This window comes from Limnothrix sp. FACHB-406 (assembly GCF_014698235.1).
Taxonomy (GTDB): Bacteria; Cyanobacteriota; Cyanobacteriia; order CACIAM-69d; family CACIAM-69d; genus CACIAM-69d.
This window is the reverse complement of sequence record NZ_JACJSP010000010.1, coordinates 1-57,671: the sequence shown is the minus strand read 5'-3', so window position 1 is coordinate 57,671 and position 57,671 is coordinate 1. Positions and strand designations below refer to the sequence as shown.

Sequence of the window (57,671 nt, the reverse complement as noted above, 5' to 3'; positions counted from 1 at the left end):
TAATCGCTAGTACTCTCAATGTGATTTCTGGTGGAGAAGATTTGTTTTCAACTGCTCAAAAATTACTAGAGGATCGCAATTTTTCCAATTTCTTTGTTGAAAGGAAGGCTTCTCAGTATGTTGGATATCGCAAGAAAGTCTCAGGTGGAGTTTCTAAAAGATCCCAACTCATTATTTCTCGTCGAAAAGATGGTATCTGTATCTCTTTAGAAGAAAAGTTTCTTGAGCAATACATTGTTCGATTTCGTTATAGGACATATTGTTCTGAAGCCGGGACGGATGTATCTCAATACGTTGCCAAAATCTGGATTATCCCAAGCAAGGAAGATGATTTCATGGCAAACCGGAATCCTTACTATTGGTCAAAATTTGAAGATGTGGATGGCTGGCAAGGAGCCGCTAATCGTGAGTCCAGGACTATTGATATGAGAGATTTAGAGCATGATGGTTACGAAGGCCGTTCCATTCAAGGTAGTGAAATTATTCCACAAGAGGAGTTCGACCCATTGAAAATCAGCAGCCCAGACACCTATTTAATTTTGGGCGCGGATAAACTTTTTCCTTATGCACTACAGACAACCATCACTGATACCAATCTTTTGAAAGAATTTTTAGAATTTTTTATAGATAAGCTTTTGACCACATCATTTGACTAATTCCAAAGGAGGTAATGACAATGAGTGTTCATATTTCTGATCGAGTTCTTCAACTAGGCTATGAGAAGCCTAATCGTGCCCAACTTCGGGAAATTGGGAAAATTGCAACTGCCCTCAGTCACAGTATCGGTCTTACCCCCAGTTATCGAAATCAGTTGATTGACGGACAATTGCGACTAGTGAGGGATTGGCAAGAACATGATTTGCCATTAGTAGATGCTGCAATTCATGTATTTTTCCGTAGGATTGCTAAGTCTGCAAGTTGACCAGGAAAGCAGCGAGTAGGGTGGGCATTGCCCACCGCCATCCAGCCAAAAAGCGCTCATCTACAAAACAATGATCGCTTCTTCCCACAGTGCGATCAGATTGCATTAGCGATGGGCTGTAGGTATAGGTGGGCAATGCCCACCCTACTGCTGCTCTCACTGAATTTCAAGATAATCGAAGGCGATAATTTACAAGGCTTGCTTCACGATGCGTATAAGCGTTCTACTGATCGTCAACTCACCGCGAAGCCATCATATTGGCGCATGAGGGGCGAGTGATAAGCCAGCACAATTTCTTCTTTGGGAATCCCACGCTCGACTAGCTCGTTGGCAACCCCAACTTCTGTGCCGTCATATTGAATCCAGGCTTTTTCTTGCTCTAGATCAATGTGAATCAATGTGCCATAGACTCGGCGTTCCTCAAGCCAGCCTGTACGCAGCAATTGATAGCGATCGCGCTCCAAATCAAACATCAACTTCATCTGAATTTCGCCATAGGCAGGCTGAATCTGACTATGCTCAGTCAGAACTTCCTGAACGATTCGCCGGTAGCGTTCTAGTTTATCCATTGGATACCTCCAGTTTTGATGTTGTAAACCACAATCAAAATCTGCTGCTCTTTCACAATTTCTTCAACAAATTTAAGTCTAAAAAATTGATCATATATTTGACTAGGCACAGCTAGATATAACTTTCTATTCGCTTCCTGAGCACGCAACGCATGGCGATAATTGAAATATTGACCGACAGCCGTGTGGAACTCGGAAATAGCTGAGGGGTGAGTGAAGCTTTTGACCTCGACGGCAATTTTCTCGGAATCGCGTTGAGCCGCAAGTAAGCGTTCTGCCCCCAGATCAATTTGCATTTGCACATCACCATAGTCCACAGGAAAAGGATCATGGGTAATCTCCCAGCCCTCAGCCATCAGGGCTGACTTGACAATATGGTGAAACAGATCTTTTGCCATCAGTGATCACCTCCGACACCATACCCCTCGACGGATTGCAGCATGTTAAGCAGAAATTACAGACCCCGTTGCATAAATCACCTGAGCAGAAGAAAGAATTTCGTGGCGGCGTAGATAGTTGCGACTGCTGGCAATTCCTTGGCGGGTGATTAAATCAATCTCCCGATCGAACATAATTTTCAGCTCTGCTTCCATACGGTCTAAGGTGCTGAATGTGGGGCAGGCTGTTGGGTGAAACTCAACCATAATATCGATGTCGCTGTCGGGGCGGAAATCATCCCTGAGAACTGAGCCAAAGAGAGCGAGTTCAACCACTTTCCATCGTTGGCAAAACTCAGCAAGCTGTTCTAGAGTAATGCCTAATCGAGATTGCAGTTTAGGATTGAGTTGCCGTGTAGTCATTAATCGTCGTCTCTGTTGTCTCTAATTCAATGGTTTACAGGGTTAGATTAATGTCATGCGTGAAAATCTTATTGCTAGTCAACTCACTGCAAAGCCATCATATTGGCGCATGAGGGGTGAGTGATAAGCCAGCACAATTTCCTCTTTGGGAATTCCACGCTCAACTAGCTCATTGGCAATCCCAACTTCTGTGCCATCATATTGAATCCAGACTTTACCTTGTTGTAGATCAATGTGAATTGTGGACGATCGAGCCGATCGAGCAATAGGTCTCAATGGTCGATCGCCCTACGGCCTAATTTAATCCTCCGTTGTTACCAAATCCAACAGCGATCGCCCCAATAGCCGCGCGTCCTCATCAGACATCACCAAACACAGCGATTCCGTTTGCCCCAAGCAATCATCCAAGGCTTGAGGCTGCTTCAACGAAAAGCTCAAATGAACCTCATTCGTTAAATGACAGATCCGTTTTCCCACGATCGTCACACTGGTGCGATCGCTCATCAAAGTCATGTCATGAGTCACCAGCGTTTGAATTTGCATTATCCTTCTCTCTTAATGATTTTGGGGTGTTTTGGAACACTTGGGGATACTTTGAAAAGGCTTGAGGACTAAACTTCAATCTAGAATCCAATTAGCCCTTCAACACTTGACACATCAGCCAGAGCAAACAGAGCATTACGACCCGGATTCATTCAAGGCAGCCGTTAGATCGGGAATAAAAGTGGCGTACATTCCCCGTAAATCACCGGGCTTGAAGTCGTAAGCCAAATCTTCGGGATAGTTGTTGGCTACGAATTGGGGCCGACGCGATTTTTGCCCATGACAAGCTAGGCAACCGGGAGATACATTAATGCGGCGAAAATAATGGGTTCCGGGCTGACCATTCACTTGGCCACGCTGCCACAAGCCTTGTAGTTCGGAATTAGCTGAAAACTGTTCTAAGGCCGCCAATTCTGTGGCGTTTTGGGGCCGGTGTTCTGGATTTCGATACTTCTGGGAAACTTGGCGCAGTTGCCAACCTTCCGTCTGGGCGATCCGTTTGGCTTCCATCCCCACCGGCTTGCACACGGCTTTCATGGTTTCGGCGGTGGGGGGGTCAGTTTTGCCTTCCAAGGTGGAAGCGAGTCCCGATCGCAGGGCATCGAGATTTTCAATGGCTTCCACGGCTTTGGCCAACTGATCGGGGCTGGTATTGGCTTGGGCCGTCGGGGCGATCGCGCCATTCAGACCGATCGCCCAAATGAAAGCGATGCCCAACATTAGGATTCGTCGCATGTGGATATCTCCGGTGGGGAAAACGTTGCAAGATCAATCAACGATTGGGCACAAAGTCCTAAATACTTCGGATCCGAAAGGAAATAAATTCGGGAATTTCCTTCCTTCCGACAAGCAACCACTCGAGCCATTCGCAGCATTTGCAAATGCTTAGAAACATTGGCTTGGCTCAGGTTGGTTGACTCGCTAATTTCAGTTACGTTGCACTCACCTTGGCAAATGCGCCAAAGAATTCCTAATCGACTGCGATCGCCCAGCAATTTGAATAGGTCAGCTAGCCGATCTAAATCAGGATTGGCAGCAGCAGCAGCCATTTCAGCCGACAAGTTCAACACAGAATTAGGTGTGGTGCGGGGCATGAAGATTGGGGCCAAGGTTTGGCCGAACAGATTGGGTTACGGGCCGCAGGAGCGAAAGACCAAATAAAAGCTTCAGCCCCCACAGTTCAAACCAGGGTAGCCCAATTCCCCATTGCATTTTGAGTAGGAAGTAGCGTTCAAAGGCGGCTTTTGCCCAATTCACCCAAGCGCCTCGGGTGGCGTAGGAATAGCGTCGTTGACCATTGGCAGGATCGGGCAAGATGGGAGCAGCAATATAAGCAATGCCGGTTTGGCCAAACTCCGCAAAGCAAAGGGCTTCAAGGGTGGGAATTTGGTGCGGACTGGGCAAGGCTCCCAAGTCCACGGCGATGTTGTAAGCCACCGCAGCGCCCATGGCTTCGGTCATTTGACCACTTTTGGGCAGCCCGATCGGGACAGGTGTGTGATAGGGCTGCTCTAGATGCACACTCACCCCCAGGGCATAAATCCGCTCGTGGTCTTGGTGGCGCTGGGTGGGCAGGATCGAGATAAAGCCCCGATCGTTCCCTAGCCCAGAAGCCTGCACGTATTCCGCACCTCGGAAGGCGGGCAAAATCATCGCGTAACCAAAGGGAAATTGGCGACCATCACTGAGTTCCACCCGATCGGGCAGCACTCGGGCGATCGCCGCATCGGTCACCACCTGCACCCCCTGTTCTTCCAAAACGCCTTCCGTTAGCTCGCGAGCCATGTACAGATCCGGCAGGCCCAAATAGCCCGCATAGGGTTCCGGCGTGATGTAGGTGATCGTTACCCGATCTCGCAGGCCGCGTTTGCGCAACTCCTCATCGGCCAGCAATGCAAACTCATAACCCGGCCCCAGGCAACCGGTTTTGGGCGCGGCTCCCACCACCAAATCCGTCGGATTTTCCAGAAAAGCTTCCCAGGCCTCCCGGGCAATCAGCGCATGAGCGGGATTGCAAACAGACTGGGTATAGCCCCCATGGGGCCCCAAACCGGGGATTTCATCAAAAGCCAATGAAGGGCCACTGGCAATCACTAAGTAGTCGTAGGAGAGCACCTGATCATTGGCGAGTTGCACCGTTTGTCGATCGGGATCCACCCGCACCACCGCACTATCCACCCACCCCAACCCATGGTGCTTGCAGAGGGAAGCCACATCAAGCTGCACATGCTCCAGGGGAATTTTGCCCAGGGCTACCTGAATCAGGCCCGGAATGAAGGTGAACTGGGGACGGTCAGACACCAAGGTAATTTGATGCCCGCCCTTGAGCCAATGTCGCAGTTCATAGGCCGTGGGCAAACCGCCTAATCCTGCGCCGATCACGATTACCTGTGCCATTGCCGGGTGCTCCCTTGTTTCATACTTGCTTATTTAGTTATATAGTTTATTATACAGAAAGCGGCAAGGCCCAATCGCACCCTCAAGGTTCAACCGACCAGTTCGATCGCTCCTTACATTGACCTCCTGTTGATTGGTTCCTGGTTGCCGGTCGGTTCCCGTGGCTAACCGAGCTGCCCCTCGCCGCCTCATCCCCCATTGCGGAGTTTTTTTTCGGATGTATCACCTCAGCAAAGTCTTGAATTTGTCCTTTGATGAAGCCATTGCCCACACCAAAGAAGCCCTGAAACAGCAAGGCTTTGGAGTGCTGACGGAAATTGATGCCAAAGCGGCCTTTAAACAAAAACTCGATGTGGAATTCCGGCGCTACACCATCTTGGGAGCCTGCCATCCACGCATTGCTTACAGCATCTTGCAAACGGAAGACAAAGCTGGCGTTTTTTATCCCTGCAACGTGGTGGTGCAAGAACAAGAGGGCGGAACCGTGGAAGTGTCCGCGATCGACCCCACAGTCATGTTTGCGGCCCTCGAAAACCCCGGCGCAAAGGGGATTGCTCTGGAAGCGAAAACCCTGATGGACAAGGTGATGGAGCAGCTTTAATCGCCTCCCTCAGAAACCCTTGGGGCAAGCCTGAACCTGAATGAGACTGCATCGCAATTGGGCGATCGGGCAGGGCGTGGCCCGCCAAACCAGGCTTCAGGCTGTCTCAAAAATTTGCCCCAAGCATTCAGTCCTAAAGTTTGACCATTTTCAGGATTGATGATTCTCAGGATTAATGACTCTCAGGGTTGATAATTCATTACTCAACCGCTGGGAGATTGATCACGCCAAGATTCAGAGTTTGGAGAAAAAAGAATCGGAGAAAAATGCATATGTGGACATTACTATCGCTGTTGCAAAATCAACTGATTTGGTCAGTTCCAATCAGCATGATTGTCGGAATTCTATTTGGCTTAGCAACAGACCCCAGCGGTCTCAAGGATCTGATTGTTCCCTTAACTTTCTTAATGGTTTACCCGATGATGATTAACTTGCAATTTGGCAAGTTAGTGGCCGGGGGAAACTGGAAGCTGCAAGGGGTCGCCCAATTCATTAACTTTGGAGTTGTGCCCTTTTTAGCCTATGGCATCGGCTGGCTCTTCTTCCGCGATCAACCACTGATTTGGCTAGGGTTGCTGTTAACGGGATTACTTCCCACCAGCGGCATGACCATTTCTTGGACAGGCTTTGCAAAGGGAAACCTAACAGCCGCAATTCAAATGACCGTGATCGGCTTGATTTTAGGTTCTCTAGCCACTCCGCTCTATGCTCAAGCCTTGCTGGGACGAGCTATTGAAATTCCTTTGATGGAAACCTTTAAGCAAATTGCGATCGTGGTGTTTTTGCCCATGATTTTAGGTTTGGTCACGAAAAAAGTGCTGATTTCAACGGTGGGAAAACAAAAGTATGAGGGGAACCTGAAGAAAAAGTTTCCGGTCTTTTCAACCTTAGGCGTGCTGGGAATTGTGTTTGTGGCAATGGCCCTGAAGGCCAAGGCAATTGTGGCTTCACCACTGGTATTTTTGGGCTATTTCGGGCCGTTGGTGCTGATTTATCTGATCAACTTTGTGTTGAGCACGGTGGTGGGTAAAGTTTGGTTTTCGCGCGAAGATGCGATCGCCCTAGTCTATGGCACGGTGATGCGCAATTTGTCGATCGCTCTGGCCATCGCCATGACAGTATTTGGGGCTAAGGCCGGCGCTGAAATTGCTCTGATTATTTCTATGAGCTACATCATTCAGGTGCAAGCGGCGGCTTGGTATGTGAAACTAAGCGATCGCTGGTTTGGCAAACCCGTAGCGGAAGGTCTGTAGCGACTGGGCTGTTTTGAGGCGATCGAGGGCAGTATAAATCGATCGCCAAGTGTTTCGCGAGGTTAGTTACCAGTTAATTGGAGATTGTGCCTATTTTCATGGGTGCAATCTTCGGCGGTTGAAGGGCGATCGCTTGCTGTATTGGAGTGCGATCGATCGCCACAGCGCTATTGCATTATCGAGAGGTTGGGGACTGTTGCCGCACAGGAATTTCAATCATAAACTCCGTGCCCACACCCTTTGTTGAGTGACAGTAAAATTTGCCTTTGTGTTTCTCAGTAATAATTTGATAGCTAATGGAAAGTCCTAAACCTGTACCTTTACCTACGGGTTTCGTTGTAAAGAAAGGGTCAAAAATACGTGATTGCACCTCTTCAGGAATTCCTTGGCCATTATCAGCGATCGTAATTTTAATTTGATCTTGACCATTAACTTCTGTGCGTAACCAAATTGCATGAGACTTATGCTGTAGCTCTTGATCAGTGCAGGCTTGATTAGATTCTTCAATCGCATCAATAGCATTATTCAGCAAATTCATAAACACTTGATTGAGCGATCCGGCATAGCACTCCACTGGAGGTAAGTTGCCATATTGCTTTCTAACTTGAATTTCCGGACGAGTTGCAGTTGCTTGAAGTCGATGCTGCAAAATCATCAAAGTATTATCCATTCCTGCATGGATATCAACTGCTTTGAATTTGGATTCATCTAACCGCGAAAAGTTGCGTAACGAGAGCACAATTTTTTGAATTCGCTCACTCCCAGTTTGCATTGATCTGAGAATGTTAATCATGTCATCTTGCAAGAAGTCAAGATCAATTTCTTCACTCAAGTCTTGTAATTCTTGAATGGGGCTAGAAACATATTTTTGATAGGTCGTAACAAGCTTTAATAGATTTTGAGTATAAGTTTTGATGTAAGTTAAATTACCATGAATGAAATTAATGGGGTTGTTGATTTCATGGGCAACGCCAGCCACTAGCACACCCAAGGCTGACATTTTCTCAGACTCAATTAGTTTGACTTGTAACTGCTTGAGATCCCTCAGCGCCACTTCTAGTTCGCGAGTACGGTGTTCTAGATTAGCTTGGGATAGTTCAAAATCTCGAATAACAACTTTAAGGATACGTTCTCTCTCTTCACTCGCATCTTCTAGTTGTCGTCGATCGGCCTCTGAACGCTCTAATTTTTTCGTGAGAACTCGTACTTTCTTCTCTAGCTCTCGTAGCTTTTGCTGATCAGCATTGGCTTCCATAGGACTTTTATGCTGTGCCTAAAAGCAGAGTGACGAAAGTTTCTTGATGATAGTAATTAGAACCCTGTTGTTGAAGTGGTGCAAACTCGCCGTAGGTATAAAAGCCCGCGATCGGCATGACTTTGGGCAGCGCAGTTTTAACTAAATCATATTCTTCCTTGGCTCTTGTTCCCAACAGCCAACGACGACAGCAACAAGAAAAGATCAGCACTGCTTCTGGTTCGGTTCCAGGATAATTGTCTAGGGCCATCTTGAAAGAAGTTTCAGAGGCAGCAATCACTTGGTCTCGGCTAATTTCAGCCAACTGCACGATCGCGCCTTGGGGGATGTTTCCCAAAAAATTAATGCTGCCTGTTTCTAAGTCACAGGTGTTGGGAACTCGGAGATAGCAGCGATCGCTATCTCCTTCATAAACATAGAGAGGATGCTCTGCGGTAGGAGAGCGATCGCCCAAATATTTTTGGTAAAAGTTCAGCGCCGATTGACCGTCGATTTCATACAAAACTGTTTTGTGAGACTTAGTGACCGTGCTCTTGGAGCCAATGGGCTGCCAACCGCAACCAGTGCCATGGGAAAAGCGCAAATCGCCAGCAAAAATTAGAACCGGCAGAGCATCGGTGAAGACCTCTGTTCCAAAAAATTGATAGGTTTTCTGGAATCGAAATTGATCGCCTGCGGTTCCACCCACAACGGGGACATTTTTCCCTAAAGCTAGCTCCAATCCTTTCAAAATTTGCTCGCCGCTGGTTGTTGAACCATCAGCCGTATAACTGGCTGGAACTGTGATGCAGAGTTTGGCGGGGGTTAGGCTTTTTTCGGTGGCTTGCTGCACGGCCTGGCGAGCAGCGGCGATCGCGTCCTGTTCAGTTTGGCGACCCACACCCGCGTAAATTTCTACGGTGTCTGAGCAAAATAGCGTTAGGGTCAGCGAGTCTTGTTGAAACCCTAAAATTGAAGATATTTCTCCATCGGTGGTGCAACCAATGAGTTGCAAACCCGGGAAAACCTGATTGATTTTTTGTAAAATTAAGGCATGATCAAAATCAATAGCCGCAAATAACAATCCTGCCTTGGGCAGCATTCCTGCCAATTCACGGGTACATTGCTCTAGCACTTCTTCAATAGCATCTTGGGAGTCAGGATCGTCACTATGACCAAGAACTGTTTTGAGCATGTGTCTTTCCTCTGCAAGGGGACTGATCAATGTGATTGGCTTGATTGTCCTGAAAGCTTTACGATGTCAGTCATCTTTCAACAGGAATTATTACCTGACCGACACTGACGATCAAGTTAAGTTTCATGAGCAAAAAATAATAAATGCGCTGCTTAATCTGTAATGGAGAGCACATTTGGCTTAGCGCTCTGCGTCGTTATTACGGTCTGATCAATAATTGCATGGCGAATGTATAAATAATTACCAGCTATTCAGGCATTACAACTATGCATTAAACCGCAAATTCGGGATGATTTCCATCTAGGGGTTGCGGTTCTGAAATATGAAATAACTGACCCGATGCGATCGCCTGGCTGATGGGTGGCGCTTGTGATGGGGGCTTTGGCTGAGGCGGGTTAATTTACCCTCTGGCTCGGCGCGATCGCGGGTTGTGGCTGTTTCGCTGCATAAGCTGGGTGAAGCTGTTATGGAAGGTCTGTAGCGGCTGGGCTGCTTTGATTAACATACATTTAATATCTAGTTAGTCTACACTTAATAATAATAGGTGAATGAGAACAATCAGCTTTATCCGGGGCAGTCCACCACGGCGATCATTGCTTACCACCCGATCGTCAAATACTCCATGGCATCACTTGTTAATAGCTAAATGCGATCGCGTCGGGGGTGAAAGGTATTGCATCTCTCCCGGATCAGTGGGTTATGGTTGAAGCAATGCCGTTCTCACATCTGCTGCTATGACCGATTTGCGTGCATTCTATCGGGCTACAGACCCCAGCCAAACCCTGAATGTGGCTGATCCCAACGATGCGCGACTCTATGTGGACTTTGCGCCCGTGCGTGGCGGCGAAATTATTAAGAAAATTCGTAATCGGATCTCGTTTCTGAGTCCCGACCAACCCACTTGTACCCTGTTTACGGGCCATGTGGGCTGTGGCAAATCCACAGAGTTGCAGCGATTGGTGAAGGATTTGCGCGGCGATCGCTTCCATGTGGTGTATTTTCAGGTCGATCGCGACTTGGAAATGACCGATGTGGACGCGGGCGATGTGTTGCTGTCGATCGCCCGGCAAATCAGCCAAAGTTTGGACAATATCGATCTCGGTGAACCCAAAGGATTTCGCAAAATTCTCGATGATGCGGCACGGATTCTCACCACGGAATTTGAGTTGAGCAATCTGGAATTGGGTTCCGACAAAATCCCCGGTTTGCCCCAAGGTCTGAAAGTTTCTGGTAACAACAAAGGCGAAGTTTCCCTAGATTTTTTGATTGGCAAAGTCACCGCTAAAACCAAAGACAATCCCAAGCTGCGCGAGAAACTCCATCAGTTTTTGGGGTCGCAAACTGGGCAACTGCGAGATGCGATTAATGCAGAACTGATTGAACCGGCGATCGCCCAACTCAAAGCTAAAGGATTCCAGGGCTTGGTGGTGATTGTTGATAACCTGGAAAAAATTGATAACCGCCTATTACCCAATGGTTATCCCCAACAAAATTATCTGTTTGTGGAGCGGGGCAATCTGCTGTCGGCGCTGAATTGCCACCTGATTTACACCATGCCGTTGCGGTTGCGGTTTGATGATAGCTATGGCTTATTAACCCAAAAGTTTCCCGAAGAACCCAAGGTGTTGCCGATGGTTCCGGTGCGTCATCGCGATGGGCGATCGCACGAGACCGGGCTACAACTGTTGCGGCAGATGGTGTTGCTGCGGGCAGATGCGGCCTTTGACCCGGCGGGCGATGCGACCCAATGGCAGATGGCGATCGCAGCGGTGGTGGATGAGCCAGCCACGCTCGATCGGCTCTGCCAAGCCAGCGGTGGCCATGCCCGAGATTTGCTGCGATTACTGAACAGTTGGATTCAGGAGGAAATGAGCTTGCCCCTGACCCGATCGACTCTGGAGCAAGTGATTCGATCGCACCGCAATGAAATGAAGCTAGCCCTCAGTAATGCCGAGTGGGAATTGTTGCGGGCTGTGCGTAGTCGGGGCAACAAGGTTAGTGATGCGGATGGCTATGATCAACTGATTCATAAGCGGTTTGTTTTTGAATATTTAGAAGCCGGTGAATCGTGGTTTGAAGTAAACCCGATTTTGCTGGAAGCCGAAGAATTGCAGGGCTAAATCAGGACTGGATCTATGACTGCCGATCGCCCAGGATTTGACTCAGCAGCGCTCTCGCCAGACCAAGAGCGAGCGTTGCAGCGGCTGGCCTTTGCGATCGAGGCGGCCCAGGGGCAATTTAAGCTACTGATTGCCCGTTGCAACTATGGGGATTTGACCGAGCGGCTGTTGGCGCGACTGCAAACCCTCTGCCCCTTGGAGGTGCGGCGGCTGACCCTCCAACGGGGCGATCGGCAACTGTTTGCGGCGATCGAACGGGCGATCGACTCCAACCCGCCGGGAGCCTTAGCTGTGGTTGGGTTTGGTGAGCTGACCGATGCCGACCTGCGCGAGCTGTTTGCCCAGGCCAACCGCAGCCGGGAAGCCTTTCGCGATCGCTTTCCCTTGCCCTTGGTCTGGTGGCTCGACGATCGGGCGCTTCGGCAATTGCAAACCACCGCCAGCGACTTGGCTAGTTGGACGACAACCCAAACCTTTGAGGCCACGGCTACCCAGCTTGCTGATTGGATACAAACAATGGCCGATCGCATACGCACTTGGGTTTTAGAAACCAATTTCACATCAGCAATTCAAAACCCTAAAATTTGCGTTCATGAGCTGACTGAGATCGCGGTTGATTGGTCAACTCTGTTGCAATGCCCTGACCTTACTAGCCAAGATATAGCCGTTCAAGAAGCCAACGTAGCTTGGTTGCAAGCGCTAATAACTGCCCAGCCTAACTCAATAACAGAAGCTCACGAGGGCTATCAAAAAGCAAGCCATTTTTGGTGGCAAAACGGTGACTTGATCCAATTTGGAGCAGTTCAAATTACACTGGCACAATTTTGGCAACGGCGCGCTCGTTTCAGCCGTCGTCATTACGAAGACTATTTAACCCAATCAAGCGAAGCTTTTGAAATTGCCATTACAACTTTTAACCAAGCCAACCGCCTAGATCTTTGTGCCAAGTTTATTAATAGTTGGGGAGATATACTCCTTCAACTGAATCAATGGCATTCTTTGCAGTTAGTAACACAACAAGCACTAGAGCTGCATCGTCAATATCTCAACCCTTTTAAGCAGGCTAAGGTGTATGGCTTATGCGGTGAGCTTGCACTCCAAAACCAAGACTGGCAAATTGCAATTAGGTGGTTTGAACAGGCAATAGCAACTATCCAAGGTCTATCAGTTGGATCTCATTGGCTACCGGGAGATCCAGAGTCAAAGGACTGGGTGCGATATCGGGATGAAGCTAGCTATTGGTTTGGGAAGGGGCAAGCACAATTTGGACTTGAACAGTATGAGGAGAGTCGTGAGTCTTTGGCAACAGCTCACAACAAGGGTGAACCAGATTTTGATCCACGCTTATCAATTGCTATTCTCAAAAAATTAGCTGAAACGGAGTGGCAATTGCGAGACTATCGTTATGCTTTTTCATATAAATTCTTATATCAATCTCTAGAAGAAGAATTTAATTTTCGTGCTTTCGTAGGAGTCAGCCACTTAGCAACTCCAAAAGTCAAAGAATTACAAGGATCAAAACTTGATCTAGAGTTTTCATCAAGAGCTATTTCCGCTGCTGGGCGCAAGCATGATGTAGAGCGTATCCTAGGGCGCTTAAAAAATGACCGAGGCAACTCGATCACTGTACTATTTGGCTTCTCTGGTTCTGGCAAAAGTTCTCTGCTCAATGCGGGCATCATTCCAGCAGTAAGACAGGAGACATTGGGATCTCGTAGTGGTCTACCAGTGGTGCTGCGTGACTATAGCAACTGGGAAGAGAAGCTGTGGCAGTCACTGAAACAGGCTTTGTTGGCAGAACATCAAGGGCTAATCGAACCGCCGACGGATGGCAACTGGCAAGGGGCGATCGCCCGGGAATTGGTGCGGAATGCCGAGCAACGTAACCTGGCCACGGTGTTGATTTTTGATCAGTTTGAGGAGTTCTTTTTTGAGAATGGTCAGCGCCAAGGGCGATCGCCGCTGTTTGCGTTTTTAAGCCAATGTTTGGACATTACGGGTCTCAAAATTCTCTTTTCAATCCGTCGGGAATATATCTATTACCTGCTGAATCGCGCGGAGTTAGATCGGCGGATTGATGGGGGCTTACTCAGTACCAACGTGCTCTATCGAATTGGCAATTTCCGGCTGGAGGAAGCCAAGCAGGTGATTCGCGATTTGATCGATCGCGCTGAGCTGGATTGGGAGCCGGAGTTGATTGAAGCGATCGTTTCGGATCTGTCGGGAAACTATTACAAAGTCCGCCCGATCGAGCTGCAAATTGTTGGGGCGCAGGTGCAAGCGGAGGGAATCACCACGGCTGCTGGCTATGCCAATTCGGGCGGCAAGGTGGCGTTGGTGCAGCGCTATCTCGATGCGGCGACGGGGGATTGTGGCCCGGAGAATGTGGAACTGGCAAAATTGATTTTGTTTTTGCTGACAGGCGATCAACCGATCCGACCCCTGAAAAGCCAGTTGTTTCTTCACCAAGAGGTGACAGATTTAGAGCAAGATCCAAGTGCTCTAAATCTGGTTTTAGAAATCCTGACTGATTCTGGTTTACTTCTTAAAAATCACTCTCAAAACAAGGTCACCTATCAAATTGTTCATGACTATATTGCAGAGTTTATCCAGAAACAGACTAAGGTCACCTTTTTAGCAGAAATTGCTCAAGAAAAAGCTCAACGCCAAGCTACCGAGCTGAAACTACTGAAGCAGCACCAAATCGCAAAGCGGCGATTTGCAAGCTTAAAAAGCAATATTCAACGAATGAAGAAACTTCAAAAAAGAGTAAATGTAGTATTTTTGGCTAGCCTTATAATGACAATTATTGCTTCGTTTTTGTCGTGGGACTCTTCTCAAGACCTTAAGCAAATAATTGAGCGCGAACAAACAATTTTACGAACGATATCTACTCAGGATGATCAATTAGCCCAATTGTCTAATCTCTTACGCATCGGGTTTACTGCCAAGCAACTAGGATTGGACTCTCAATCACTGATATCTCTTCGAGAAACTCTTGGAAAGTATCTTCTGACTGTCCAAGAAATCAATTTGCTCAAGGTAGATAACCAAGCCCATATTCGGGATATCAAACTCAGCCCAGATGATCAACTGTTAGCTATTGCCCTAGAAGATGGAACAGCAAGAATTTGGAATATTAAGGAAATGCAGGAAATTCGTAGATTAAAACACTCTAGTGTTAAAAACGCACAGACAGTTTATAGCGTCAGCTTTAGCCCTGACAGTCAATGGCTATTAACTTCTGCTCAAGATGGAACAGCTAAAATTTGGGACTTGACTGATCCCGAGTCTCAAAGACCATTCTCAACTCTTAACCATAGTGTTTCAGGAGAAATTAGAGCAGCCAGCTTTGATAGTACTGGTAAGTGGATCATAACTCTTGGAGATGATGGAGAGGCTAAAATTTGGCAATGGAATAAGCAACGCAAAAGTGTTCATGCTCCTCTTATTACTCTTGTTCATTCAGCCAATCAATGGCTAAGTTCTGCCAACTTCAGCCCCGATGGGAGACTGGTTTTTACCGCTGGAGGTGATGGAGTAATCAAAGTTTGGGATTGGCAAAAAAATGAGAATTTAAAAATCTCTAATTCTATAAAGTCCAAAAAATTTGACAGTAGTATTCTGAGTGCAGATTTTAGTGCAGATAATCAATGGCTTGGAGTTGCCTTGAAAAATGGCGTTGTTAAGCTATGGAACTGGTCAGCGAATGGAAGAACAATTTCACTGACGAATCACTCGGATTCGGTGAGAAGCATCTCTTTTGGAAAAAAAAATCAATTCCTGTTAGTCACTGCTTCCAGTGATAAAAGTGCCATGGTATGGGAGTGGAATCATTTTATTGGCGAAAATAATTCTCATCTACACAAAAAAACAATCACTCTCCCACATCCAAATTGGGTTGAGCGCGCAAGGTTTAGCTCTGACGAGAAGCAAGTTATTTCTGGTTCCAATGGTGGAGTGATTCGATTCTGGAATGTTTATCAAGGAGCAGTGAACCTTGAATCACTGAGAGATCGAGCGATGAAAAAAATGAGTGCAGAAAACTTGTTGCAGCTAGATGTTGCAAAAAATTTAAAATTAAATAATGCTAGTATTTCGAACAGTCTCTTGCATACTAATCTAAACAATTTTACTGAATCTGATTGGTTAAGAGTCCTCTCCCAAACAGAAGATCTGGATGGCTTGCTACAAATAGGATGTGATTGGTTGCGGGATTATTTGACGACGAATCGGGATGCGCCGGCGGATTTACAGCAATTTTGTCGCGTCAAACCATCCCAAAAACCGTAAGGTTCCGGGTGGCTCATATGTGATCACCCCCGATCGACCGGTTTTCCCATTCACTACAAACCGATCGCCCCGCAAAATTTCTGGAAAAGGTTTTAAGGAGTCGATCGGGGAAGTGGCGGCAAAGAGCGCGGCGGGCCGCCGCTGTTGAACATGTTGAACGGCGAAGCGGCGCGGCTTTGGATGAGGGCCTTGAGGCGATCGATCTCCGTCACCAGGCTGAAGGGCCGGAAATCGTTCAAAGAAGCCACCTGATCGAGATGAATCAGCGACACATGAATTGGCGTGCTGCCATTGACGGCGGCCGGTTCCGTAATGCTGCCGGGCATGACACGGTAGGCAACCAAAAAGCGCTCGCCGCCCACCTCCGCAATTTCGCCCTTCGTGTAATAGTCGCTGGGAGATGCGCCAAAAACCGCCGCCGTCAGAGACAGCATATTGCTGGTTTCAATTTGCCCCGTGACACTAAACACACGCCACCGATCGTCCAATTCCTGAAGCGTGAGGCTGAGGGGAGTCGATCCTTGGAAAAAGCTGGGCGCAACGGTCTCTGCTTGGGCCGGCAACCCGATCGCCCCGATCATCACCACGGGACTCACGAAGCCCAGCAACCATCGCCGCAGATTCGGGTGAATCTTCTGCATAGAATTTTGTTAGAACCGGAGAAAGCGGGACGATTCAGAATAGATTCCGGTCGCGCTTCAGTCATAGCCTAGAAAAAAGCCATCGCTCATGACTGCTCAATGGTTCTCAATCAATGTTTGCGGTGGTAGTTTGCTGTGGGTGGTTTGCTGTGGGTGGCGATTCCTGGAGCTGCCGGTGCGTTGGTTGCCGGGGCGATGAGTGGTCTTCGGTGCGGTTGCAGGTTTCAGCGTTGGGTTCCTTGCTATCGTTTTGATGGCGATGGTTGAGGCCCGCCAGCGTTCCATGCGTTTTTCTCCGGCAGGAGGTGCAAATCATGCCAGCCCTTGTGCAATGTGCCCTCAGTGATGCCAATTTGGATGCCAAGTTGGCCCGCAACCAGCGGCAACTGGCGATTTCGGTGGCGGCCCAGGCCGGCCATGGGCGGGTGCGATCGAACCTGTGTTTGATTCTCGATCGCAGCGGTTCCATGCGCGGCCGACCGATGGAGATGGTGAAAGCGGCGGCGCGTCAGTTGGTGGGTCAGTTGGCCCTGGGCGATCGCCTGTCGTTGGTCGCCTTTGACCACGAGGCCCAAGTGATCTTGCCTTGTCAGGAAGTGGCCCCGGAGCCGCTGTCAATTTTGCAGGCGATCGAGGGCTTAACGGCCGGCGGCGGCACTTGCATTGATGAGGGTCTGAAGCTGGGCATTGAAGAACTGGCGCGATCGCGTAAGGAATCGGGCCTTTTGGGCAACGTCAACGCCGATCACAGCGGAATTTTGCCCACTGCACCCTCGGTGTCGCAAATTTTCCTGCTCACCGATGGGGAAAACGAGCATGGCAACGATCCCCGCTGCTTAAAGATGGCGGAATTGGCCGCGAGCTACGGCATTTCAGTCCATTGTCTCGGGTTTGGCAGCCATTGGAACCAAGACACCCTGGAACAGATTGCCGACGCGGGAGCCGGGGCCCTTTGCTACATCGAACAGCCGGAAGATGCGCCCGCCGCCTTTGAAAGGCTCTTGGCCCGAGTGCAGTCGGTGCAGTTAACCAATGCGCGGTTGTTGTTGGCGTTGGAGTCACCTGTGCGCTTGGCGGAGCTGAAGCCGATCGCCCAGGTGGCCCCGGAAACGGTGGAACTGACGGCGCAGGAGTTGCCCGATGGTCGGCTGGAGGTGCGGTTGGGCGATTTGATGGTGGATGGGCCACGGGTGGTGTTGGTGAATGCCTATGTGGCCCAGTTGCCGCCGGGGGATCATCGGTTGGTTCAAGTGCAGGTTTGTTATGACGATCCGGCGACGGGTCAGGTGGATCTGCTGTCGGAGCCGATCGCGGTGATTGGGCGATCGCTGGAACTCTTTCACCCGGCTCCCAATGCCCCGGTACAGGCTCACATCGGCGCATTGGCCAAATATCGCCAAACCCAAATTGCCGAAACCAAGCTGCAAACGGGCGATCGCCAAGGTGCGGTGACCATGCTGCAAGCGGCGGCCCAAACGGCTTTGCAAATGGGCGATCGCAACGCGGCGACGGTGCTGCAAACCCAGGCCACCAAACTCCAGGCGGGCGATGACCTGTCGGAGGCCGATCGCAAAAAGACCCGTATTGCCTCAAAAACCACCCTTCGCTAGGGGGGCGATCCCGCCCGATCGCGCCGGGCAACCCCACCCCCGATCGGCTTGGGTTGGCCACCCCTGCGGCCCATACTGGAAATGGGGTATTTTCCGCATTCCAGACAGCTCAGCGCTGAACATGGCATTGCTGCACTTGGGATTATTTTTGGGGTTATTTAATGAGGTGTGGCAACAGTTAAATAACCAATTCTGAGGAACCCCGATCGCCCCCATTGTTTCGCTGAGAGGCTGACCCGATCGTGAACCGTTTTAATTGGAAATCAACCCAAGCTGGGCCCATTCTGATCGCGGCCCTGGGGCCCTGGTTGCTGATTTTAGGGGCGATCGGGCTGCTGAATGCGATCGGTTTAGGGGTGGTGGTGCAGGCGATCGGTTGGTTGCTGTTGCTGGTGATTTTGACCCCGATCGTGCTCAGTGTGGTTGGTTTATGGTGGCTGCGGCGCAACTTGGTGGCCGGCCCCTGCCCCGCCTGTGGCTATCCCGTCACCACCCTGCGCGGCTTCAGCAGCAACTGCCCAAACTGCGGCACACCCCTCAGCGGTTTGGGGCAAACGGTGCAGCGCCAATCGGCCCCCGGCACGATCGATGTGCAAGCGGTGGAGGTGGGCAAACGAGAGCTAAGAGATGCCACCCCACCCGACCAACGCTATTGAACGCTCTTACAGTTCTCGAATACTCATCTTGAGCACTCATCTTGAGCACTAATTAACGGAGATTAATTAGTGGGAATTAATTAGTGGAAATCGAGAGTTGATAGGGTTGGCGGCCGCTGGGGTTGCGATCGCCCACAAAGATGTCATAGTTGCCCGCACCCCAATAGCCCGGCATTTCCGCCACCCCGTTGGCCGCCGGAATGCAAAATTGACCGCTCGGCCCCACCACCAACAGCGTTAAACCATCACCCCCCTGCACCTTCACCCGCAGGGAGCCAAAATCCTGACCCACCGCCAAGCGATGGTTGGGCGCACCGGCCACAAAGCCACAACTGGTACTGGTGCTGCCGCCGGCCGTGCCCGATCGAAGAATCGGTTCACTCATGCCCGGCCCCAGGGCAATTAAATCGGCCCGGGCCGGCGCTGCCCAAGGTACGATCGTGGCGATCGCCAGGCTGGCGGTCAAAATCGAGAAAAATCGGTTGGTTTTCATGGCAGCATCTCCTGATGGTGAGCAGCCGGGCCTCCAAAACTTGGCAGAACGCCGGATCGCGAATAAATCCAGTATGCGGCCCACGCTCCACCCGATCGTGGAGGTACTTCCTGTTTATGAACTGGCCGCCCTCAGGGAACCCACTCCCCACAAATTCCGCGCGATCCCATGTCGCTAGACTTCACTAGCGAGTAGATAGTGGGTAATGCGTAACCTGAGTTTGATCAAGTTAGGGGCGAAAGACCCGAATAAAAGGCTCTTTGCGGTAGCGACGATAAACATCGAAATCCTGATCTAAAGTTGCAATTTCTGCAATTCGTAATCGTTCTGAAATAGCCACCAATGCTAAATCTGCAAAGTCTCCAGGCAAATCTGAGTATTGTTCATTGAGTTCTACAATTCTTTGAAAATCATGACGATTTAATGACTCACAGCGATAAATATTCTGTGCTAAGTGGTTCAGAAAAATATTTTGAACTTGCCAGCTTTTATTCAATAACCAAAGTACTTCCGTGACACAAGCCAAAGTTGTAATCAGTTCACTTCGACAAGTTCTAAAGAAATCAACAACTCGACTGTGGTATCGATCCTCAGCATTATAAAAAGCAATTAAAACGCCTGAGTCCACTAGCACTTTTGCTGGCTTCATGATTGATCTGTAGTGGATTGATGGAGTCGATCGGCCAAGGCGACTCGTCTTAAATCTCGATCAGCCAAGTCACCATCATGAAGCCAATGCTCTGGTAATCCACCCATGCGCTCAAGGATCGTCGGTGGCATTTCCTGTGGTTTGAACATGAAGAGCGATCGAATGACAGTCCAAAGTAGTAACCACCGATCTCGCCATGGCAAGGCTAAGGTTGCTTCACGAAGTTCCAGTAAAGTCATGCTTGTGTTTTTCTAATTAATGTTATTTGGGGTTCTGAGCAAGTAATATCTTACACTTCAAACATCCCTCGCCAGGCCCAAGTACGCCCTAAAAAAAAGGCTGTTTAATCCTGCAACTGGACGAGCTTTGGTCATTTGTTGGTTCCAAAAAGCAGAAAGTTTGGCTTGGGTAATCAGTCATTTCTGAAGCTCAGTGTCGCCAACTTTTTCCCCTTGCTGATAGAGGTCTTGACGCAACCGAATTGCATCGTTGCACACCATACGAGCGCAACCAAATGTTTTCGCCAGCATTATTCTTTGTAGGCGATTGGGATAGATTCGGTAGCGAAATCGTGCTTTCATAGCTAGCATTATAGAAACTGATCATAGAAAAAGCCGCCTTAAAAGGGCGGGGCTTCAGACCCTTTTCTTTTGGTGATCTCAATGCTTCATCAGCTTTTAGGCGGTGCGATCGCCCTGGTTATTGGCTCCACGGCGATCGCACCGGCCCAGGCCCAACAGCGACCCAACACCCAATCAGCCCCCAGCAGCCGTTCCACCACCCCACCCGATCCCAACTGCCCGATCAAAGGCAACATCTCCCAAACCACGGACGGCCAAAACACCGGGCGACGGCTATATCACCTGCCAGGAATGCGGGACTATGAGCGCACCGTGATCGACCTATCGCGAGGGGAACGCTGGTTTTGCTCGGAGGCGGAGGCGATCGCGGCCGGCTGGACAAAGGCCCCGCGCTAACCACCAAAGAAAGGGGCCAGGTCGATCGACCCAGCCCCCCATCGAGTTCAGAAGTGAAATTTTTGGCAGTCTTCGCAGGACAGAATTTCTCCGTCCTGCCTCAACTCGTGCGGCTCTACTAGATCGTGAACGTGCTCGCCGCAACGTTGGTCACATTGGCTGCCGCTGTGAAAGTTCCGGTATAGTCCACCAACACGGCCAGATACTTCTTCGTGTTATTCGCATCCACGTAAGACAGCGCCAAATCAGCCGTGCCAGCCACGCCAGCCACATTAACCACTTCTGGCGTAATCACCAAGCTGGTCAAGCCAGGGCCAAGACCAATCTTGTCAGCAGCCTTGAAGTTAGTAATCTGGTCGGCCGTCAAGAGGCTGCCTGTTGTGTCGCTAGCTTGATAGGCATAGGTGTTAGCACCAGCACCAGCACCAGTACCACCAACAATTCGATCCAAGCCAGGGCCGCCCACGACAGTTGCACCCCCAGCAGTACCAACATTGATGATGTCATCACCAGCGCCACCCAACAGCTTGTCACCAACCACGGTACTACCCGTAATCGCATCATTACCATCACCGCCATCAACGGTCATGACGGCAGTGGCTGCTGTGCCACTGATAACATCATTTCCTGCCTCGCCGCGAACCGTTGCAGCCGTTGCAGGGGTAGTAACAGGAACCGTCAGTTGATCGTCCCCAGCTCCGCCGTTAACACCACCAGGAAAGAGATTGAGTAATCCAGCATCAATCGTGACCGCATTCGGATCACTATTGAATTGCAATGTGTTGCCAACTGCTGAGCTACCAGGGGGCAGAGTTGTGGGAGGGGCCGAAGCAACATCCTTGATCGTCAGCACCGAAGTGGCCTGAGTGCCCAACGTACCGCCAGTGGGAGCCGTCAGAGTCAGGTTAACTGTCTCATCGGCCTCTGGCGTAATCGCATCGGACAGAACCGGCACGTTCACTGTTTTGGTCGTTTCACCTGCCGCGAAGCTCACCACTTGGTTCGCAACCGCCGTGTAGTCCGAGCCAGCCGTCGCCGTGCCGCCTGTACCGGTCGAGAAGGTGACGGAGCCAGCTTGGGAAGTGTCGCCCGTGCGGGTGATGTTGATGGCCGCTTGTACCGTGGCCGTGCCTTCCGTCGCCGTGTAGGTTGCGCCGCTGAATTGGAAAGTGGAAGAGCCAGTGGTTCCGCCGCCGCCCGTTGCGCCCTTGTCCACGATCGTCAAGATTGCCGAATCCTGCTTGCCCAAGATTGCGCCGCCCGTGGGACGAGACAGCAACATCCGAATCGTTTCACCGCTGTCGGCCAAAGGCGCATCGTCAATCAGATCCACCTTGAAGGTTTGGCTAATTTGACCCGGCGCAAAGTTCAAGGTTTGGTTGAAGGTTTTGTAGTCTGCGTTGGCCGTTGCCGTGCCGCCCAACACACCCACATCCACGGAAACCGCACCCGCCGATTGGTTCACATCCCGCGTCACGGTCACTTCCACTTGGGAACCTTCCGTGCCGGTCAGGTTGGCCACCGAAAATTGCAGTGCGCCTTGGGGCGGCACAGATCCAGGTTGCACACCATCGGAACTGAACGTGCCGGGGGTGTTCATCAGTTGGTTGGCGCTGACCCCTTTCACCACCGCCAAAATTTGGTTGTTGCCTTTGTCGCGAATGATGGCGCTGCCAGCGGTTTGACCGGAACCATCAAAGATTTCCAGGTCAGACATGGTGACTCCGCCAATCAGCCGAATTTGGTCTTGGCCAAATTGGTTGAAGTCTTCAATCACGTCGGCTTCCAGGATGGTGGAACCGCCGGTGGAAATTTGACCGGTCTGGGCCGAGAAGCTGTCGCTGCGGCGACCGATCACAAAGGTATCGTTGCCTTGACCGCCGCGCATGGTGTCTGCGCCCAGGTCGCCGGACAACACATCGTCGCCGTCTTCGCCAAACAGCAGGTCGTTGCCTTTGCCGCCATACAGCTCGTCGCCGCCGCTGCCGCCATACAGTTGGTCGCTGTCCATGTTGCCGAACATCAGGTCATTGCCGAGTCCGCCCAACAACAGGTCATTGCCAGCACCGCCGAGCAATTCATCGTCGCCGGATTCCCCTTCCAGGGTATCTACGCCTTGGTTGCCAAACAGGCGATCGTTGTCGTTGCCGCCCAGGATGCGATCGTCTCCGTTATAGCCCCGGATGATGTCGTTGCTATCCAAACCGCTGATCACATCATTCCCGGCCAGGCTGTCGAGGGCGGCTTGGGTTTCAGTAATGGGGATGACATCGGGAAAGTTGGTTCCGTTAATAACAGCCATTGACTCCTCCAGTGGACTTGAGTTGCAAAAGGTGAGCTGTTGAGTTGAAGAGGCGCGGACGAACAGCCGCAACCATTGCGGTCACGAGTTCGAGTCCCAAACGCTGGTGCAAGTCCTGCATTCTTGGGTGCTTAGGGGCCGGTGGAACCGGAACCGCTATCGAGGTGCAAGTGAATTGCTGTTGCGTTCCCTGTGCGGGTTGGTGAACTGTGGTTCGCTGCCTATTCCTTCGGGAAGCGATCGAAGAATCCGGAAGTGGGGAAATTTTTTTTGGGGAATTTTGCGGGAACAAAATGTTCTGAAAAGTTTTCAAAAAGTTCCCGCAATTCTTGATTTTTCTGAAAAATAATCGGGAACGATCGCCCTGTCTGGTTCGTCTGGGGAGCGACTGTTGGGAACCGGATTTTCAGGATCGGCTGGATGGCGATCGCATCTTGGCCAACGCTCCGGTGGAGTGATCGCTCAATCCGCCCAATCCCATCGGGGCGATCGGCTCGGGTTGTTTGGGGATAGCAATGGCGTGGGGTTGGGGCCTAAGGGGCGATCGAGCCAAAAGGAAGGCATCCCAGGCGGATTGATCCTGAAGGGCTGAGGAGATTGATGGGCGATCGATGGCCGATCGATCCCGTCCTTCGGTTAGGGATCATCAACCGCAATCCCCCCAAGCCTCCTGCCCATGCCTGGGGAATGCAGCTTAAGGCTAGGGTTTTCTATTAATAGTTTTCTGGTGGTTGCAGCTTAGAAATTTTATCTAATTAATTCAGTCAGTTTCTTGGTTTTAAGAGTTACTGAAAACAAAATCCAGTGGTTGGGTTGATTTTAAAAGCAGGCTTTGATAGTGACTGGAATTAGAACCCAGGAGCTTGATTCTTTTCAGTAAATCGTGGCCATGGGCTATTTTTCGATGGCTCCTCAATTAAGGACGTAACCAGTATCACCAGGTTCCCAAGGGCTGGCCCGGTTCCTCAGGACAATTAGGGTGATGCAGGATGATTAGGGCAATTTGGGAAGGTTCAGGCAACGGTTACGCCATCGGCCAGCCATTGATCGCAAGGGCGATGGCGCTCAGGATCCGTCCGACTCCAGCTCATCGGGGCCGCTGTGGATGTAGTCCCGCTCAAAGGCTAGTTTTTCGGCATATTCGCCCAAGGCAACGATTCGATCGAGATCGAACACATCAAAGACAAAATCCATCACCTCGGAATGATCGAGGCTGGGCCGCCGATAGTAGTGATTGCCGGATGGATCCCGCGTCACCACCCGTTCTCGAACTAACTTGTCGCGGATGGGGCGAATGTAGTGATAAAACAACAGGGCTTGGGTGGAATATTTTCCTTGCAGTTCAAAGAAGCGCTGCTGCTCCATGAAGCTCATGCAGAAAATCATGATGATGAGTTCAATGCCCACAATGAACTTCATCAAAAAGTTTAGATAATCGGGCGTTAGGCGCTCCGGAATCGTACCCGTGAGGATGTAATAACGATAGTAATATTCACGAATATCGTTTTCGCCCAAATTTTTCTGCAAGTAGAACCGCTTCAGCAAGCCTTGCACCCGTCGTCGCAAAAATTCCCGCGAGCGATCGGACAAAATGATGATTTCAAACTGAATCAGATCGTTGATGGCTTGGTGTTGTTGCTCGGGGGAAATGGCGGCAAATAGGGTGAGGGCATTGAGCAAAAACCGTCTTGTGCCCGCGTCCTTCTGCCCGAATTCTTCAAGGAATGATTCGGGCATGATTCGCGCCAGATCAAGACGGCGATTGGCAAAGTTTCTGCTCATGCGGGGCGATCGCCTGATTTCATACACCCGAGTCGATCGGGTGGGGGTTATGCTCCAAAATCTGATCCTTTGTGTCCTCAGGCCGGTTTTGTGGCCTGGCTGATGATGACGACTATCAGGCGCTCGATCGTGGCAAGGTTGCCCCTAGCCCCAGCGGCCATACAAATCCACCAACTCCCGGAGTCGATCGGCCATCCAAGGGGCAAAGGATCCCTCTAAACAGCGCCACTCCCAATTACTATCGGCCTGGCCGGGCACATTCATGCGGCAATCGCTGCCAAAGCCCAAGCAGTCTTGCAACGGAACGATCGCCCAGTCGGCCACCGAGGCCATGGCCATCCGGGTGAGATCCCACTGAATGCCATCGGGGCCCGCATAGCCAGCGTAGCGGATTACGCGCTGTTGCTCCTCGGGCGATCGGCCATTAAACCAACCCACCGTGGTGTCATTATCGTGGGTTCCCGTATAAACCACATAGTTGGGACTGCGGTAATTGTGGGGCAAATAGGGGTTACCGCTACCGGAGTCAAAGGCAAATTGCAGAATCTTCATGCCGGGAAATTGGAAGCGATCGCGCAGGGCTTCCACCTCGGGCGTAATAATCCCCAAATCTTCCGCAATCACTGGCAGCTTGCCCAAGGCCCCCTGCACCGCTTCGAAAAATGCAGCGCCCGGCCCCGGAACCCAGTCGCCATTGATGGCGGTTTCTTCCCCTTGGGGCACGGCCCAAAAGGACTCGAACCCTCGAAAGTGGTCAATTCGCACCCAATCCACCATGGTGAACAAATGGCGGAATCGGTTAATCCACCAGTGATAGCCCGTTTGGGCGTTGGTTTCCCAGTCATAAACCGGGTTCCCCCACAGTTGCCCCGTGGCGCTGAAATAGTCCGGGGGTACGCCGGCCATTTGAGCCGGATCGAGGGTGTCTGGATCCAGAGCAAACAACTCGCGATTGGCCCAAACGTCGGCACTGTCGAAGGAGACATAGATGGGCACATCGCCCACCAATTGCACGCCCCGTTCGTTGGCAGCGGTCTTCAGTTGTTGCCACTGTTCAAAGAAGACGAATTGTAAAAACCGTTGCAGGGCGATCGGCTCGGCCAGGGTTTGGCGGGCGGCGGCCAACACGGCCGGATCTCGCTGGGCAAATCCCACATCCCAACGGTTCCAAACAATTTGGCCAAATTCTGCCTTCAGGGTCATGAACAGGGCAAAATCCTCGAGCCAGGTGGCCTGCTCGGTGCAAAATTCCTCAAAGGCGGTGCGTTGTTCTGCGGTGGCATGAACTTGGAACCCAGCCCAGGCTTGGACAAACAGGCGATCTTTATAGGCCCGCACCGCCGCAAAGTCCACCCGATGGGGATTGAAATCGGGCACTTGTTCGAGGGCGGCGGCGGGCAGCCAGCCAGCTTCCACCAGGCGATCGGGGCTGATCAGCAACGGTTCCCCGGCGATCGCAGAAAAACTCATATAAGGCGAATTGCCAGCACCCACCGGCCCCAAGGGCAACATTTGCCACACCCGCTGGGCCCCCGCTTGCAACCAGTCACAAAAGGCAATGGCCTGGTCACCCAGATCACCCACTCCGTAGCGACTGGGGAGCGAAGTGGGGTGCAGCAAGATTCCGCTGAGTCTGGCCATGGGAATTGTTTAAACCATCCGGATCGGGTCGGAATGACTCTAACACAGGGTCAGTCTTGCTTTTTGTTGATCAGCGTTTGTAGGCTTGGTGCTCGGTTTTGTAGGCGTGGGGAAAGGGTTGATCGGGAATTGGCATACCCAAAAAAGGGCAGAGTTTTTCCCAACCATCCCCGGCGGGAATATTCATCACCAGCAGTCGATCGGGCGGAATTTCTGCCATCACCCGATCGTTATGCTCCAGATACTTCTTCTTATAAAGAAATTCGGTGGCGATCGCCGAGCCATAAACACAATTGCGCAGGTCGCGACGAAACTGTTGCGATGCACTTTCTTGCCAAAAGTTTTGCCAACCCACTTGCCAATCCGTCGGCCAAGGCCCATGGCTCAACCAGCGATCGAGCTGCCAACGCTGGGCAAGCTGGGCCCGAATCCCCAAGCTAGGTGACACGGGAAAGCGGTGATTGATGTGAAATTCCACACTGCGCCACCAGGCATCCACATCGCGCACGGTCAGGATGATTTTGCTGTCGGGATAGGCGGACGCCAACTCCCGATAAAAATAGGCGCTGGGCAAATCCGTCACCACATCCACATCGTCATAGCAGCGGAAATTGGGTTGGGTGACCTTGCCGCTGAGGATCTCGTTCAGGCGATCGCGATCGAAATGCAGCCCATACAACCCCAGAATCTGCAAAGCCGCATGAAGTGAAGAAGTGCCCGTTTTACTGAGGCCCGCGCCCAAAATTTTCATGGTTGTTGCAACTCTCGCCCTCGTGCGGTTTTGGCGGTGGCGATGCTTCCCTGATTTGGCCGTCGCCCTTTACAAAATCTCGGGGCAAAATCTCGGGGCAAAACCTCGGGAGTAGAAGGCATCCGGGTAGGGGCGTACCGCTGTACGCCCCCACGGATGTGGCTCAGAAAATCAGCCATTCCCGTCCCCAGCGATCGGGTGTGCCAACCAGGCCTAAGGCATCAACACCTTAGCCACCGTTTGCACATCTTTATCGCCCCGGCCCGAACAATTAATCACAATTTTGGGGCTACCTTCCAAGGTCGGGCAAAGTTTTTCCAGATGGGCAAAGGCGTGGGCTGTTTCCAGCGCCGGGATAATTCCCTCCAGACGCGACACCCGCTGGAAGGCATCCAACGCCTCCTGATCCGTCACGCTGTAGTATTCCGCACGTCCCGCATCCTTCAAGTAGGCATGTTCCGGGCCCACACCGGGATAGTCCAACCCAGCACTGATTGAGTGGGCCTCAATGACCTGGCCGTCGCCATCTTGCAGCAAATAGCTCATGGCCCCATGCAACACGCCCACCCGGCCCTTGGTCAAGGTAGCCGCGTGCTTTTCGGTTTCGGCTCCCTCGCCGGCCGCTTCCACGCCAATCATCCGCACGGTTGGTTCCGTCACGAACTCATGGAACAGCCCCATAGCATTGGAGCCACCGCCGACGCAGGCCAGCAAAATATCTGGCAGTCCGCCCCATTTGGCTTGGCACTGTTGGCGGGTTTCCTGACCAATGATGGCGTGGAAGTCGCGCACCATCATCGGGTAAGGGTGGGGGCCAGCCACGGAACCCAGGATGTAGTGGGTGGTTTCCACGTTGGTCACCCAGTCGCGAATCGCTTCCGAGGTGGCATCCTTCAGCGTGCCGGTTCCCGCTTCCACGGGTCGCACTTCTGCACCCATCAGCTTCATGCGGAACACGTTCAGGGCCTGACGCTCCATGTCATGGATGCCCATGTAAATCACGCAATCGAGGCCAAAGCGGGCGCAAACGGTGGCCGTGGCCACGCCGTGTTGACCGGCTCCGGTTTCGGCAATGATCCGCTGTTTGCCCATCCGCTTGGCCAGGAGGGCTTGGGCGATCGCGTTGTTAATTTTGTGTGCGCCCGTGTGGTTCAGGTCTTCGCGCTTCAGGTAAATTTGCGGGCCGCTGCCGTCGGGGCGGGCGTAGTGCTGCGTCAGTCGCTCGGCAAAGTAGAGCGGGCTGGGGCGACCCACATAGTCCTGAAGCAACCCTTGCAGTTCCGCTTGAAAGTCTGGATCGTGCCGATAGTGCTCGTAGGCCCGCTCCAACTCAGCCAGGGCGGGCATCAGGGTTTCGGGAACGTATTTGCCGCCGAACTGGCCAAACCGGCCGAGGGCATCGGGCACTTGGGCATTGAAGGTGGCGGAACGGAGCGGGGTTACGGTCACGACTAGCTGGGCTGAATTCAACACCTCCATTATCGCATTGGGCGCTGGGCTGACGATCCAAGGCCCCCGGTTAGGATTTCTGAGGATACAAATCATTTTGCAAAGGGGAAATTCTTATCTTGGGGGAAAGTTTTCCACAGGTTTTCCACAGAAGACCCCCAAGTTTTCCACAGAAATGACGGAGTTTTCCACAGGCTATGTCGCCAACGATACGGTTTGTCGTTCAGTTGGGGATTGTTTTGGACGATCGCCCGACTTCTCATAAAAGGCGATTTTTCATGACTTTATGTAAATTAAATGAGTAAAAATATGTGCTATTCAGAAAAAATTCTGAGTTTTTGAACTGGATCGCAATATTTCGCAGCATTGACATCGCCGGGAGCCTGGCGCACAATGTTGCCGCTTACCAATGTGGCTGGGGTTTTGCCGATGAGTGGCACAGTTAGCATCGTGGCGGAAATTCCTGAAGAACTCCACGAAGCCCTTAAGGATTATTTGGAAGTGCATCCCGACTGGGATTTGAACCGGGTGTTTGCAGCGGCGTTGTCGCTTTTTCTGTTGCAAAACGGGGAGAGCGATCGGCGGGTGTCGCGGGTTTATCTATCAACGCTGTTTCGCCAACCGGCTTAGGGGTTTTGGCTCGGCTTGGCCTGCGATCGGGCGATCAGGAAGGCAACAGCATTAACCATCGCAATCAGCCTTCAATTGAAAAGTTGAAGCTCCAGTGATAAAGCTCCAGAGATGAAACTCAATATTGCAGAGCCAAGGGAGGATCGAGTTATCCCTTGGCTCTATTCGTTTCTGATTGGTTTTAAACTGATTAGAAATTGGTCTATGGAACCGACGAATCAGATTCATTCGTCAAATTCAGCAAATTCATCCATCAATGATCATAATCGGGGTAATGACAGCAGTGATGACAACACTCATGACAGCACTCACGGCAGTGGTTGACTCCCCATTGCTCGATCGCCTGGGCTTGGAGTGGGGAGACTTTGCCCTTTGGTTTGGCGTAATTGGTGCGGTGTTGGGTGGCTCTTTAGGGATTATGATTTGGGCCTATCGCGGCCAGGGTAGCCGATCGATTTTGTTCACGGAGGCGGTTCCCTTGCCAACAGAGAACGGCGATCGAATTCCTAAGGCGATCGCGGCTTTCAATCAAGGACAAACGTTGTTTACGCAAGGGGACTACCGAGCAGCCGGTGAGCGATTTGCAACGGCCCTAGAATTAGCACCCAATTGGCCGGAGGCTTACCATAACTGGGGTCTGGCCTTGGCCAATTTGCTCAATGACAATGAAGCCGTTCCTCGGTTGGTGAAGGCGGGAGATTTATATTTAGAAAATCAGAATTTGCAAGGTAGCGCTCTGTTGCGACGGCATTTATCAGCCATGGTGGAACGCAAAAAGCAACGGCAAGCCCAACAGAAACTGGTGAATTAATAGTTAATTAACGGTGAGTTAACTAATGGTGAACCTTAGCCCGTAGGGTGGGCAATGCCCACCGAATCGTTATTTTATGACATCTGCAATCTGTCGTACCAATTGTTCTAGGCAAATGGTTCTAGGCAAAGGCTGGACAAGAAATTGCAGGATTTGAAGAATTTGAATTCTTGACATTCTTGGCATTCTTCGCAGTTTCAGAGTGCCAGCCAACTAAATAAAACTTCTGAGGTGAGGGTCAGCTCTCCAACAAATTCTGGAATGGGCAAGGGGCGATCGGGCATTTCTTCTAAATCAAACAAAAGTGCCTCTTGACCCGGCCGATAGATCATCACCGCTTTGTTTGCAGGATCAATAATCCAACCAGCGATCGTTCCGTGCTGAAAGCAATGGCGTAGTTTTTTAAACAATTGGGCATGGCTTTGATCAGGAGACAGAATCTCCACCACCCAATCGGGAGCCAGCAGAAATCGATCGGCAATTTCACCCGATTCATCTTTGGGAATCCGTTCCCAAGAAAAGACAGCAATATCCGGCACGATCGAGCGCCCATCAAAGGTGCAACGCAATTCGGTAAATGCACTGGCTGACTTTAAGGGTTCCGTTACTGCATTGATGAACGCAGTCAACTTGCTTTGGATTCGGCTATGTTTTCCTTTGGGCATGGGTTTTTGCAGGATTTGCCCGTCGATATATTCACTCGCTGGTTGGGTTTCTGGCAACTCCAAAAAGTCTGCCAGGGCGATCGGGGCGGTCAGGGTTTCTAGCATGTGAACATCACCGTGCTTGCAACCAATTGATTTATAACCAATTGATTTATTTTGACACCAGAATTTTGAGATGCAGAAAAGTGGGTTCAGAACTGGCCTGAACTGGTCTGAATCGTCTGCACAATCAACACTTCTGCACGATCAAAACTGTTGAACCTGGAGGGTGGCCATTAACCACCCCACACGTTGCTGCGATCAGCACTTGAAGGCATGACCCGATCGCCCGGTTACCCCCGGTTGCCCGAGGATGACCCCATCAACCCCATCATGGGCAGCCGATGGCTAGGCCGCGATCGGGAGTTTGGTGCTTAACAGCGCCTTCGCGGCCTGTTTGCCCGAGAGAGTTGCGCCCTCCATGCTGTCGATGTAGTCCTGCATGGTGTAGCTGCCGGCCAAGAAGAAGTTCTCGATCGAGGTCTTTTGGTTGGGGCGATAGGGATCCATGCCCGGCCCTTCGCGGTACAGCGATTGGGCCAGCTTCACCACCCCCGACCACACCAGATTCAGGCTGCGCGACGAGGGGAACAGGTCGTGGACTTGCTTGAGGACATGCTGCACCGTTTCCTCGTTGGACTTTTTGATGAACGGGTCGCCGGGAGTCAACACCAATTGCAGCAGGGAGCCTTGGCCCTCGCGGTAGTAGTCTTTGGGGCTGGTGAGGGCCAAGTCCGCGAAACAAGAAAAATCCGCATCGGCCGAATAGAGCAAGTTATCCAAGCCCCGTGCTTTGCTCAGATCCTTCATGGCTTCGGGATCTTGCATTTCCGTGACCCAGCCATCGAACCGCAACTGCACCGTGGCCACGGGCACGGCTTCCAGCTTATAGATGTTGTCGAATTCGGGAATTTTGCGCCAGGATTCCGGCAACAGGCGCTGAATTCCGGGGATGTCGCAGGCGGCCACGTAGGCATCGGCCGTGATGCGCTCGGTGGCTTCCCCGTCGGCCACATCGAGGCCCGTGACGCGGATTTCGCCGTTGCTGCTTTCGGTGTATTGCACTTCCCGAATGCGGCGACGCAGGTGAATTTTGCCGCCCCGATCGGTGATGTATTTCACGATCGGCTTGTGCAAATATTCATCGGGCGAGCCGGCCAGCATCCGCAACACCGAAGCTTCGGTCTTGGCGGCGAAGAATTGGAAGATGGTGAGCATACACCGCGCCGAAATATTTTCGGTGTCGATGAAGCCGAGGGCGTAGGCGATCGGGTTCCACATCCGCTTCAAGCTGCCGTCGGAGCCGCCGTGGCTGCGAAACCAGTCGGCAAAGCTGACCCGATCCAGCTCACGGATCGTTTTCATTGCGCCCTTGAAGTCCACCAATCCCCGGACGATCGGGCTGGTTCCCAGGGCGATCGAGTTAGCCAGCTTGTCGGCAACCGACAGTTGCGAAGTGGTGAAAAAAGCCTTCAGACCGTTGAAAGGGGCCCCGATCGGGAAGCGAAAATCCAGCTCGCCCAAATTGCCACCCCGATTCACGAAGGTGTGGGTATGCTCCTTCAGCAACAGATTTTCAAAGGCTCCCACCTTTTTCATCAAGCCAAACAGGTTTTCATAGCAGCCAAAGAAGACGTGCAAGCCCATCTCCACATGGTTACCGTCTGCATCAACCCAACTGCCAACCTTGCCGCCAACAAAGTTGCGGGCCTCAAAGATTTCCACTTCATGGCCCGCATCGACTAGATCCACGGCGGTGGCTAATCCGGCTAATCCGGCTCCCACGATCGCGACTCGCATGGCTGCCTCAAATCCTTCTGTGCATCGGGTGAGTAGGGGCGATCGGGCGGCGGGTTCCTGGAACGGTTAACCCAACTCGATCGCTCAAAATATTAACGGATTGTAACATCGCCGTTGCCCGCTTCCGTCGCCCCTAGGCCTTCTCCCTTGCAATTTGAGCCTGCACTGCCGATCGGAGCAAATCTTCCATGCTCAACACATGGATATCCCACAACCGCATCAGATCTAATGGATCAACCATGCCGCGATTCTTGCCCGTGGCTCCCTTAAACACCGCCACCGAGCAGCGATTTCCCGCCGCCTTGGTTCGTTTGTGCCAGTCTTCAATCAATGCGAGATCGAACGGGTCATCTTGCCAATAAACATTCACCCCCAGCAAACGACCTTGCGCCGTGTAAAGCACCAATAAATCGTAAGCCTGATCAAACTGGTCATAACTCGACATTACCCCCATCGCGATCGGGCGATCTTGACTCAGCACTTCATCAATCAACGCCTTGGCCTTGGGTTGGGAGGTTTGCAAAGCCAGTAGCGGGAAACTCTGGGGCGATCGCTTCGACGACTGAGCAGCAGTCTTTCCAGCAGCCTTCCCAGAACCAGCTTTTTTCTGCTGGCCTTCCTGCACCGAACCGCCACCCGTCAAACTATTTGGCGTGAAGGGATAGTCCACCAAGGGCGATCGAAAAGTATCCGGGATCATGTCATAGGTCACCCGAGGCAAATTGGTTTCCAAATTGACCAACGTTCCCTCCGGCAACCAATCCATCTCAATTTCCTGAGAATAGTGGCGTGAACCCGATGACAATTGTTGAGACGATGCCGATTTCAGCGCCCTGGGAACATAGCCAGGATTCAAATTAGGATTGCCCAATCCCAGAGGAACATCCCGTCCCGATGCAAGGGACAGCAATTTTTGGATCTGCTCCAAAGCGGCCATGCCCTCCGCATCCTCATCCAAGTCATCCATAAAATCGGGCATCAGCAAATGAGCCGCCAGGGATTCCGGATCCGCAACCGATTCCAGCAATCGCAGGGTCACGTCAGGGCGCGTCTGAATCGTGACAGCAATGTTGTCCTGTTTACGCTTCTGGCCAGGATTAGGATTCGCTAAGGGATTCAGAATCCGAAATTGGTTTTTGAGGCTTGGGAAATCGTCAGCATCGTAAAGGATTTTGTTGTTGCGCTTGATGAACTGATTGAGCGCTTCCAAAATTACGACCATCACCATCAATTCATCATCTGATAGATGATCTCGCATTCCTTCAAGGGGATGAATGCTGCCCAATTCTGGCCAAGCCGATTCACTCAGAATGGGGCTTTGGGAGGATGGTGCTTCGCTCTCTTCAAGATCATTGAAGGTGAGGAAGAAACAATCTTGATTCAGAAAGATCTCTTCCATCTTGTGCGGTTCTGCTCGATGGGGACTGCTAATGATATCTTTGCGGAATTTCTCCAACGATTCCAGCGATCGATAGAGCAACAATCCCAGCTCCAACCCCTCCATGCCCAAAGTGGATAGATAGAACTGGTGTGGCTCATCCAGCTCAAATTTAATTTCCACCACTTCGTATTCAGCCAACAACATCCAAGGGGCCGATCGCCAGGTGGCCCGAATTGCTTGAACCAGCCGTTTGGCGTGGGGCGAATCCCAAATGTCTCGCACTTCCAATTCTGGGTTATAGGCTTCCAGCGATTGCACCACATCATCAACCAGAGGCAGCTTCGCGCCGTATTCCACCTTGATGTCTAGCCCTTGCAGTGCGCCGCGCAGGAAAAATTGCAATTCTCGGTTGCAAACCACCAACCGCTGGGGCCGTCCCGGCGGCTGTTGTCCTCGGGGTTGTTCAATGGCCTGCAGCAAAACCCGCACCACCGCTCCGAAACCCGCCTCTTCTGTCACCGGCTCCAAAGCGCGCAACGAGGGTTGACTAACATCCATCCACAACACACAGAGCCTTTGGGCATCATGGTTTGCGCGGGTATTGAGGGCACGGCTATGAACCGGTCTCAGGTCTCCCTGCCAAGTGGTTCGCAACAACGGAAGTTGTGTTAACCGTTCGATCGTCGCCTTTGGCAAACTTTGCATATCCCAGATCCCCAACAACACAGCGCATTGGAAAGAGCAGTGCGCACCCCATTTTCACGTTCTGACACAGCTTTTCCAGTTCCATTATCGCAATTCTTCCCAACTAGCACTTGCCAAACCCAGCATCAGCGCTAGCCTGACGAAACGGTGGCTTAACCATACGGTAGGTTTTAGGGGCGGTTGTGATGTCTTGGGATTAGGCAGGAACGGTTGATTTTCCGTGCCCCGATCGTCGCAACAGGGGGCTTAAGGGCCTTGGCTTTCAAGAACCGTTAGCGGTGGAATCAGGGTTTCAGAGGATTTGACGACAGACCCTACGGTGGGGTGATTGTGCTGTGATTTCCTGCGGCGGGCTGATTTTACCGTGGTTATTTTGCCGTGGTTTCAGCCCAGAGCATTCAGGAAGAGGACGATCATTAGATGATCGTTAAGTGATCGTCACATCGCCAGAACCTATAGCCTCCTGGAATTACTGAAAATTAGCTGGAGGAGTTGCTTACAATAGATTTCATCAGATTTCATCGATTTCACAGATTCCGCGAAACTCTGGGGCCTTCCTCCACGGAGCCATCCCCAGGTAGTTGCTAGTCCCAGCCCTTTGAACCCTATGACTACTTCAACCATTCCCGCCAAGCAAGGCATTCAAATTAGCGAGTCGGCCCGCCAACACCTGCTCAACCTGCGCCAGAGCCAAGGCCAAAGCGACCTCTGCTTGCGAGTTGGCGTTCGGGGAGGCGGTTGTTCGGGTTTGTCTTACACGATGGACTTTGAGACGGCAGCGAATATTCGCCCCGATGACGATGTGTTTGATTACGGCGATTTCAAGGTGATTTGTGATCCGAAAAGCTTGCTGTATCTCTATGGTTTGGAACTGGACTACAGCACGGCTTTGATTGGCGGCGGGTTCCAATTCCGCAACCCGAACGCTACCCAAACCTGCGGCTGTGGGAAGTCTTTTTCGGCCTAGTTGGGATTGAACCTAACTGGGTTTTGGTTGAGTGAGTTGATTTAGTTTGAGTTGATTTAGTTTGAGTTGATTTAGCTTGAGCTGATTTAGCTTGAGTTGAGTTGGTTTGAACTGGGCCTCCTGTCCTTAACTGGGTTTCATCAGTTTGGTGGGGCCCGTTGGGGGGACGATCGATCGCCCCTCTGTCAGCGGCGGCAGTCCTTCGGGATTGCCGTTTCGCGTTTGCTGGTATCGTTAGGATTCGGAATTATCCCTGCCATTCCGTTTTCGGGGCGATCGCGACTTTGTGCGCGCAACGCAACCCTTCAACAGTGGTCAAAGACCAAGCCTTTGGGCGATCGGTGCTGGCGGGTTGCTTCCCGTTGGCGATCGTTCGTCAGGACTGACCCTCATTCTTTTTCGTGGTTGACCCATGGCCGAAACTCCTGTTGTCACTTCAGAACTTGCGGATGCGGAAACCACTGACTCCGCGACGTTAACCGCCGAAGAACTGTTCTTGCAAGGCATCGATCGCTATCAAGCCGGTGAAGATCCCGCTGTGCTGATTCCGCTGTTCAAGTCCGTGTGCGATCGGGCCCCCAAAAGCAGCCCCCCTTGGACTTGCTTGGCATGGCTGTATCTGCTGACTGATCAAGCGGGATTGGCTTTCAAAGCTGCTAAAAAAGCCGTGAAACTTAATCCCCAGGATGCCCAAGCCCGTGTAAATCTGGCTGTTGCCATGATCGAAGACGGCCAAAAAGGGGTGCGAGAACAGGTGGAAATCGCCAGCCAGTTGGTTTTGATTGACCAAGACGCGGCCGAAGAAGTTCAGAAAAATTTGGAAGAGGCGATCGCCCAAAAACCCAACAGCAAAGGCTTTCAGCGGATCAAAGCTTGGATCTTTGATAGTTAGGGATCGCGCTGGGATCACGTCTTATTGATTTTTTGGCATTGGAGTCAGGTAAAAACTGGCTCCATTTTTAATTGTCAAAAAACTTTACACTTTCTCGAACGATTGTGACCCCAAAAGGCCAAATCTCCGACCGGTCAAACCCTCGAAAAAACAGGGTTCAGCAGCTCCCTGGTTACAGCGTTTACATTTAACAAGGGGTTGCAAGATGTCACAGAACTTTACTGGACAATCAAAAATTGAATGATAGGATTTTGCGATACAAGTTATTAGACTTGCTTTACCCGACCAGTTCAGTTCGTCGTCACACCGTTTCAGGAGTTAGGGAAATGTCTGCGAACAACGTTACTGTTAAGCCGGAAACCCGTAATCATAAGGGCTTTTTTGTCCAAGAAGCCTCCTACAAATTAATGGATATTGATGCATCGGGTTGGGCTTTGATTTGTGTTGATGATGCGGTTTGCCATTATGTGGATCCCGACAATCTTCTAGAGATGCTGTCTGAAGAAGATGCCATTGGTTAAGGGTTCTGTTGTCTGAATGGCTGAATCAGCGATTAGGCAACGACCATTCATGAAGTTTGCTAGATTTGCTGAATTGAGATGTTGGGTTGAAGGTTGTTCACTGAAACAATTGCTTCAAAAGAGAATGTTCAGCAGTTTGCAACCGGTTTTTCCCAATTCATTTTTCAAGTACGATCAATCCCATCTTGATTCTCAATGATGCCCCTGAGGCTGAGAATACCGGTGCGATCGCCCTTTCTTTTTTTCCCTTCAATTGGTGGCCCAGTGTTCGGCACAATTCACGGCACTCGGAACAGCACTGTTATGGGTTTCTCGATCGGGTATAGGCACTGAGTGAAAGATGGGTATTGAGGGTGAACTTACTCCTCTAGTCCGCAATGGGCCTCCTGTGCAGGGGGCTTTTTTGTGGGTGAGCCAATGGCCTGGCCATTCTGCTGTCAGTCCGGTGGTTGAGAGCAGGGCGGGAAAATCCTCATTATTCCCTGCGGCAACGCTGCCCTCATGGGGGATACTTTTAAGGTCTCGATTCCCATCGCGCGCATGACCCAAGAAGATACTGCGTGGGACGTTCCCACCATCACCCTGTCCGATGCCACGGGTCGGACATTGGAGTGTTTTGTTGAGCACTCGATCGAGGTGGAAGGCTCCGAGTATGTGCTCTTACACCCGGTGGATTCCCCGGTTGAGATTGTGACCTGGAAGGGTGACGACGAGGACGAAGAAGCCGTCCCGATCGAGAACGAGCAACAGATCGATCTCCTGTTCAACACGGCGAAGGCGGTGTTGGCAGAGGAGAACTTGAAGTTGAAGCGCACGGCGATCGTGCTGACCGTTGAGGGCGAATTACCCGAAGAACCGGAGGACGATGAACCCTGGGAAGGGAACGGCTCCGGCGAAGATGTGGATGAGTTCCAGTGGTTAGCTAGCTTTTTTCATAATGAAACGGAGTACGCGGTTTATACGCCGCTGGATCCATTTTTCATTGTGGCCCGCATGAATGAGCAGGGACAGCCAGAATTACTGGATCCCGAGGAGTTGGAGCAGATCGAAGATTTGCTACCGTCGATCGAGGAACAACTATTTAATGGGTTGGAGTAGTTCGATCGAGCCATGCAACGATTGGGTCGCGTGATATTTACTCTCCTCGTGCCCACGGCGGCCTTGGTTGGTGCTTGGCAAGGATGGCAATGGTGGAGCTGGGCCAACCGTCCCATGGACTTGGCCCAGGGCGACACCGCCATGAAAGCAGTACAAGTGCAAATTGAACGGGGAACCAGCGCCCGGCAAATTGGCCGCGATCTGGAACGGTTGGGGATTATTCGCTCCAGCGCGGCTTGGGAACTGTGGGCCCGGTGGCTGACTTGGAATGACGACAATGGCGGCTTCCAGGCGGGAACCTATGAACTATTACCCACGGCCCCGATGACGGACGTTGCCCAGCAACTTTGGCAGGGCAAGACCATTCAACAGAGCCTGACGATTCCGGAGGGCTGGACAGTGCGGCAAATGGCCGACTATTTCCAGTCCCAAGGGGTGTTTCGGGCGGAGGAGTTTTTGGCCCTCACGCAAAAAATTCCGCGCGATCGCTACCCCTGGCTGCCCCAGCGAATTACGTCCTTGGAAGGGTTTCTTTTTCCGGATACTTACCAGTTTCCGGGAGACACGATTACCCCGCAGGCGGTGATTGATTCCATGCTCGATCGCTTCGAGAAGGTGGCTTTGCCCCTGTGGAACCAAAATCGCGGCCAAACCAAGCTGGATTTGTTGGGGTGGGTGACGCTTTCCAGCATTGTAGAAAAAGAGGCGGTGATTCCCCAGGAGCGATCGGTGATTGCGGGGGTGTTTAGCAATCGGCTGAATCGGGGGCAAAAGCTAGAATCAGATCCAACGGTGGAATATGCCCTGAAAATTCGGCAAACACCTGATCGTCCTCTGACTTTCACGGATATTCGCCAGCCTTCGCCCTACAATACCTATCTCAATCCTGGGTTACCGCCGGGGCCGATCGCCGCACCGGGCAAGGCCAGCCTAGAGGCCACCTTGGCTCCGGCCCAAACAGACTATGTGTTCTTTGTGGCACGGTATGACGGAACCCATGTGTTTAGCAAAACCTTGGCGGAACACGAAGCCGCTGTAAAGCGCATTCGGGCCGAGCGCAACGCCAGGACTCGATCGACCCCTCAACCGGCGACCAGCCCCAGCCCCTAGGCACAATCGCCCCGATCGCCCTGATGATCGCCCCTTCATCAGTTTGCCGCTCAGTTTCGCTGCTCCGTTTCGCTGCTCAGTTCGATCGCCACAAGTTTGTGAGGTTCCCGTGACGTTTGGTGTCCTGCTTCAGCCCGACTTAATCCTAGGCGACTGCATTTTGGCCCTCACGCCGGAAGTGATTGTGCAGCACGGTTTGCAGGGCTTGATTCTGGATGTGGATGACACCCTGGTTCCCACCACCACCGACGCGGTTTCACCGGAACTGGTGACTTGGATCCAAGCGGTGCGGCCCCATGTGCAACTGTGGTTGGCCAGCAACAACCTGAGCGAGTCGCGAATTGGCAGCATTGCCCGATCGCTCGACTTGCCCTACTTCACCGGAGCCGCCAAGCCCTCTCGCCGCAAGTTGCGCCAAGCGCTCCAAGAAATGCAACTGCCGCCGGAGCGGGTGGCCATGGTGGGCGATCGCCTGTTCACCGATGTGTTAGCCGGTAACCGTCTGGGGCTGTTCACCGTGTTGGTGCAACCGATGGTGAATCCCCTGTCGGCCCATCGGGGCTACCCGATTCACTCCCTCGAAGTGTGGCTCTCAAAACTGATTGGCGCATCGTTCTATCGCGATCCTTCGCCCCTGCCCACAGCGACCTCCTCGCCCGATCGCCCCGCCAGCTAACTTAATTAATGGCTAACTCGAAGTCATTCTGAGATTGAGTTAAAAATGGCCGGTGCTCATGGATCTCGACTGGGTGGATCCCACCTGAATAGATGAGCACACAATTCAGCAGTCTTGGCCCCAAAAAACCAACAGAGCACCATTGACAACCGCCCCCAAAGATTCGGAATCCAATCCGAGGATTTGGGGGCTAACTTTAGGAGCGATTAGTCATGGTTTTTGCCATCATTAATCGTTGCAATTTGCGGTGTAACGCACAGATTCATGGTGAAAATCTAGGGAATAGGGCACTTAATAATTTTTTGTCAATCCCGATACAGTTTTTATTCAAATCGTCTTAGTTTTCTGGCCTGGGGGGATTTCTCTATCAAGTTGCCGCTATGACTGAAACATTTTTTAAAGAAAAGATACTGATCCCGTGATATATCGCTTGCTAGAATACAAAATCTCGCCTTTTTGATTAACTTTTATGAAGAAACAAATATAAAAAAAATATAAGGAAATAAAACGCCATCCCAAAAATCTGCGATTCTAATAACAGTTCAAATGGGGTCAGCCAATAAAGACCCTAACCATAAAACCAACTTTTTTAAACACACAAAGTGCTGGGGTCTCCGGATCCCGGCACTTTGTTTTTGGCCCTGCTGTTTTGGGGCCCTGTTGCTCAGGGTTTTTGGGATCACGGTGCTGGAGATCGCCGTTTCGCCCAGGATCTGGGTCGGGATCGGGGGCGGAGGTCTCGCGGTAATCTCAAGCATTCCGGTGGGGGATCCGCACGAAGGCGAGTCGATCGCCCAGAATTAGCCCCACGCATTCCCCCCATACCTCAACTGTTTGATCCCCATAAACCTCGATCGCCCTGGGGCCACAGCCTGGGCCGCTGGGGCCGTTCACTGGTTTGATAATTGGTTGCCCCTTGCAACCCTTCCAGAAGTGGTGGTTAGTTATGCGCCCGATCGTCTTGAAAATTGGCACTTCCAGCTTGACCCAACCGGACAGCGGCCGGCTGGCCTTGTCCACGATCGCCACGCTGGTGGAAGTGATTTGTGATCTGCGCGATCGGGGCTATCCCGTGGTGCTGGTGTCGTCGGGAGCGGTGGGGGTGGGCTGTGCGCGGTTGGGGCTGACGGAACGGCCCAAGGCGATCGCCCAGAAACAGGCCGTGGCCGCCGTGGGCCAAGGGCGACTGATGCGGGTCTATGACGATCTGTTTAGTCAGTTTGACCAGCCGATCGCCCAAGTGTTGCTGACGCGGGGAGACTTGGCCCAGCGCAGTCGCTACATCAACGCCTACAGCACCTTTCAAGAACTGCTGCGGATGGGAGCCATCCCGATCGTCAATGAAAACGACACGGTGGCCGTGGATGAGTTGAAATTTGGCGATAACGACACCCTTTCGGCCTTGGTGGCCAGCTTGGTGGAAGCGGAGTGGCTGTTTTTGCTCACGGATGTCGATCGGCTCTATTCCGCCGACCCGCGCCAAAATCCCAACGCGGAACCCATTCGCCTGGTGGAGCAAATGTCTGATTTGGAGGCGTTGGAGCTGGACATTGGCGGCCGTGGCTCCCAGTGGGGAACCGGCGGCATGGCCACCAAAATCACCGCCGCCCAAATTGGCACCAGTGCCGGGGTTCGCGTGGTGATCACGGACGGCAGCCAACCGCGTAACTTGTTGAAAATCTTGGAGGGGGCGGATATTGGCACGCAGTTTGCGCCCCAACCCCAGGCCACCAGCGCCCGCAAGCGGTGGATCGCCCATGGCCTGATTCCAGCGGGCAAGCTTTATCTCGACTCCGGGGCGGTGCGGGCCATCTGCACGGGCGGTGGATCCCTGTTAGCAGCGGGAGTTCGGGATTTGGAAGGGGAGTTTCAACCCCAAGATGCGGTGCAGCTCTGTGATTTAGAAGGGCGGGAGGTGGCTCGCGGCCTGGTGAATTTCAGCCATGAGGCGCTGGAGAAAATCTGTGGCAAGCGATCGGACGAAATTGCCGCAATTTTGGGGCATGATGCGCCGGAAACGGTGGTGCATCGGGATAACTTGGTGCTGGCCAGCTAAAGACGCGGGGCACAGGATTCAGCCATATTCAACCGTTCAACTGATTGGGGATATCAAAAATTTTGGGGGCGATCGGGCGGGATTGGGCGATCAAAGCAGCTCGATCGCACGCTATCGTAAGGGCTGGGCATCGGTTGACTGCCCCCGGGGCCCCAAGCCCTGATTCCCAAGCCAATCCCAGTCCCTGTTGAGTTCAGGCTAATCCTATGATCCTGCCCGGTTCCGCAGTCCGTGTCATTAACCCCAACGACACCTACTATCAATTTCAAGGTCAAGTGCAGCGCGTGACCGATGGCAAAGTGGCCGTGCTGTTTGAGGGTGGCAACTGGGATAAATTGGTCACCTTCCGGTTCTCGGAACTGGAGACGGTGGATGCCACGGCTGGTCGCGGCAAAAAGTAACGCATTGGTTCAAGGCCGTCAGGCCCCTAACCCTTGCTCCCCTTAGCCCTGCTTTGGTTCGGCCATGCGTTTACCCCTGCCGCAATTTGCCCAGCGCGATCGTCCGTCCCATCACCTGGCGGAAGTGATTGAAACGGCCACGACGGAATATTTGGCCCAATGTTTGGAGCCAGAAACCCTTAGTTTTCCGACCATGCCGCCCTTTGGCAGTTGGGTGCGATCGCGCGATGAGGATTCCGGCAATCAGATCTATGGGGTGGTTTATCACGCCACCACCGCCCCGATCGACTCCGTACACCGGGCCCAGGCCTTGGGGCTGTCCCTGGAAGATTTGCGCGAACAACAGCCGCAGATTTTTTCCATGTTGCGCACGGAGTTTCGGGTAGCGATCGTGGGGTTTGTGCCGCTGGAGTCCTTGAATCCCGACGCGATCGGGACAGAAGGCGTGAACCCAGGGGCGATCGCCAACCTCCTGCAAGCGGGGGCCAAACTGATCAACGGCCCGATCTATCAACATTTGCCCCCTCGCCCACCCCAAATTCACCAGGCGGTGTATGGGTGCGATCGCCAAGAGGTGGTGGAATTCACCGCCAAAATGGACTTTTTGCGGACTTTGTTGCAAATGAGCGGCACGCCCACCGATGCGTTGATTGCCGCCACGCTGCGGGAGGTTTATCGGCTGCGACAGGGCGATCGCCCCTGGTTGGTGCAGGCGGGCCGTGCCCTCAGCGTTCTGCTCAAGGATGATTACGATCGCCTGCGAGCGATCCTCGGCCAAGTTCATCTCAGTCCCTAATCCTTGTGATCCCTAATCTTTGCAATTCCTAAACCCCCAAGCGGCCGGCATGGGGGCGATCGAGCAGCAGCCACAGCCCGATTAGCCTCGGCCCGGTTAGCCCCAGCCCGATTGCGAATCATGGCAATATTGCGAACTGTTACCGTCGGTTGCGAACGATTGCTAAAACAAAATAGTGATTTTCCAGCCTTCTTCTCAGCCGCTTTATAATCCGATCAGGGATATGCAGTTGTTTGCCTGTCCCCGATCGCACGTTTTTCGGAGCCAAAGGCCATGCCGCGCATTCTCGTTATTGACGACGATCCAGCCATTTCCGAACTGGTATCCGTCAACCTAGAAATGGCCGGCTATGACGTGAACCAAACCACCGATGGCATCAAGGGCCAAGCCCTAGCGCTCCAACTCATGCCCGACTTGATCTTGTTGGACATTATGTTGCCCAAGGTTGATGGGTTCACCGTTTGTCAGCGGCTGCGACGCGATGAACGCACCGCCGATATTCCAGTGCTGATGCTGACAGCGCTGGGGCAAACACAACATAAAGTTGAAGGCTTCAATGCAGGGGCAGACGATTACTTAACCAAGCCCTTTGAAGTGGAAGAAATGTTGGCGCGGGTGCGGGCCCTGTTGCGACGCACCGATCGCATTCCCCAAGCCGCCAAGCATAGCGAAATCCTGAGCTACGGCCCCTTAACCCTGGTTCCTGAACGGTTTGAGGCCATTTGGTTTGACAAAACCGTGAAGCTCACTCACCTGGAATTTGAGCTGTTGCATTGCCTGTTGCAGCGCCACGGTCAAACCGTTGCCCCCAGCGAAATTCTCAAGGAAGTTTGGGGTTACGATCCCAACGATGACATTGAAACCATTCGAGTTCACGTGCGACATTTGCGCACCAAGCTAGAACCCGATCCCCGCCATCCGCGCTACATCAAAACCGTTTATGGTGCGGGTTACTGTCTGGAATTGCCGGCCCAGGACGATCGCGCCGTGGAAACCGTGGCCGACACAGCTTCGGTTTAAGCGCCAGGTTTGGCGATCGCTTCGGCTCTGCAACCCCGATTCTCTCCTCGATCGACAAAGACAAGATGCTCAAGCATCTGGCCCCCACGGCTCCTACTAACGGCAGCTCTGGGGTTTCGGGCTAAGCGACGTAGGCCCTTAACCCCTTGCCCCCATGACTGCGGGTGCTGGGCCCGGGCCAGATCCTTTTCAGATAGCCTCTTCGGTCTCATCTCAAGTTTTCAATTGAGTTCAAGTTCGTTCACCTTGATTCAAGTTTGTTCAAAAGAAGACAAAGCCAAAACAGGGTTAATTCTCGAAAAGCCAATCCCAAACAAGGCAAACGCCATTCATTCGTCTGCAAGGGTTGTTAGGTCTCGCAACACTTGCAGACTTTTGTTTACGTTGCAATGCTTCATGTTTAGCGGGGATCAATTATTCGTCTGCGAGAATCAAACTTGGGCTTAGATTTAGATGCAAATTTAGACCTGATTCAACGTCAATGCGTCGGGCTATTGGGCCCAAGTTGAGCAGCAGATGAAATTAGCCTATTGGATGTATGCCGGGCCGGCTCACATTGGAACGTTGCGGATTGCCAGTTCTTTTCAAAAAGTCCATGCCATCATGCACGCCCCACTGGGGGACGACTATTTCAATGTGATGCGATCGATGCTGGAACGGGAGCGAGACTATACCCCTGTCACCACTAGCGTGGTCGATCGCAACGTTTTGGCCCAAGGCTCCCAAGAAAAAGTTGTTGATAATATTGTTCGCAAAGATCGAGAAGAAGCGCCCGATTTAATTGTGCTGACTCCCACTTGCACTTCAAGCATTTTGCAAGAGGATTTGCAAAATTTTGTGGCCCGGGCCCAGTTGGATGCTAAGGGCGATGTGCTCTTTGCTGATGTGAATCACTACCGCGTGAACGAATTGCAAGCGGCGGATCAGACCCTTCAGCAAATCGTCAAGTTCTACATTGAAAAAGCCCGCAAAGTGGGTGATTTGCAAACCCAAAAGACCGATCGCCCTTCGGTGAATATTTTGGGAGTGACCACGCTGGGATTTCATAATCGCCACGATTGCACAGAACTGAAGCGATTGATGGCGGATTTGGGAATTACGGTGAATGCGGTGATTCCCGATGGGGCTTCGGTGGAAGAACTGAAACAGTTGCCCCGGGCTTGGTTTAATTTGGTTCCTTACCGTGAAATTGGCGGGCTGACGGCGCAATATTTGCAAACGGAATTTCAGATGCCGCTTGTGGATATCACGCCGATGGGGATTGTGGAAACGGCCCGCTGCATTCGATCGATCCAAGCCGTGCTGAACAGTCAGGGCGAACCGGTGAACTATGAAGGGTTTATTGATGAACAAACCCGATTTGCTTCGCAAGCCGCTTGGTTCACTCGTTCGATCGATTGTCAAAACCTAACGGGTAAAAAAGCCGTGGTGTTTGGTGACAACACCCACGCGGCGGCCATGACCAAAATCCTGGACCGGGAAATGGGAATTCAGGTGGTTTTGGCGGGCACTTACTGTCAGTATGATGCCGATTGGTTCCGGGATCAGGTCAGTGAATATTGCGATCGGGTTTTAATTACCGATGACCATACCCAGGTGGCCAACGCGATCGCAGAAATTGAACCGGCCGCCATCTTTGGCACGCAAATGGAGCGCCACGTGGGCAAGCGATTAGATATCCCTTGTGGTGTAATTGCGGCTCCGGTTCATATTCAGAATTTCCCCGTTGGCTATCGACCCTATTTGGGCTACGAGGGAGCCAATCAGGTGGTGGATTTGGTTTATAACTCCTTCACCTTGGGCATGGAAGATCATTTGCTGGAAATCTTTGGCGGCCACGACACCAAGGAAGTGATTACCAAGTCTGTTTCCACGGATTCGGAGCTGAATTGGAGTCGCGATGGGCTGACGGAGTTGAACCGTGTGCCGGGTTTTGTGCGGGGCAAGGTGAAGCGCAATACGGAAAAATTTGCGCGCGATCGGGGACTGACGCAAATTACCGCTGAAGTGCTCTATGCCGCCAAGGAAGCCGTTGGCGCATAGCCCAGCCAGGAACCCATCTCCCCCAGGAAGCAGGAAACGCCTTGGTACAATGCCCAGGGATTGATCGCATCGGTGGGGGACTGGTGATCTATGGTTTTTGCAACGACCGCGCCCCGTTGGGTGCTGGCGACGGATTTGGACGGAACCTTTCTGCACGGCTCCCAGGCCGATCGCGCTGCGTTTTATCAACGGATTGAACAACAGCGCGATCGGCTGATTTTGGTTTTCGTGACCGGTCGCCATTGGCAGCTCATTGAACCGCTGTGGTCGGGCGATTGCCCAGTGCCCCAACCGGATTTTGTGATTGGTGATGTGGGCACAACGGTCTATGACGGTCAGGGCCGCCCGATCGAAACCATCCAATCGGAAATCGCCAATCGCTGGAATTGCGCGAACGATCGGGTCAAGTGCTTGCTGGCGGGGGAGCCGGGTCTCTCGTTGCAGCGCGGGGAATTTGCCTACCGCGTGTCCTATGACTACGACCCGCAATTATTGCGGCAAGCCACGCTGAACCTGATCCAGGCGGCCGGTTTTGATGTGATTATGTCCGCCGATCGCTATTTGGATGTGATGCCCAAGGGCGTTGCCAAAGGATCTACCCTGCAACGACTGGCCAAGCTGGAGCGCTGGCCGGGCGATCGAATCATCACCGCTGGAGACAGCCTCAATGATTTGAACCTGTTGGCGGCGGGCTACCGGGCGATCGCCGTGGGCAACAGTGAACCCAAGCTGCTGGCGGCATTGGGCGATCGGCCCACCCTCTACCACAGTCCCTATCCTGGCCTCTTGGGCATTATGGATGGGTTCCGCCATTGGCAAGTGGACTTGTTTTGATCCGTCGGTTTGCAGCAAAAGTACCTGCCCAGAAAATATTTGCAAATAATCACAAACCGACAATCGCTGATCAATCAACGATCAATCGTTGATCAATCAATGATCAATCAACGATCCACCGACAACCAACCCGAAACCAATCAGAACTCGAAAGCGAGATCTTAGTGCTCGAAACGCCCAGCCCATCAGGAGCCTATCAGGATCAATCGGGATCCAGCGCCCATCCTTCAGTGGAAGGCCTAAATTTAACCAAACCCTGATAGATTGAGCGAAACAATCGGCAAGCGCTAGCTCCAAGAAGTTATGAGAGTCCTCGTCATTGGCGGTGATGGTTACTGCGGTTGGGCAACGGCTCTATACCTGTCCGATCGCGGTCATGAAGTTGGCATCCTGGACAGCCTGGTTCGTCGGCACTGGGATCAACAACTGCAAATTGACACCCTGACCCCCATCGCCCCGATCAAGCAGCGCATCCAACGGTGGAAAGACCTGACCGGCAAACACATTGACCTCTACGTTGGCGACATCACCAACTATGCTTTCCTGGATCAGGCTCTGACCGAGTTTCAACCTGAGGCGATCGTTCACTTTGGGGAACAGCGATCGGCTCCGTTCTCGATGATCGATCGCGAACATGCCGTGTTGACCCAAACCAACAACGTTGTCGGAACCCTCAACCTGCTCTACATCATTCGTGAGAAGTTCCCCGACTGTCACTTGGTCAAACTGGGCACCATGGGCGAATATGGCACGCCCAACATCGACATCGAAGAGGGCTACATCACGATCGAGCACAACGGTCGCAAAGATACCCTGCCCTATCCCAAGCAACCCGGCAGTTTCTATCACCTCTCGAAAGTCCACGACTCCCACAACATCCACTTTGCCTGTCGGGTTTGGGGTCTGCGGGCCACCGACCTCAACCAAGGGGTGGTTTACGGCGTGTTGACCGACCAAACCGGCATGGACGAATTGCTAATCAACCGGTTGGACTATGACGGCGTGTTCGGCACAGCACTCAACCGCTTCTGTATTCAGGCCGCCGTGGGCCATCCGTTGACGGTGTATGGCAAGGGCGGCCAAACCCGCAGTTTCCTGGACATTCGCGATACGGTGCGCTGCGTGGAGCTGGCGATCGAAACGCCTGCCAAACCCGGTGAATTTCGAGTGTTCAACCAATTCACGGAACTGTTCAGCGTTTTGGACTTGGCCAAGAAAGTCCAAGAGGCCAGCGCGGCCATGGGTCTGAAGGTGGAAATCAACAACATCGAAAACCCCCGCGTCGAAGCCGAAGAACATTACTTCAACGCCAAGAACACCAATCTGCTGGATTTGGGCTTACAACCACACTACCTGTCCGATTCGCTGCTGGATTCCCTGTTGAACTTCGCGGTGAAATACAAGGGGCGGGTGGACAACTCGGAAATTTTGCCGAAGGTGAAGTGGAAGGGTTAATCAACAGCTAAAACCACTAAAAGGTCAAGAACAAGGGCAAGGGGCTGAAGTTCCTTGCCCCTAATTTTCTGATTTTCTTGGGACTTTTTGGCTTTGGCCTGTTTTGGTGCTCGCTGGCTGCACTTAGGGGGTCACCAACAGGGCCGGCTCCACGGCGGCGGCGGGGCCCGTCAAAACCATGTGCGGTGCGGCAAAGTAGCGATCGGCCACCGTTTGAATATCTTGGGCACTCACTTGGGCGATTGCAGTTTGAAAGGTGCGATCGAACTCGCGACCCAAGCCCAACACCTCATACCAACCATAGAGTTGAGCCAACTGGGCGTTGGTTTGCTTACCCAGGGCATATTGACCCAAGAGCTTATTTTTGGCGGCGGTTAATTCTGCTGCTTCAATCGGGTGATGAATCAAGCGTTCCACCTCCGATTGCAACCCGGCGATCGCCTCGGGCACGTTCTGAGGCGCAGTGCCCATGTAAACCACAAAGTGCGACGGGCCCAAGCGAGTGGGATAGAGGGCTGAAACTTCATAGGCCAAGCCGCGTTTTTCCCGCAGCTCCACAAATAGGCGACTCGAAAGGCCATTGCCCAAATAGGTGCTGGCCAACTTCAGCGCCGCATAGTCCGGGTGATGTTGTTGCTCGGTTGCGGTTGAATCCGTTCCCAACACCGATGCGGCCCCATAACCCAACATGACGATCGCCTGCTGAGTTTCCTGGGCGATCGCCCGTTGCTCAATGGTGTTGGGCAAAGGCGGAAACTGCGGCTCCACAATGACTTGATCGCTCACCTGCCAATCGCCAAACACTGCTTCGATCGCCTTCAAAGCTTCCTGGGTGCTCAGGCAACCGGACACCGCGATCGTCACCCGATCAGGCTGGAAGTAGGTTTGATGAAACGCCTGCAAATCCGCTGGGGTCAGTTGTCCTGTGGTGGTTTCCGTGCCCAAGGGTGAAAACGCATAGGGATGCTCTGGCCCGTACAGCACTTGGCGCAGTTGATCAAACCCCAGGGAAAACGGCTGCTCGCGTTGGGAACGAATCCCCTGCAACATCAGCGATCGCTCCAGTTCCACCTCCGACTCCGGAAACGCGGGCGATCGCAACAACTCTCCCGCCAAGGACAGCAGATCCACAAAATCGTGGGACACACTCTTGAGGCTAACTAGAAAGTAATCGGTGCTGGCATCCGTGCCCAGGCTGGCCCCAATTGATTCCACCCGCTCCGCAATTTCCATCGATGACAAGCGTTCCGTACCCTTCGTCATCACCGCTGCCACCAAGTTGGCTAGCCCCGCTTTCGATCGCGCCTCCCACAGACTCCCAGCCTTAATGAAGATACGAGCCGCCACAATGTCCGCTGCCGGATTTTCGATCGCAATTGCCGTCAAACCATTGGGAAAAACATGGTGCTGAACTGGGGGCGCAAACGTCATGGCGAAAGAAACGAGAAATTGTTTTGCACAATACATTCTCACCCCTTTTAACCTGTTTGGGGGCGATCGTACTGTTCATCTTGATCGCTTCCGGCCACCCATCCACAGGTCTGCTTCCCCAAATCATTCAGTCAAGGAATCCGGTTGGTTGCCCTTGGAATCCGTAAAGCTCCAAAGGCTGCGATCGGGGCGATCGCCCAATCCCCACCGTTTCATCGATTACTTAAAATTCTGAAAAGAAGATGCCAAAATAGGGGCACTGGCAGATCAAGAATCAGCACTCAATTGCAATTATTTATAGCTAAAAACAGATCTCCAATCAATTAAGAAGCCGATCCTGATCATCCTCCATTCCATTTCCTCCAAATGAAGCCCATTTAGTCCTAGCCAATACCTCAAGAGTCCCTTAATTTCCTGAGGAATAGCCACAATTGTTAGTCACCAAAGCCAAGCCCAGAGCGCATCCCCTTCGCAACTCACTGCTCTTTCCAACTATTGATCCCTATGCTGGCCAAGTGGCTCCAGAGATTACGAGATCGCCTGCTTGTTCGATCCATCAGCACCCAACTTTTTCTCTACGTTTTGGGTGGGGCCCTCGTGGCCTTGGGAACCATGGCCGCCGTCTTTTATCGCTCCATTGAACGGGAATCCCTTGGGCGAATTCGTGCGGAACTGAACGCCCAAGTTGAATTTACCCGAGGGCAACTATTAGAGTCGCAGCGCTACATTGAAATTCTGTCGGCGGCTGTTTTGACCAATCGCGATCGAAATATTCAAGATCCAGAATTCTATAAGCAACTAACTTTAGAATTTTTCAAACAACGTCCCAGCTTAGTGTTGGGAGTAGGCTTCGGCCAAAATGCCTTTCAGGTTTTGCGCGATCGTCAGTGGTTTTATCCATATTTTTATGTCGATCAAGGTCAGCCCAATCCGATCGGTGAGCGCCTACCACCTCCCTACTCCGACTGGATTTACTCAGAGTTGTATAAAGACGATCAATATCCTGACCAACATTACTGGCGAATTCCTGTGGGTAATCAAAAGGGAATTTGGATAGAACCCTATGAGTGGTCAAATATTGTCATGACCAGCTACTTAGTTCCCTTCTATGACAGTCAAAAAAACCTAGTTGGTGTGGCAGGAACAGATTTCAGCGTGACCGAACTCAGCAAACGAGTCGATCGATCCGTCATCAACAATGAAGGCTATTTTGCCATTCTCAGCAGATCTGGCAAATTACTGGCTTACCCACCGAAGCGCAAGTCTCTTCAAGCCAATTCCAGCTATCGAGATTTGCCACTCTTGCGCGAACTGTGGCCCATCTTGCAGAGCAAAAATTCCGATATTATTTATCACCAAGATCAAATCATCGCCTATGAGCGAATTCCCAGTGCCAACTGGATTGCGATCGCCGTTGTTCCCAGTGATGTGGTGTTGGGGCCCCTTTGGCGCATTTTAATCATCAGTGTCAGCATTGCCGCCATTCTGTTGGCGATCGCCGTATTGGGTTTTGTGCGCCGTCTCAATCGCCAACTTAAGCCAATTCTAGAAAAATGCAATACCTTGGTGGCCACGGAGAAAATCATGCCCATGGCCACCCCAAAAGCCACCACTTCAGAGGCCGTCTTCGCTTTTGCGGTTCGCGATCGACAGCACATGGATGAGCTGACTTTTTTATGTCATTCCTTTGATCAAATGGCTGCCAAAGTGGAGGCAACTTTGCAATCTTTGGCCGAAACCAACCAAACCCTGCAAGCCACCGTTCAAGACCGCAGCGAGGCCCTGAACCAATTGCAACAAACGCAATTGCAACTGATTCAAAGTGAAAAAATGTCAGGGTTGGGGCAGCTTTTGGCAGGAATTGCCCATGAAATTAATAATCCCGTGAATTTTATTCATGGCAACTTAGATTATGTGCGGGACTATGTTCACGAATTACTCCAAGCCACAACGCAAGTCTATGCAATCCATGCCGGTCAAGCCAGCCAATCTAACGGTCAAGCCTCGATCGACTTTGAAGAGCTGGCATTTATTCAAGCTGACTTGATTAAAATTTTGGATTCGATGACCGTGGGCACCGATCGAATTCGGCAGCTAGTTTTATCCCTACGCACATTTTCCAGAACTGACCAAACCAAAGATTGTGTCACCAATTTGCACCATGGCATTGAAAGCACCTTGCTGTTGCTCAAACATCGTTTGAAAGCAACGTCTGATCATCCAGCCATTGAAGTAATCACAAAATATGGCGATTTGCCACCTGTGGAATGCTATCCAGGCCCGCTGAATCAGGTGTTTATGAATTTGCTGGTTAATGCGATCGATGCCTTGGAGCAAAAAACAGCCGGCTGGAGCGAGGCAGAAATTGAGGCTAATCCTAGCCGAATTGAAATTACCACCCAGTTTATCGCTAGTGAAAATGTGGTTGAAATCAGCATTGCTGATAATGGCCCCGGCATTCCAGAATCCGTGCAGGCAAGGATTTTCGATCCATTTTTCACCACAAAACCCGTTGGCAAAGGCACAGGCTTGGGACTGTCAATTAGCTATCAAGTTATTACGGAGCGACACCAAGGGAAAATTTTCTGTCGCTCTCAACCCAATCAAGGTACTCAATTTATTATTCATTTGCCTGCTGGTATCAATCAGCAGAATCCGCCATTCAATCATCGGTAAAGGCTGTCACTAACTAAGCATTAACTAACCCGGCATTCACTAGCCAAGCATTAACCAACCGTTAGGAATGCCAATCGTTGCCAGAACCGTAGCGCCAAGCCGATCGCACCGGTTCGCGAGCGGGCAAGGCCAGGCGATCGCCCGCGTGATATAGCCCCAAGGCGAGATAATGCCGCATCCAATCCAACAAGGCAGGCAAGCCCAGTTGGGGAATGAGTTGAGCCACCAAGGCCGGCTGGGCGATCGCCACACGGGCCAGGGCAATGGAAAGGGCAGGAAATTGCACCACGTCTTGTAGGAAGGGCCGCAGTACCCGATCGCCCGCTGCGGCCATTTCCCCAAACACCGCATCCAACAATCGATTGATTCGATCGCTCGGTAACTGTTGCCCCACAGCCACGCGCATGGCCTGCTGAAATAACCAGGTAACGGAAAGATTCGGTTGATAGGGCAGCAACAGGCTCAGGTGGGATCGATCGAGCCGATCGGTTTGCAGGGCGTTGGTGATGCCATCCAAGAGCCGATCGAGGTGGCGCAACAGGGCCCCAAAGCCGCCAAAACTGAGGGGGGATTGCAAACCGCTGCTATCACCAATAAACAGCAGGCGATCGACCGTTGGTTGCAAAGGGCTTTGGCGAAAGGCAGGGAAAAAACCAAACAGGGCCCGCTGAAATTGCAACCCCTCCAGGGAAGGCAAGTTTTGATAGGCAGGCAACAGCCGGAAGTAGTCCTCAAACAAGTCGTGCAAACTGGGACGGCTGGGGTGGGCATCCCCATAGCAAAACAGATAGGTGGTGCGGCCCGCTTGGGCGGGGAACGCTTCCCAAAAATATTGGCGATCGTCCTGAATGCCGGTGGTCGTGGCAATGAGATCAGCGCTGTCGTTGGCAGGATAGCCCGTGGCGCAAGTGCCCACCACCAGACAAACGCCATCGGGTTTGGCGGGGCCGCGAGTTTGCCGGACGATCGGGGACTGATGCCCCATGGCATCCAACACCAGCCGCGCCCCGATCGTGACCGTAGCCTGATGGGCGGTGACCCAATCCCCATAGGCAGCGTTGCCCCCGGCTCCTGTGGCTCCGGTGGGGCCGCCCAGGAGCGATCGCCCCTGCACCCAAACCTGATCGGGCTGCACGGTCAAGGAAACAAACTGGGTTTGCTCCAGCAGGATGCCCCCAGCGTCCAAGAATTTTTGCCGCAATTGAGCGACCAAAATGGCGGGACTGACTCCCAGATTCAGCACATCCCGCACCCATCGCTCCTGACCACCCGCAAAGGCAATCCGCACGGGATTAAATTCCGAGGCGATCGCCCGCTCCAGTTCCGCCGCTGTCAACAGCCCCCGTTCAACCAAAACGGCCAATTCCGATCGGGAAATATTCCATTCCTGATCTCGCCCTTGCAGTTGTCCCCGTTCCATCAACACCACGCGCCAACCGGCCTGGGCCAGGGCCGTGGCCATCACAATCCCCAAGGTTCCCCCCAGTACCACCAAATCAACCCTGAGGGCATCGGCCGGCGGCCAGTTGTCAGGATCGGCCGCCAGATTTTGTGAAGATTCGTAAATTACCGAAATGGGGGGTTTGACCCCCTGATCATCCAGCCCCCGGAGTTGTTGCCACAGGCGATCGGCTCGCGCTAAACCCGCCAACGGTTGGCCGGGGATGGTGGAAAGGAGATCGGCGGTTAAACTCATAACGAACCAAAACGAACAATTGGGTGGAACAGGGCGATCGATTCAGGCGATTGCGGGCCCAGTGGCCCAAGCTTGGCATCCTGACGACCCCCACCCTCCACAAAGGACAGAACGGCCATGGCTGGTGTGAGGTCGAGTGCGGCGGCGATCGTGCAATTGCGCGAGGTGGTGAAAATCTATAACCGCAGTCAGCGCGGCCTGTTGGGGGCTAATTTACGGGTCGATCGCGGTGAATTTTTGATGATTACGGGCCCCTCCGGCGCGGGCAAGTCTACCCTGCTGAAGTTGCTCTATGGCGAAGAACTGGTCGATCGGGGCGAAGTGATCATCGATGGGCAACGGGTTAGCGATCTCAATCGCAATCAACTGGCGCTCCTGCGGCGCAAAATCGGCATCGTTTTTCAAGATTACAAACTCATTCCCCGCCGCACCGTAGCCGAAAATATTGCCTTCGTTTTGTTGGCCCAGGGCTATCCCCAGGCGGAAATTCGCCGTCGTCTCACGCCCGCCCTGCGGTTGGTGGGGCTGCTGCACAAGGCAGACCACTTCCCCGAACAACTCTCCGGCGGCGAACAGCAACGGGCCAGCATTGCCCGGGCAATTGTCAGCACGCCCCCCTTAATTTTGGCCGATGAACCCACCGGCAACCTCGACGGCGACAACTCCCAACAGATCATTGCGATCCTGGAGCGGCTCAACGAATTGGGAGCAACCACGATCGTCACGACCCATGATGAGTTGTGGGTGCGGCGCAGTCATCACCGAGTTTTGCAACTGAATGAAGGCAAGCTTTACGAGGTGCGGCCCGCCGGTCGATCGACCGCCCGGCCCGCACCGGCCGCCTGGTTAGGCTAGCAGCTTGCCAATCTGCGATCGGCCAATCTGCGATCGCGCGGCTGTAACCACCATCTGTAACCACCAATTGACGCGGGGCGATCGCCGAACGCTCAAGGGTTGGAATCCACCAGGCGACCCAAGCTCGGCATTTTCCCCAGCAGTCCTGTCATCAACCTCAGGGCCAGGGACTTCAGGGGCGGAACCCGCTTGAGGGCCGCCAAGCCCAGCCGTCGCACCCAAACCACGGGCCACAGTTGGGTGGAAAAGAGTCGATCGAGCAAATCGGTGAACGCCAAGATCACCCAATTGCCCCAACGCCGCCAGCGATCGTAGCGCCGCAACACCGCCACTTGCCCAAAGTCTTCACCCCGGGCGATCGCCCCCTGGATCACATCAACCAGGGCCGCCGCGTCGCGAATGCCCATGTTCAAACCTTGTCCCCCCACGGGATGGCAACAGTGGGCCGCATCCCCCGCCAGGGCCAACCGATGCCCCACGTAGCGATCGCACTGCATCAACCGCACCGGAAATAGATAGCGACCGCCCACCAATTCCAATTGCCCCATCTGGGGGCCAAACCGTTGGCTCAGGGCCCGCAAAAATGCTGGGTCATCCAACGCCAACATCGCCTGGGCTTCCGCGTGGGGAGCCGTCCACACCAAGCGACAAACATCCCCCAAGGGCAAAATCGCGAAGGGGCCGCTGGTCTGAAACCGTTCGTAGGCGATGTTTTGGTGATGCTGTTCAGCCTTGACGGCGGCCACAATGCAGGATTGCCAATAGGCCCAACCGCGTCTGGGAATGCCGGCCGCTTCCCGCAGGGGCGATCGGGCCCCATCCGCCGCCACCACCAGTTTGGCCCGCAGTCGCGACGGAACCGTCACCCCCTCGCCATTGGGCGCAATCACCAACTCAGCCCAATCGGCCCCGTAGTCCAAAACGGTGGCCGTGGCCGGGCCAATCCAAGTGCAATGGGGCGATCGATTCACGGCCCCTTGCAAGGCTTCCAGCAGGGTATTGTGGGCCGCCACATAGCCCAACTCCGTCTGCATTCCCGCATCTTGGGGCCAAAATTCCACCACATCGGGCCAATCACAATCGGAAAGCCGAATGCGCCGGAAGGGTTCCAGACTCGATCGCACCTGATCCCACAAGCCCAATCCCTGGAAGATTTTGGCCGAAGACAGGGAAAAGGCATAGGCCTGGGCTTGTTTTGCTGCCGTGGCCTGGGTTAGGGCTTCAATGATCGCCACTTTCAACCCCGTTTGGCGCAACCCACAGGCCACCACCAATCCCACAATTCCACCCCCAACGATCGCTACGTCATAGGTGGGAATTGCAGCCGCTTTCGCTTCCGCCACCGCCACATCAGATTCGCTATGCATTTCTGGGCGATCGAGCAACATAAACCTTCAATTCCTCAAATCTTGAATTCCTACGAATTCCCCGGGAGCCGCCGCACAACCAGTACCGATAACCCAATTATCGGGCGATTCCAACCGTTCTGGATCCTGCGAATCACTGCCCGCATGAGTTTCTCAGGATCACCAATAGCAAGAGGGGAGACGATTCAAGATCGTCCCCCCTCCACTGTGTCGCTTAGACTGATTTGCTCAGGCTAGCAGGCACTCACAACCTTCAGAATTAACCGTTGATTGCGGGAGCTTGCAGAGCTACGGGAGCAGCTTCACCAGCAGCCAGATCCAGCGGGAAGTTGTGAGCGTTACGCTCGTGCATCACTTCCATACCCAGGTTGGCGCGGTTGATCACATCAGCCCAGGTGCCGATTACGTGACCTTGCGAGTCAACAACCGATTGGTTGAAGTTGAAGCCGTTCAGGTTGAATGCCATCGTGCTCACGCCCAGGGCGGTGAACCAGATACCCACAACCGGCCAAGCACCCAAGAAGAAGTGCAGCGAGCGGCTGTTGTTGAACGAAGCGTATTGGAAGATCAAGCGACCGAAGTAGCCGTGAGCTGCAACGATGTTGTAGGTTTCTTCCTCTTGACCGAACTTGTAGCCGTAGTTTTGCGACTCAACTTCGGTGGTTTCCTTGACCAGCGAGCTGGTCACCAAGGAACCGTGCATTGCGGAGAACAGCGAGCCACCGAACACACCAGCAACGCCCAACATGTGGAAGGGGTGCATCAGGATGTTGTGCTCAGCTTGGAACACCAACATGAAGTTGAAGGTGCCCGAGATGCCCAAAGGCATACCGTCAGAGAACGAACCTTGACCGATCGGGTAGATCAG

General features: G+C 52.5%; 53 protein-coding genes and 2 pseudogenes (1 of these 55 running past the window's edge). 29 read left to right on the top strand and 26 right to left on the bottom strand.

From position 1 onward, the window contains the following. Window positions 1–656, top strand: the 3' portion of a protein-coding gene (locus H6G53_RS11310; RefSeq protein ID WP_190532986.1) for a hypothetical protein. Its footprint begins 61 nt before the window's first position; 656 of the gene's 717 nt are visible here — the last part of the coding sequence; the start codon falls outside the window, past its left edge; the stop codon is at window positions 654–656. 20 nt (window positions 657–676) lie between these two features. Then, window positions 677–922, top strand: a complete 246-nt coding sequence (locus H6G53_RS11305) for a hypothetical protein (RefSeq protein ID WP_190532983.1) — start codon at window positions 677–679, stop codon at window positions 920–922. Window positions 923–1,155: 233 nt separating this feature from the next. Here H6G53_RS11305 and H6G53_RS11300 read toward each other — a convergent pair whose 3' ends face one another. The 8 genes and pseudogenes from H6G53_RS11300 to H6G53_RS11265 form a co-directional block, all read right to left on the bottom strand. Next, a complete protein-coding gene (locus H6G53_RS11300) occupies window positions 1,156–1,491 on the bottom strand; it encodes a XisI protein (protein ID WP_190532980.1) in 336 nt (111 codons plus the stop codon). Then, entirely contained in the window at window positions 1,479–1,892 is a 414-nt protein-coding gene (locus H6G53_RS11295) for an element excision factor XisH family protein (protein WP_190533114.1), read from the bottom strand. The genes H6G53_RS11300 and H6G53_RS11295 overlap by 13 nt, the downstream gene beginning before the upstream one ends. Window positions 1,893–1,934: 42 nt before the next feature. Next, on the bottom strand, window positions 1,935–2,291 hold the full coding sequence (locus H6G53_RS11290; protein ID WP_190532978.1) for a nucleotidyltransferase family protein: 357 nt from the start codon (window positions 2,289–2,291) through the stop codon (window positions 1,935–1,937). A gap of 78 nt (window positions 2,292–2,369) precedes the next feature. Next, window positions 2,370–2,534 (bottom strand): annotated as a pseudogene (locus tag H6G53_RS11285) (element excision factor XisI family protein); the annotation flags it as partial. 57 nt (window positions 2,535–2,591) lie between these two features. Next, window positions 2,592–2,834, bottom strand: a complete 243-nt coding sequence (locus tag H6G53_RS11280; protein WP_190532971.1) for a hypothetical protein — start codon at window positions 2,832–2,834, stop codon at window positions 2,592–2,594. A 135-nt stretch (window positions 2,835–2,969) separates the two neighbouring features. Beyond that, window positions 2,970–3,569 (bottom strand): DUF3365 domain-containing protein, encoded by a 600-nt coding sequence (locus H6G53_RS11275; protein ID WP_190532968.1) that lies wholly within the window; start codon window positions 3,567–3,569, stop codon window positions 2,970–2,972. Then, window positions 3,554–3,883, bottom strand: coding sequence for a helix-turn-helix transcriptional regulator (locus H6G53_RS11270; protein WP_190532966.1), 330 nt, complete (start codon window positions 3,881–3,883; stop codon window positions 3,554–3,556). Before H6G53_RS11270 ends, H6G53_RS11275 begins: the two co-directional genes overlap by 16 nt. A 25-nt stretch (window positions 3,884–3,908) precedes the next feature. Beyond that, entirely contained in the window at window positions 3,909–5,231 is a 1,323-nt protein-coding gene (locus H6G53_RS11265; protein WP_190532963.1) for an NAD(P)/FAD-dependent oxidoreductase, read from the bottom strand. A gap of 160 nt (window positions 5,232–5,391) precedes the next feature. Here H6G53_RS11265 and H6G53_RS11260 point away from each other — a divergent pair, with 160 nt between their 5' ends. Further along, a complete protein-coding gene (locus H6G53_RS11260) occupies window positions 5,392–5,832 on the top strand; it encodes a DUF302 domain-containing protein (RefSeq protein ID WP_370567815.1) in 441 nt (146 codons plus the stop codon). A 272-nt stretch (window positions 5,833–6,104) separates the two neighbouring features. After that, on the top strand, window positions 6,105–7,085 hold the full coding sequence (locus H6G53_RS11255; RefSeq protein WP_190532960.1) for an arsenic resistance protein: 981 nt from the start codon (window positions 6,105–6,107) through the stop codon (window positions 7,083–7,085). 175 nt (window positions 7,086–7,260) lie between these two features. Here H6G53_RS11255 and H6G53_RS11250 read toward each other — a convergent pair whose 3' ends face one another. Continuing rightward, entirely contained in the window at window positions 7,261–8,340 is a 1,080-nt protein-coding gene (locus H6G53_RS11250; protein ID WP_190532957.1) for a sensor histidine kinase, read from the bottom strand. 7 nt (window positions 8,341–8,347) lie between these two features. Continuing rightward, a complete protein-coding gene (locus H6G53_RS11245) occupies window positions 8,348–9,514 on the bottom strand; it encodes an FIST signal transduction protein (protein WP_190532954.1) in 1,167 nt (388 codons plus the stop codon). 734 nt (window positions 9,515–10,248) lie between these two features. Between H6G53_RS11245 and H6G53_RS11240 the strand changes: the two genes are divergently transcribed. Further along, window positions 10,249–11,634: an ATP-binding protein gene (locus H6G53_RS11240; RefSeq protein ID WP_190532951.1), complete on the top strand. Its 1,386-nt coding sequence runs from the start codon at window positions 10,249–10,251 to the stop codon at window positions 11,632–11,634. 15 nt (window positions 11,635–11,649) lie between these two features. Next, complete coding sequence (locus tag H6G53_RS11235) at window positions 11,650–15,927, top strand: WD40 repeat domain-containing protein (RefSeq protein ID WP_190532949.1); 4,278 nt, start codon at window positions 11,650–11,652, stop codon at window positions 15,925–15,927. Window positions 15,928–16,019: 92 nt separating this feature from the next. On the opposite strand, the gene H6G53_RS11230 is transcribed toward H6G53_RS11235, so the two are convergent. Then, window positions 16,020–16,568 (bottom strand): hypothetical protein, encoded by a 549-nt coding sequence (locus tag H6G53_RS11230; protein WP_099534860.1) that lies wholly within the window; start codon window positions 16,566–16,568, stop codon window positions 16,020–16,022. A gap of 314 nt (window positions 16,569–16,882) precedes the next feature. Between H6G53_RS11230 and H6G53_RS11225 the strand changes: the two genes are divergently transcribed. Together H6G53_RS11225 and H6G53_RS11220 are read left to right on the top strand one after the other, a co-directional pair. After that, window positions 16,883–18,178 (top strand): VWA domain-containing protein, encoded by a 1,296-nt coding sequence (locus tag H6G53_RS11225; RefSeq protein ID WP_190532946.1) that lies wholly within the window; start codon window positions 16,883–16,885, stop codon window positions 18,176–18,178. A gap of 242 nt (window positions 18,179–18,420) precedes the next feature. Next, window positions 18,421–18,834 (top strand): hypothetical protein, encoded by a 414-nt coding sequence (locus H6G53_RS11220; RefSeq protein ID WP_190532943.1) that lies wholly within the window; start codon window positions 18,421–18,423, stop codon window positions 18,832–18,834. 76 nt (window positions 18,835–18,910) lie between these two features. Here H6G53_RS11220 and H6G53_RS11215 read toward each other — a convergent pair whose 3' ends face one another. Beyond that, window positions 18,911–19,327, bottom strand: coding sequence for a hypothetical protein (locus H6G53_RS11215; protein ID WP_190532940.1), 417 nt, complete (start codon window positions 19,325–19,327; stop codon window positions 18,911–18,913). Here H6G53_RS11215 and H6G53_RS11210 point away from each other — a divergent pair. Further along, a complete protein-coding gene (locus H6G53_RS11210) occupies window positions 19,326–19,505 on the top strand; it encodes a hypothetical protein (protein ID WP_190532938.1) in 180 nt (59 codons plus the stop codon). The two genes, H6G53_RS11215 and H6G53_RS11210, sit on opposite strands and share 2 nt — an antisense overlap. Before the next feature lie 51 nt (window positions 19,506–19,556). Here H6G53_RS11210 and H6G53_RS11205 read toward each other — a convergent pair whose 3' ends face one another. Then, entirely contained in the window at window positions 19,557–19,976 is a 420-nt protein-coding gene (locus H6G53_RS11205; protein WP_099534855.1) for a type II toxin-antitoxin system VapC family toxin, read from the bottom strand. 416 nt (window positions 19,977–20,392) lie between these two features. After that, window positions 20,393–20,557, bottom strand: coding sequence for a helix-turn-helix domain-containing protein (locus H6G53_RS19265; protein WP_190532935.1), 165 nt, complete (start codon window positions 20,555–20,557; stop codon window positions 20,393–20,395). Window positions 20,558–20,638: 81 nt separating this feature from the next. Between H6G53_RS19265 and H6G53_RS18550 the strand changes: the two genes are divergently transcribed. Further along, window positions 20,639–20,953, top strand: a complete 315-nt coding sequence (locus H6G53_RS18550; RefSeq protein WP_199291354.1) for a hypothetical protein — start codon at window positions 20,639–20,641, stop codon at window positions 20,951–20,953. Between the two features lie 118 nt (window positions 20,954–21,071). Here the strand turns inward: H6G53_RS18550 and H6G53_RS11190 are convergent, their stop codons facing one another. After that, complete coding sequence (locus H6G53_RS11190; RefSeq protein WP_190532933.1) at window positions 21,072–23,255, bottom strand: Calx-beta domain-containing protein; 2,184 nt, start codon at window positions 23,253–23,255, stop codon at window positions 21,072–21,074. A 329-nt stretch (window positions 23,256–23,584) separates the two neighbouring features. On the opposite strand from H6G53_RS11190, the gene H6G53_RS18980 reads away from it, so the two are divergent. Together H6G53_RS18980 and H6G53_RS11185 are read left to right on the top strand one after the other, a co-directional pair. Further along, window positions 23,585–23,713, top strand: a complete 129-nt coding sequence (locus H6G53_RS18980; RefSeq protein WP_255512359.1) for a hypothetical protein — start codon at window positions 23,585–23,587, stop codon at window positions 23,711–23,713. Next, window positions 23,710–23,847, top strand: coding sequence for a hypothetical protein (locus tag H6G53_RS11185; RefSeq protein WP_190353448.1), 138 nt, complete (start codon window positions 23,710–23,712; stop codon window positions 23,845–23,847). The genes H6G53_RS18980 and H6G53_RS11185 overlap by 4 nt, the downstream gene beginning before the upstream one ends. 473 nt (window positions 23,848–24,320) lie before the next feature. On the opposite strand, the gene H6G53_RS11180 is transcribed toward H6G53_RS11185, so the two are convergent. The 4 genes from H6G53_RS11180 to trpB all read right to left on the bottom strand — a co-directional run bounded on the left by H6G53_RS11180 (window position 24,321) and on the right by trpB (window position 28,878). Further along, window positions 24,321–24,992, bottom strand: coding sequence for a hypothetical protein (locus H6G53_RS11180; RefSeq protein ID WP_199309216.1), 672 nt, complete (start codon window positions 24,990–24,992; stop codon window positions 24,321–24,323). Window positions 24,993–25,181: 189 nt separating this feature from the next. Next, window positions 25,182–26,678 (bottom strand): 4-alpha-glucanotransferase, encoded by a 1,497-nt coding sequence (malQ, locus tag H6G53_RS11175; protein WP_199309215.1) that lies wholly within the window; start codon window positions 26,676–26,678, stop codon window positions 25,182–25,184. 70 nt (window positions 26,679–26,748) lie between these two features. Continuing rightward, window positions 26,749–27,429 (bottom strand): sulfotransferase family protein, encoded by a 681-nt coding sequence (locus tag H6G53_RS11170; protein ID WP_190532929.1) that lies wholly within the window; start codon window positions 27,427–27,429, stop codon window positions 26,749–26,751. Between the two features lie 213 nt (window positions 27,430–27,642). Next, window positions 27,643–28,878, bottom strand: a complete 1,236-nt coding sequence (trpB, locus tag H6G53_RS11165) for a tryptophan synthase subunit beta (protein WP_190353450.1) — start codon at window positions 28,876–28,878, stop codon at window positions 27,643–27,645. Between the two features lie 429 nt (window positions 28,879–29,307). Between trpB and H6G53_RS11160 the strand changes: the two genes are divergently transcribed. After that, entirely contained in the window at window positions 29,308–29,508 is a 201-nt protein-coding gene (locus H6G53_RS11160) for a DUF2811 domain-containing protein (RefSeq protein WP_099532685.1), read from the top strand. A 298-nt stretch (window positions 29,509–29,806) separates the two neighbouring features. Continuing rightward, on the top strand, window positions 29,807–30,319 hold the full coding sequence (locus tag H6G53_RS11155; protein ID WP_190532926.1) for a hypothetical protein: 513 nt from the start codon (window positions 29,807–29,809) through the stop codon (window positions 30,317–30,319). A 197-nt stretch (window positions 30,320–30,516) separates the two neighbouring features. Here H6G53_RS11155 and H6G53_RS11150 read toward each other — a convergent pair whose 3' ends face one another. From H6G53_RS11150 to H6G53_RS11140, 3 genes are all read right to left on the bottom strand, one after another. Next, window positions 30,517–31,089, bottom strand: coding sequence for a Uma2 family endonuclease (locus H6G53_RS11150; RefSeq protein ID WP_099532659.1), 573 nt, complete (start codon window positions 31,087–31,089; stop codon window positions 30,517–30,519). A 282-nt stretch (window positions 31,090–31,371) separates the two neighbouring features. Further along, on the bottom strand, window positions 31,372–32,823 hold the full coding sequence (gene zds / locus H6G53_RS11145; protein ID WP_190532923.1) for a 9,9'-di-cis-zeta-carotene desaturase: 1,452 nt from the start codon (window positions 32,821–32,823) through the stop codon (window positions 31,372–31,374). A 133-nt stretch (window positions 32,824–32,956) separates the two neighbouring features. Further along, window positions 32,957–34,909, bottom strand: coding sequence for a hypothetical protein (locus H6G53_RS11140; protein WP_190532920.1), 1,953 nt, complete (start codon window positions 34,907–34,909; stop codon window positions 32,957–32,959). A 607-nt stretch (window positions 34,910–35,516) separates the two neighbouring features. Here H6G53_RS11140 and H6G53_RS11135 point away from each other — a divergent pair. The 13 genes from H6G53_RS11135 (at window position 35,517) to H6G53_RS11075 (ending at window position 48,778) form a co-directional block, all read left to right on the top strand. After that, entirely contained in the window at window positions 35,517–35,876 is a 360-nt protein-coding gene (locus tag H6G53_RS11135) for an iron-sulfur cluster assembly accessory protein (RefSeq protein WP_099532656.1), read from the top strand. Between the two features lie 412 nt (window positions 35,877–36,288). Then, a complete protein-coding gene (locus H6G53_RS11130; protein WP_099532655.1) occupies window positions 36,289–36,768 on the top strand; it encodes a hypothetical protein in 480 nt (159 codons plus the stop codon). Window positions 36,769–37,094: 326 nt separating this feature from the next. Further along, window positions 37,095–37,289: a hypothetical protein gene (locus H6G53_RS11125; protein ID WP_099532654.1), complete on the top strand. Its 195-nt coding sequence runs from the start codon at window positions 37,095–37,097 to the stop codon at window positions 37,287–37,289. Between the two features lie 540 nt (window positions 37,290–37,829). Next, the gene (locus H6G53_RS11120; RefSeq protein ID WP_099532653.1) at window positions 37,830–38,387 is read left to right on the top strand and encodes a DUF3727 domain-containing protein; all 558 of its coding nucleotides are present in this window, start codon (window positions 37,830–37,832) and stop codon (window positions 38,385–38,387) included. Window positions 38,388–38,399: 12 nt separating this feature from the next. Next, complete coding sequence (mltG, locus tag H6G53_RS11115) at window positions 38,400–39,497, top strand: endolytic transglycosylase MltG (RefSeq protein WP_190532917.1); 1,098 nt, start codon at window positions 38,400–38,402, stop codon at window positions 39,495–39,497. Window positions 39,498–39,606: 109 nt separating this feature from the next. Next, on the top strand, window positions 39,607–40,173 hold the full coding sequence (locus tag H6G53_RS11110) for a YqeG family HAD IIIA-type phosphatase (RefSeq protein ID WP_099532651.1): 567 nt from the start codon (window positions 39,607–39,609) through the stop codon (window positions 40,171–40,173). Window positions 40,174–41,119: 946 nt separating this feature from the next. Next, on the top strand, window positions 41,120–42,229 hold the full coding sequence (gene proB / locus H6G53_RS11105; protein WP_190533106.1) for a glutamate 5-kinase: 1,110 nt from the start codon (window positions 41,120–41,122) through the stop codon (window positions 42,227–42,229). Between the two features lie 206 nt (window positions 42,230–42,435). Further along, a complete protein-coding gene (locus tag H6G53_RS11100; protein WP_099532648.1) occupies window positions 42,436–42,630 on the top strand; it encodes an NAD(P)H dehydrogenase subunit NdhS in 195 nt (64 codons plus the stop codon). Window positions 42,631–42,694: 64 nt separating this feature from the next. Continuing rightward, window positions 42,695–43,426 (top strand): HAS-barrel domain-containing protein, encoded by a 732-nt coding sequence (locus H6G53_RS11095; protein WP_190353460.1) that lies wholly within the window; start codon window positions 42,695–42,697, stop codon window positions 43,424–43,426. Window positions 43,427–43,699: 273 nt separating this feature from the next. Then, entirely contained in the window at window positions 43,700–44,446 is a 747-nt protein-coding gene (locus tag H6G53_RS11090; protein WP_099532646.1) for a response regulator transcription factor, read from the top strand. A gap of 516 nt (window positions 44,447–44,962) precedes the next feature. Further along, a complete protein-coding gene (bchB, locus tag H6G53_RS11085; RefSeq protein WP_190532914.1) occupies window positions 44,963–46,489 on the top strand; it encodes a ferredoxin:protochlorophyllide reductase (ATP-dependent) subunit B in 1,527 nt (508 codons plus the stop codon). Window positions 46,490–46,579: 90 nt separating this feature from the next. Then, window positions 46,580–47,323 carry an HAD-IIB family hydrolase gene (locus H6G53_RS11080; RefSeq protein ID WP_190532911.1) on the top strand — a complete coding sequence of 248 codons (744 nt, stop codon included), beginning with the start codon at window positions 46,580–46,582 and terminating at the stop codon, window positions 47,321–47,323. A gap of 303 nt (window positions 47,324–47,626) precedes the next feature. After that, entirely contained in the window at window positions 47,627–48,778 is a 1,152-nt protein-coding gene (locus H6G53_RS11075; protein WP_099532643.1) for an NAD-dependent epimerase/dehydratase family protein, read from the top strand. A 123-nt stretch (window positions 48,779–48,901) separates the two neighbouring features. Here H6G53_RS11075 and H6G53_RS11070 read toward each other — a convergent pair whose 3' ends face one another. Beyond that, a complete protein-coding gene (locus H6G53_RS11070) occupies window positions 48,902–50,209 on the bottom strand; it encodes a pitrilysin family protein (RefSeq protein WP_190353463.1) in 1,308 nt (435 codons plus the stop codon). A gap of 504 nt (window positions 50,210–50,713) precedes the next feature. Between H6G53_RS11070 and H6G53_RS11065 the strand changes: the two genes are divergently transcribed. Next, entirely contained in the window at window positions 50,714–52,885 is a 2,172-nt protein-coding gene (locus tag H6G53_RS11065; protein ID WP_190532909.1) for an ATP-binding protein, read from the top strand. A gap of 61 nt (window positions 52,886–52,946) precedes the next feature. Here H6G53_RS11065 and H6G53_RS11060 read toward each other — a convergent pair whose 3' ends face one another. Next, window positions 52,947–54,581: an NAD(P)/FAD-dependent oxidoreductase gene (locus H6G53_RS11060; RefSeq protein WP_190532906.1), complete on the bottom strand. Its 1,635-nt coding sequence runs from the start codon at window positions 54,579–54,581 to the stop codon at window positions 52,947–52,949. 117 nt (window positions 54,582–54,698) lie between these two features. Here H6G53_RS11060 and ftsE point away from each other — a divergent pair, with 117 nt between their 5' ends. Beyond that, window positions 54,699–55,436, top strand: coding sequence for a cell division ATP-binding protein FtsE (gene ftsE / locus H6G53_RS11055; protein ID WP_190532903.1), 738 nt, complete (start codon window positions 54,699–54,701; stop codon window positions 55,434–55,436). A 92-nt stretch (window positions 55,437–55,528) separates the two neighbouring features. Here the strand turns inward: ftsE and H6G53_RS11050 are convergent, their stop codons facing one another. Together H6G53_RS11050 and H6G53_RS11045 are read right to left on the bottom strand one after the other, a co-directional pair. Next, complete coding sequence (locus H6G53_RS11050) at window positions 55,529–56,803, bottom strand: FAD-dependent hydroxylase (RefSeq protein WP_190532900.1); 1,275 nt, start codon at window positions 56,801–56,803, stop codon at window positions 55,529–55,531. A gap of 259 nt (window positions 56,804–57,062) precedes the next feature. Then, window positions 57,063–57,671 (bottom strand): annotated as a pseudogene (locus tag H6G53_RS11045) (photosystem II q(b) protein); the annotation flags it as partial.

Bases quoted from the DNA above. Each gene is read 5' to 3' on its own strand.
- H6G53_RS11150 (WP_099532659.1), bottom strand. From the start codon at position 31,089: ATGCTAGAAACCCTGACCGCCCCGATCGCCCTGGCAGACTTTTTGGAG.
- H6G53_RS11225 (WP_190532946.1), top strand. From the start codon at position 16,883: ATGCCAGCCCTTGTGCAATGTGCCCTCAGTGATGCCAATTTGGATGCC.
- H6G53_RS11050 (WP_190532900.1), bottom strand. From the start codon at position 56,803: ATGCATAGCGAATCTGATGTGGCGGTGGCGGAAGCGAAAGCGGCTGCA.
- H6G53_RS11255 (WP_190532960.1), top strand. From the start codon at position 6,105: ATGTGGACATTACTATCGCTGTTGCAAAATCAACTGATTTGGTCAGTT.
- H6G53_RS11240 (WP_190532951.1), top strand. From the start codon at position 10,249: ATGACCGATTTGCGTGCATTCTATCGGGCTACAGACCCCAGCCAAACC.
- H6G53_RS11080 (WP_190532911.1), top strand. From the start codon at position 46,580: ATGGTTTTTGCAACGACCGCGCCCCGTTGGGTGCTGGCGACGGATTTG.
- H6G53_RS11090 (WP_099532646.1), top strand. From the start codon at position 43,700: ATGCCGCGCATTCTCGTTATTGACGACGATCCAGCCATTTCCGAACTG.
- bchB (WP_190532914.1), top strand. From the start codon at position 44,963: ATGAAATTAGCCTATTGGATGTATGCCGGGCCGGCTCACATTGGAACG.
- H6G53_RS11140 (WP_190532920.1), bottom strand. From the start codon at position 34,909: ATGCAAAGTTTGCCAAAGGCGACGATCGAACGGTTAACACAACTTCCG.
- H6G53_RS11230 (WP_099534860.1), bottom strand. From the start codon at position 16,568: ATGCAGAAGATTCACCCGAATCTGCGGCGATGGTTGCTGGGCTTCGTG.
- H6G53_RS11155 (WP_190532926.1), top strand. From the start codon at position 29,807: ATGACAGCACTCACGGCAGTGGTTGACTCCCCATTGCTCGATCGCCTG.
- zds (WP_190532923.1), bottom strand. From the start codon at position 32,823: ATGCGAGTCGCGATCGTGGGAGCCGGATTAGCCGGATTAGCCACCGCC.
- H6G53_RS18550 (WP_199291354.1), top strand. From the start codon at position 20,639: ATGCTTCATCAGCTTTTAGGCGGTGCGATCGCCCTGGTTATTGGCTCC.
- H6G53_RS11235 (WP_190532949.1), top strand. From the start codon at position 11,650: ATGACTGCCGATCGCCCAGGATTTGACTCAGCAGCGCTCTCGCCAGAC.
- H6G53_RS11075 (WP_099532643.1), top strand. From the start codon at position 47,627: ATGAGAGTCCTCGTCATTGGCGGTGATGGTTACTGCGGTTGGGCAACG.
- H6G53_RS11120 (WP_099532653.1), top strand. From the start codon at position 37,830: ATGACCCAAGAAGATACTGCGTGGGACGTTCCCACCATCACCCTGTCC.
- H6G53_RS11100 (WP_099532648.1), top strand. From the start codon at position 42,436: ATGATCCTGCCCGGTTCCGCAGTCCGTGTCATTAACCCCAACGACACC.
- H6G53_RS11135 (WP_099532656.1), top strand. From the start codon at position 35,517: ATGACTACTTCAACCATTCCCGCCAAGCAAGGCATTCAAATTAGCGAG.
- H6G53_RS11215 (WP_190532940.1), bottom strand. From the start codon at position 19,327: ATGAAAACCAACCGATTTTTCTCGATTTTGACCGCCAGCCTGGCGATC.
- H6G53_RS11205 (WP_099534855.1), bottom strand. From the start codon at position 19,976: ATGAAGCCAGCAAAAGTGCTAGTGGACTCAGGCGTTTTAATTGCTTTT.
- H6G53_RS11275 (WP_190532968.1), bottom strand. From the start codon at position 3,569: ATGCGACGAATCCTAATGTTGGGCATCGCTTTCATTTGGGCGATCGGT.
- H6G53_RS11130 (WP_099532655.1), top strand. From the start codon at position 36,289: ATGGCCGAAACTCCTGTTGTCACTTCAGAACTTGCGGATGCGGAAACC.
- H6G53_RS11280 (WP_190532971.1), bottom strand. From the start codon at position 2,834: ATGCAAATTCAAACGCTGGTGACTCATGACATGACTTTGATGAGCGAT.
- H6G53_RS11245 (WP_190532954.1), bottom strand. From the start codon at position 9,514: ATGCTCAAAACAGTTCTTGGTCATAGTGACGATCCTGACTCCCAAGAT.
- H6G53_RS11210 (WP_190532938.1), top strand. From the start codon at position 19,326: ATGGCAGCATCTCCTGATGGTGAGCAGCCGGGCCTCCAAAACTTGGCA.
- mltG (WP_190532917.1), top strand. From the start codon at position 38,400: ATGCAACGATTGGGTCGCGTGATATTTACTCTCCTCGTGCCCACGGCG.
- ftsE (WP_190532903.1), top strand. From the start codon at position 54,699: ATGGCTGGTGTGAGGTCGAGTGCGGCGGCGATCGTGCAATTGCGCGAG.
- H6G53_RS11300 (WP_190532980.1), bottom strand. From the start codon at position 1,491: ATGGATAAACTAGAACGCTACCGGCGAATCGTTCAGGAAGTTCTGACT.
- H6G53_RS11170 (WP_190532929.1), bottom strand. From the start codon at position 27,429: ATGAAAATTTTGGGCGCGGGCCTCAGTAAAACGGGCACTTCTTCACTT.
- H6G53_RS11065 (WP_190532909.1), top strand. From the start codon at position 50,714: ATGCTGGCCAAGTGGCTCCAGAGATTACGAGATCGCCTGCTTGTTCGA.
- malQ (WP_199309215.1), bottom strand. From the start codon at position 26,678: ATGGCCAGACTCAGCGGAATCTTGCTGCACCCCACTTCGCTCCCCAGT.
- H6G53_RS11095 (WP_190353460.1), top strand. From the start codon at position 42,695: ATGCGTTTACCCCTGCCGCAATTTGCCCAGCGCGATCGTCCGTCCCAT.
- H6G53_RS11125 (WP_099532654.1), top strand. From the start codon at position 37,095: ATGTCTGCGAACAACGTTACTGTTAAGCCGGAAACCCGTAATCATAAG.
- H6G53_RS11160 (WP_099532685.1), top strand. From the start codon at position 29,308: ATGAGTGGCACAGTTAGCATCGTGGCGGAAATTCCTGAAGAACTCCAC.
- H6G53_RS11290 (WP_190532978.1), bottom strand. From the start codon at position 2,291: ATGACTACACGGCAACTCAATCCTAAACTGCAATCTCGATTAGGCATT.
- H6G53_RS11305 (WP_190532983.1), top strand. From the start codon at position 677: ATGAGTGTTCATATTTCTGATCGAGTTCTTCAACTAGGCTATGAGAAG.
- H6G53_RS11270 (WP_190532966.1), bottom strand. From the start codon at position 3,883: ATGGCTGCTGCTGCTGCCAATCCTGATTTAGATCGGCTAGCTGACCTA.
- proB (WP_190533106.1), top strand. From the start codon at position 41,120: ATGCGCCCGATCGTCTTGAAAATTGGCACTTCCAGCTTGACCCAACCG.
- H6G53_RS11250 (WP_190532957.1), bottom strand. From the start codon at position 8,340: ATGGAAGCCAATGCTGATCAGCAAAAGCTACGAGAGCTAGAGAAGAAA.
- H6G53_RS11180 (WP_199309216.1), bottom strand. From the start codon at position 24,992: ATGCCCGAATCATTCCTTGAAGAATTCGGGCAGAAGGACGCGGGCACA.
- H6G53_RS11070 (WP_190353463.1), bottom strand. From the start codon at position 50,209: ATGACGTTTGCGCCCCCAGTTCAGCACCATGTTTTTCCCAATGGTTTG.
- H6G53_RS11265 (WP_190532963.1), bottom strand. From the start codon at position 5,231: ATGGCACAGGTAATCGTGATCGGCGCAGGATTAGGCGGTTTGCCCACG.
- H6G53_RS11060 (WP_190532906.1), bottom strand. From the start codon at position 54,581: ATGAGTTTAACCGCCGATCTCCTTTCCACCATCCCCGGCCAACCGTTG.
- H6G53_RS11190 (WP_190532933.1), bottom strand. From the start codon at position 23,255: ATGGCTGTTATTAACGGAACCAACTTTCCCGATGTCATCCCCATTACT.
- H6G53_RS19265 (WP_190532935.1), bottom strand. From the start codon at position 20,557: ATGAAAGCACGATTTCGCTACCGAATCTATCCCAATCGCCTACAAAGA.